The 55,643-nt window shown below is 73.9% G+C and carries 55 protein-coding genes (2 of these 55 running past the window's edge); 34 read left to right on the top strand and 21 right to left on the bottom strand.

Annotated features, from left to right (window positions below; translation table 11 throughout):
* The 6 genes in view from GQ466_RS19765 to GQ466_RS32900 are tightly spaced (at most 17 nt apart) and all read right to left on the bottom strand, a layout consistent with a single transcriptional unit that may run on beyond the window.
* Positions 1 to 126: the start of a hypothetical protein gene (locus GQ466_RS19765; RefSeq protein ID WP_161104472.1), read on the bottom strand. The gene continues 402 nt to the left of window position 1, outside the view; only the first 126 of its 528 coding nucleotides appear in the window; the start codon lies at positions 124 to 126; its stop codon lies beyond the left edge, outside the window.
* Positions 123 to 1,106, bottom strand: coding sequence for a hypothetical protein (locus tag GQ466_RS19770; RefSeq protein ID WP_161104473.1), 984 nt, complete (start codon positions 1,104 to 1,106; stop codon positions 123 to 125). Before GQ466_RS19770 ends, GQ466_RS19765 begins: the two co-directional genes overlap by 4 nt.
* A gap of 17 nt (positions 1,107 to 1,123) precedes the next feature.
* The gene (locus GQ466_RS19775; protein WP_161104474.1) at positions 1,124 to 2,188 is read right to left on the bottom strand and encodes a hypothetical protein; all 1,065 of its coding nucleotides are present in this window, start codon (positions 2,186 to 2,188) and stop codon (positions 1,124 to 1,126) included.
* Positions 2,185 to 2,997: a hypothetical protein gene (locus tag GQ466_RS19780; RefSeq protein WP_161104475.1), complete on the bottom strand. Its 813-nt coding sequence runs from the start codon at positions 2,995 to 2,997 to the stop codon at positions 2,185 to 2,187. Before GQ466_RS19780 ends, GQ466_RS19775 begins: the two co-directional genes overlap by 4 nt.
* Complete coding sequence (locus GQ466_RS19785; protein WP_161104476.1) at positions 2,994 to 4,340, bottom strand: condensation domain-containing protein; 1,347 nt, start codon at positions 4,338 to 4,340, stop codon at positions 2,994 to 2,996. The genes GQ466_RS19780 and GQ466_RS19785 overlap by 4 nt, the downstream gene beginning before the upstream one ends.
* A complete protein-coding gene (locus GQ466_RS32900; RefSeq protein WP_161104477.1) occupies positions 4,333 to 6,111 on the bottom strand; it encodes an AMP-binding protein in 1,779 nt (592 codons plus the stop codon). Before GQ466_RS32900 ends, GQ466_RS19785 begins: the two co-directional genes overlap by 8 nt.
* Before the next feature lie 826 nt (positions 6,112 to 6,937).
* On the opposite strand from GQ466_RS32900, the gene GQ466_RS31790 reads away from it, so the two are divergent.
* From GQ466_RS31790 to GQ466_RS19835, 9 genes are read left to right on the top strand one after another with little or no spacing between them, the layout of a single operon-like run.
* Positions 6,938 to 7,723 (top strand): hypothetical protein, encoded by a 786-nt coding sequence (locus tag GQ466_RS31790; RefSeq protein WP_161104478.1) that lies wholly within the window; start codon positions 6,938 to 6,940, stop codon positions 7,721 to 7,723.
* A 24-nt stretch (positions 7,724 to 7,747) separates the two neighbouring features.
* Positions 7,748 to 8,011 (top strand): acyl carrier protein, encoded by a 264-nt coding sequence (locus tag GQ466_RS31795; RefSeq protein ID WP_161104479.1) that lies wholly within the window; start codon positions 7,748 to 7,750, stop codon positions 8,009 to 8,011.
* Positions 8,008 to 9,222 (top strand): beta-ketoacyl synthase N-terminal-like domain-containing protein, encoded by a 1,215-nt coding sequence (locus GQ466_RS32905; protein WP_161104480.1) that lies wholly within the window; start codon positions 8,008 to 8,010, stop codon positions 9,220 to 9,222. The genes GQ466_RS31795 and GQ466_RS32905 overlap by 4 nt, the downstream gene beginning before the upstream one ends.
* 28 nt (positions 9,223 to 9,250) lie before the next feature.
* Entirely contained in the window at positions 9,251 to 10,279 is a 1,029-nt protein-coding gene (locus tag GQ466_RS19810) for an SDR family oxidoreductase (RefSeq protein ID WP_161104481.1), read from the top strand.
* Positions 10,280 to 10,317: 38 nt separating this feature from the next.
* Positions 10,318 to 11,427, top strand: coding sequence for an NADH:flavin oxidoreductase/NADH oxidase (locus GQ466_RS19815; protein WP_161104482.1), 1,110 nt, complete (start codon positions 10,318 to 10,320; stop codon positions 11,425 to 11,427).
* 28 nt (positions 11,428 to 11,455) lie between these two features.
* The gene (locus GQ466_RS19820) at positions 11,456 to 12,133 is read left to right on the top strand and encodes a sulfotransferase family protein (RefSeq protein ID WP_161104483.1); all 678 of its coding nucleotides are present in this window, start codon (positions 11,456 to 11,458) and stop codon (positions 12,131 to 12,133) included.
* Positions 12,134 to 12,158: 25 nt separating this feature from the next.
* Complete coding sequence (locus GQ466_RS19825) at positions 12,159 to 12,818, top strand: nucleoside/nucleotide kinase family protein (RefSeq protein WP_161104484.1); 660 nt, start codon at positions 12,159 to 12,161, stop codon at positions 12,816 to 12,818.
* Positions 12,815 to 13,828: an aminotransferase-like domain-containing protein gene (locus tag GQ466_RS19830; protein WP_161104485.1), complete on the top strand. Its 1,014-nt coding sequence runs from the start codon at positions 12,815 to 12,817 to the stop codon at positions 13,826 to 13,828. Before GQ466_RS19825 ends, GQ466_RS19830 begins: the two co-directional genes overlap by 4 nt.
* A complete protein-coding gene (locus GQ466_RS19835) occupies positions 13,818 to 15,158 on the top strand; it encodes a nucleotidyltransferase family protein (RefSeq protein WP_161104486.1) in 1,341 nt (446 codons plus the stop codon). Before GQ466_RS19830 ends, GQ466_RS19835 begins: the two co-directional genes overlap by 11 nt.
* Before the next feature lie 41 nt (positions 15,159 to 15,199).
* Here GQ466_RS19835 and GQ466_RS19840 read toward each other — a convergent pair whose 3' ends face one another.
* From GQ466_RS19840 to GQ466_RS19860, 5 genes are all read right to left on the bottom strand, one after another.
* Complete coding sequence (locus GQ466_RS19840; protein ID WP_161104487.1) at positions 15,200 to 15,772, bottom strand: dihydrofolate reductase family protein; 573 nt, start codon at positions 15,770 to 15,772, stop codon at positions 15,200 to 15,202.
* A gap of 12 nt (positions 15,773 to 15,784) precedes the next feature.
* Positions 15,785 to 16,504, bottom strand: a complete 720-nt coding sequence (locus GQ466_RS19845; RefSeq protein ID WP_161104488.1) for an SRPBCC family protein — start codon at positions 16,502 to 16,504, stop codon at positions 15,785 to 15,787.
* Positions 16,501 to 17,094, bottom strand: a complete 594-nt coding sequence (locus GQ466_RS19850) for a helix-turn-helix domain-containing protein (protein WP_161104489.1) — start codon at positions 17,092 to 17,094, stop codon at positions 16,501 to 16,503. The genes GQ466_RS19845 and GQ466_RS19850 overlap by 4 nt, the downstream gene beginning before the upstream one ends.
* Positions 17,095 to 17,125: 31 nt before the next feature.
* Positions 17,126 to 17,893, bottom strand: a complete 768-nt coding sequence (locus GQ466_RS19855) for an SDR family oxidoreductase (protein ID WP_161104490.1) — start codon at positions 17,891 to 17,893, stop codon at positions 17,126 to 17,128.
* A 63-nt stretch (positions 17,894 to 17,956) separates the two neighbouring features.
* Positions 17,957 to 18,754: an SAM-dependent methyltransferase gene (locus GQ466_RS19860; protein WP_161104491.1), complete on the bottom strand. Its 798-nt coding sequence runs from the start codon at positions 18,752 to 18,754 to the stop codon at positions 17,957 to 17,959.
* Positions 18,755 to 19,349: 595 nt separating this feature from the next.
* Here GQ466_RS19860 and GQ466_RS19865 point away from each other — a divergent pair.
* Genes GQ466_RS19865 through GQ466_RS19885 form a run of 5 tightly spaced genes read left to right on the top strand, consistent with a single transcriptional unit; the run spans position 19,350 to position 23,154 of the window.
* Positions 19,350 to 20,501 (top strand): sensor histidine kinase, encoded by a 1,152-nt coding sequence (locus GQ466_RS19865; protein WP_161104492.1) that lies wholly within the window; start codon positions 19,350 to 19,352, stop codon positions 20,499 to 20,501.
* Complete coding sequence (locus GQ466_RS19870; RefSeq protein WP_161104493.1) at positions 20,498 to 20,902, top strand: roadblock/LC7 domain-containing protein; 405 nt, start codon at positions 20,498 to 20,500, stop codon at positions 20,900 to 20,902. Before GQ466_RS19865 ends, GQ466_RS19870 begins: the two co-directional genes overlap by 4 nt.
* Positions 20,899 to 21,261, top strand: a complete 363-nt coding sequence (locus GQ466_RS19875) for a DUF742 domain-containing protein (RefSeq protein WP_161104494.1) — start codon at positions 20,899 to 20,901, stop codon at positions 21,259 to 21,261. The genes GQ466_RS19870 and GQ466_RS19875 overlap by 4 nt, the downstream gene beginning before the upstream one ends.
* Complete coding sequence (locus tag GQ466_RS19880; RefSeq protein ID WP_161104495.1) at positions 21,239 to 21,871, top strand: GTP-binding protein; 633 nt, start codon at positions 21,239 to 21,241, stop codon at positions 21,869 to 21,871. Before GQ466_RS19875 ends, GQ466_RS19880 begins: the two co-directional genes overlap by 23 nt.
* 41 nt (positions 21,872 to 21,912) lie before the next feature.
* On the top strand, positions 21,913 to 23,154 hold the full coding sequence (locus tag GQ466_RS19885) for a styrene monooxygenase/indole monooxygenase family protein (protein ID WP_161104496.1): 1,242 nt from the start codon (positions 21,913 to 21,915) through the stop codon (positions 23,152 to 23,154).
* Positions 23,155 to 23,554: 400 nt separating this feature from the next.
* Here the strand turns inward: GQ466_RS19885 and GQ466_RS19890 are convergent, their stop codons facing one another.
* Positions 23,555 to 23,884 (bottom strand): histone-like nucleoid-structuring protein Lsr2, encoded by a 330-nt coding sequence (locus tag GQ466_RS19890; protein ID WP_161104497.1) that lies wholly within the window; start codon positions 23,882 to 23,884, stop codon positions 23,555 to 23,557.
* Positions 23,885 to 24,377: 493 nt separating this feature from the next.
* Between GQ466_RS19890 and GQ466_RS19895 the strand changes: the two genes are divergently transcribed.
* The 3 genes from GQ466_RS19895 to GQ466_RS19905 all read left to right on the top strand — a co-directional run bounded on the left by GQ466_RS19895 (position 24,378) and on the right by GQ466_RS19905 (position 27,958).
* Positions 24,378 to 24,728 carry a VOC family protein gene (locus GQ466_RS19895; RefSeq protein WP_161104498.1) on the top strand — a complete coding sequence of 117 codons (351 nt, stop codon included), beginning with the start codon at positions 24,378 to 24,380 and terminating at the stop codon, positions 24,726 to 24,728.
* A 118-nt stretch (positions 24,729 to 24,846) separates the two neighbouring features.
* A complete protein-coding gene (locus GQ466_RS19900; RefSeq protein ID WP_161104499.1) occupies positions 24,847 to 27,213 on the top strand; it encodes an ATP-binding cassette domain-containing protein in 2,367 nt (788 codons plus the stop codon).
* Positions 27,214 to 27,304: 91 nt separating this feature from the next.
* Positions 27,305 to 27,958 carry a maleylpyruvate isomerase N-terminal domain-containing protein gene (locus GQ466_RS19905; protein WP_161104500.1) on the top strand — a complete coding sequence of 218 codons (654 nt, stop codon included), beginning with the start codon at positions 27,305 to 27,307 and terminating at the stop codon, positions 27,956 to 27,958.
* 94 nt (positions 27,959 to 28,052) lie between these two features.
* Here GQ466_RS19905 and GQ466_RS32430 read toward each other — a convergent pair whose 3' ends face one another.
* Together GQ466_RS32430 and GQ466_RS19915 are read right to left on the bottom strand one after the other, a co-directional pair.
* Complete coding sequence (locus GQ466_RS32430) at positions 28,053 to 30,332, bottom strand: protein kinase domain-containing protein (protein WP_161104501.1); 2,280 nt, start codon at positions 30,330 to 30,332, stop codon at positions 28,053 to 28,055.
* 74 nt (positions 30,333 to 30,406) lie between these two features.
* Positions 30,407 to 31,099, bottom strand: a complete 693-nt coding sequence (locus GQ466_RS19915; RefSeq protein ID WP_161104502.1) for a DUF4386 family protein — start codon at positions 31,097 to 31,099, stop codon at positions 30,407 to 30,409.
* Positions 31,100 to 31,156: 57 nt separating this feature from the next.
* Here GQ466_RS19915 and GQ466_RS19920 point away from each other — a divergent pair, with 57 nt between their 5' ends.
* From GQ466_RS19920 to GQ466_RS19930, 3 genes are all read left to right on the top strand, one after another.
* Entirely contained in the window at positions 31,157 to 31,819 is a 663-nt protein-coding gene (locus tag GQ466_RS19920) for a TetR/AcrR family transcriptional regulator (protein ID WP_202420806.1), read from the top strand.
* A gap of 64 nt (positions 31,820 to 31,883) precedes the next feature.
* A complete protein-coding gene (locus GQ466_RS19925; protein WP_202420807.1) occupies positions 31,884 to 34,175 on the top strand; it encodes an NACHT domain-containing protein in 2,292 nt (763 codons plus the stop codon).
* A gap of 65 nt (positions 34,176 to 34,240) precedes the next feature.
* The gene (locus GQ466_RS19930; RefSeq protein ID WP_161104504.1) at positions 34,241 to 35,035 is read left to right on the top strand and encodes an SDR family NAD(P)-dependent oxidoreductase; all 795 of its coding nucleotides are present in this window, start codon (positions 34,241 to 34,243) and stop codon (positions 35,033 to 35,035) included.
* On the opposite strand, the gene GQ466_RS19935 is transcribed toward GQ466_RS19930, so the two are convergent.
* The 4 genes from GQ466_RS19935 to GQ466_RS19950 all read right to left on the bottom strand — a co-directional run bounded on the left by GQ466_RS19935 (position 35,025) and on the right by GQ466_RS19950 (position 39,737).
* Entirely contained in the window at positions 35,025 to 35,870 is an 846-nt protein-coding gene (locus GQ466_RS19935; protein ID WP_161104505.1) for an alpha/beta hydrolase, read from the bottom strand. The genes GQ466_RS19930 and GQ466_RS19935 overlap by 11 nt on opposite strands.
* Positions 35,871 to 37,382: a glycerol-3-phosphate dehydrogenase/oxidase gene (locus GQ466_RS19940; RefSeq protein WP_161104506.1), complete on the bottom strand. Its 1,512-nt coding sequence runs from the start codon at positions 37,380 to 37,382 to the stop codon at positions 35,871 to 35,873. It lies immediately after the preceding gene.
* Positions 37,379 to 38,896 carry a glycerol kinase GlpK gene (glpK, locus tag GQ466_RS19945; RefSeq protein ID WP_161104507.1) on the bottom strand — a complete coding sequence of 506 codons (1,518 nt, stop codon included), beginning with the start codon at positions 38,894 to 38,896 and terminating at the stop codon, positions 37,379 to 37,381. Before glpK ends, GQ466_RS19940 begins: the two co-directional genes overlap by 4 nt.
* A 79-nt stretch (positions 38,897 to 38,975) precedes the next feature.
* Positions 38,976 to 39,737, bottom strand: a complete 762-nt coding sequence (locus GQ466_RS19950) for an IclR family transcriptional regulator (protein ID WP_161104508.1) — start codon at positions 39,735 to 39,737, stop codon at positions 38,976 to 38,978.
* 113 nt (positions 39,738 to 39,850) lie between these two features.
* Here GQ466_RS19950 and GQ466_RS19955 point away from each other — a divergent pair, with 113 nt between their 5' ends.
* The 7 genes from GQ466_RS19955 to GQ466_RS19985 all read left to right on the top strand — a co-directional run bounded on the left by GQ466_RS19955 (position 39,851) and on the right by GQ466_RS19985 (position 46,815).
* A complete protein-coding gene (locus GQ466_RS19955) occupies positions 39,851 to 41,089 on the top strand; it encodes an ABC transporter substrate-binding protein (protein ID WP_161104509.1) in 1,239 nt (412 codons plus the stop codon).
* Positions 41,086 to 41,946 (top strand): ABC transporter permease subunit, encoded by an 861-nt coding sequence (locus GQ466_RS19960; protein WP_161104510.1) that lies wholly within the window; start codon positions 41,086 to 41,088, stop codon positions 41,944 to 41,946. Before GQ466_RS19955 ends, GQ466_RS19960 begins: the two co-directional genes overlap by 4 nt.
* 1 nt (position 41,947) lies before the next feature.
* Positions 41,948 to 42,946, top strand: a complete 999-nt coding sequence (locus GQ466_RS19965) for an ABC transporter permease subunit (protein WP_161104511.1) — start codon at positions 41,948 to 41,950, stop codon at positions 42,944 to 42,946.
* Positions 42,943 to 43,656 carry an ABC transporter ATP-binding protein gene (locus GQ466_RS19970; RefSeq protein ID WP_161104512.1) on the top strand — a complete coding sequence of 238 codons (714 nt, stop codon included), beginning with the start codon at positions 42,943 to 42,945 and terminating at the stop codon, positions 43,654 to 43,656. Before GQ466_RS19965 ends, GQ466_RS19970 begins: the two co-directional genes overlap by 4 nt.
* 4 nt (positions 43,657 to 43,660) lie before the next feature.
* Complete coding sequence (locus tag GQ466_RS19975; RefSeq protein ID WP_161104513.1) at positions 43,661 to 44,380, top strand: ABC transporter ATP-binding protein; 720 nt, start codon at positions 43,661 to 43,663, stop codon at positions 44,378 to 44,380.
* A gap of 74 nt (positions 44,381 to 44,454) precedes the next feature.
* On the top strand, positions 44,455 to 45,354 hold the full coding sequence (locus GQ466_RS19980) for a dienelactone hydrolase family protein (RefSeq protein ID WP_161104514.1): 900 nt from the start codon (positions 44,455 to 44,457) through the stop codon (positions 45,352 to 45,354).
* A 93-nt stretch (positions 45,355 to 45,447) separates the two neighbouring features.
* Positions 45,448 to 46,815, top strand: coding sequence for an FAD/NAD(P)-binding protein (locus GQ466_RS19985; RefSeq protein WP_161104515.1), 1,368 nt, complete (start codon positions 45,448 to 45,450; stop codon positions 46,813 to 46,815).
* A 15-nt stretch (positions 46,816 to 46,830) separates the two neighbouring features.
* On the opposite strand, the gene GQ466_RS19990 is transcribed toward GQ466_RS19985, so the two are convergent.
* Positions 46,831 to 47,277, bottom strand: a complete 447-nt coding sequence (locus GQ466_RS19990) for an SCP2 sterol-binding domain-containing protein (RefSeq protein ID WP_161104516.1) — start codon at positions 47,275 to 47,277, stop codon at positions 46,831 to 46,833.
* Between the two features lies 1 nt (position 47,278).
* Complete coding sequence (locus GQ466_RS19995; protein ID WP_161104517.1) at positions 47,279 to 47,827, bottom strand: SCP2 sterol-binding domain-containing protein; 549 nt, start codon at positions 47,825 to 47,827, stop codon at positions 47,279 to 47,281.
* Between the two features lie 123 nt (positions 47,828 to 47,950).
* On the opposite strand from GQ466_RS19995, the gene GQ466_RS20000 reads away from it, so the two are divergent.
* From GQ466_RS20000 to GQ466_RS20020, 5 genes are all read left to right on the top strand, one after another.
* Positions 47,951 to 48,721: a MerR family transcriptional regulator gene (locus tag GQ466_RS20000; RefSeq protein ID WP_161104518.1), complete on the top strand. Its 771-nt coding sequence runs from the start codon at positions 47,951 to 47,953 to the stop codon at positions 48,719 to 48,721.
* Positions 48,722 to 48,797: 76 nt separating this feature from the next.
* Entirely contained in the window at positions 48,798 to 49,937 is a 1,140-nt protein-coding gene (locus GQ466_RS20005; protein WP_161104519.1) for a GTP-binding protein, read from the top strand.
* Positions 49,938 to 49,956: 19 nt separating this feature from the next.
* Positions 49,957 to 50,988: a permease gene (locus GQ466_RS20010; protein ID WP_237418184.1), complete on the top strand. Its 1,032-nt coding sequence runs from the start codon at positions 49,957 to 49,959 to the stop codon at positions 50,986 to 50,988.
* Positions 50,985 to 51,695 (top strand): TIGR03943 family putative permease subunit, encoded by a 711-nt coding sequence (locus GQ466_RS20015; RefSeq protein ID WP_161104521.1) that lies wholly within the window; start codon positions 50,985 to 50,987, stop codon positions 51,693 to 51,695. The genes GQ466_RS20010 and GQ466_RS20015 overlap by 4 nt, the downstream gene beginning before the upstream one ends.
* A 25-nt stretch (positions 51,696 to 51,720) precedes the next feature.
* Positions 51,721 to 52,899 (top strand): low temperature requirement protein A, encoded by a 1,179-nt coding sequence (locus GQ466_RS20020; RefSeq protein ID WP_202420808.1) that lies wholly within the window; start codon positions 51,721 to 51,723, stop codon positions 52,897 to 52,899.
* A gap of 48 nt (positions 52,900 to 52,947) precedes the next feature.
* Here the strand turns inward: GQ466_RS20020 and GQ466_RS20025 are convergent, their stop codons facing one another.
* A complete protein-coding gene (locus GQ466_RS20025) occupies positions 52,948 to 53,514 on the bottom strand; it encodes a hypothetical protein (protein ID WP_161104522.1) in 567 nt (188 codons plus the stop codon).
* A gap of 512 nt (positions 53,515 to 54,026) precedes the next feature.
* Between GQ466_RS20025 and GQ466_RS20030 the strand changes: the two genes are divergently transcribed.
* Positions 54,027 to 55,043 carry a LacI family DNA-binding transcriptional regulator gene (locus tag GQ466_RS20030; protein WP_161104523.1) on the top strand — a complete coding sequence of 339 codons (1,017 nt, stop codon included), beginning with the start codon at positions 54,027 to 54,029 and terminating at the stop codon, positions 55,041 to 55,043.
* A 1-nt stretch (position 55,044) separates the two neighbouring features.
* Positions 55,045 to 55,643: the 5' end (the start) of a purine-cytosine permease family protein gene (locus GQ466_RS30925; protein ID WP_202420809.1), read on the top strand. It continues 868 nt past the right edge of the window; 599 of the gene's 1,467 nt are visible here — the first part of the coding sequence; the start codon lies at positions 55,045 to 55,047; its stop codon lies off the right edge, out of view.

Below are 55,643 nucleotides of genomic sequence, written 5' to 3' on the forward strand. Positions count from 1 at the left end.
CCACTGCCCGGCGTCGATCGCGCCGTCCACGTCCTGCAGCAGGGCCTGGACGGTCACCATGATCCGCGCGGCGGTCTGGGTCGTCGCGGCGGTGCGGCGGCGGATGTCGTCGAAGGTCTCGATCATGGGGCGCTCCCGTCCGTGATCACCGACAGCCACAGCAGGTCGGCCTCCAGCAGGGCCAGCAGGACGGGGTCCGGACGCTCGTCCCAGCGGCCCGTCCAGACGCGGGCGGGGTCGGCCAGCGGCGCGCCCTCGTCCTCGGGGACTTCGGCGCCGCGCATGTTCCACCGGCTGACGACGTAGCGGCCGAGGTAGCGGTGGATCTCCACGCCCGTCGCGGGGGTGAGCGCCCAGCGGTGCCGGGCGGCGTCGAACGGCGCGTCGGACGCGACGAGGTCGGCGGTGAAGGCGGTGAACGCGACCAGGTCGTCCGGCGGGCCGAACGCCAGGCAGCGGCGCAGCGCCGCGAGCGCGTCCGCGTCGCCGGACTGCCGGAACTTCTCCCCCAGCCATTTGGCGCCGAAGAACAGGTGCCCGGACCGCGCCGCCCGGCACTCCAGGGCGGCGAGCCCCGCGTCCGCCGCGCGCAGCCACCGGGGTTCCCAGGCGCCCCGGTCGAGCCACGCGGCGGCGAGCGCGCGCCGCCGCGCCTCGGCCGCCCACCAGTCCGCGACGGCCCGGCCGAGCCACGGGCCGCGCAGGTCCCGCGACCACTCCGCCAGCTCGTCGCGCTCGGCGAGGACGCGGGCCAGCGCGAACCTGACCGTCGCCTGCAGCGCGGCCCGCCGCTTCTTGTAGCCCGCGTGCCCGGCCGACGCCGCGTCCGGCGGCGTCCGCAGCAGGGCGGGCCAGGCCGTCACCTCGTCGCGGCCGAAGTACCGCACGTCGACGCGGTGGCCGTCCTCGTAGGCGGCGATGGGGATCTGCATGACCGGGCCGTCCACGACGGCGTACACGTCGATGTCGCTCGCCCGGTTCCCGTACCCGGCGGCCAGGGACCCGGTGAGCCCGATGAATCCCGGCGCGCCGAACGCCTCGCCGACCAGCTCGATCATCCGGTCCGCGGTGACGGCGTGCAGCGGGGTCGCCGCGTCCTGTTTCACGTCCAAGGTCCCTCTTTTCAGACGGCGGCCAGCGCGCGTTCGTAGGTCTCGTGCGGGACTTCCAGGTCGGACACCAGGAGGTGGGAGCCGAGCGGGCCGCGCAGGATGGAGCCGAAGTCGTGCCGGTCCAGGCGCTCGCCGTCCGCGGGACGGTCGTCCAGCGGCACCCCGTACTCCAGCGTCCCGTGCTCGCCCGGATCGCGTACGCCCTCGCGACGCCGCCGTTCCCGGTCGGCGTGCGGCGCGAGCCGCGCGGCCATCGCCAGCGCCGCCGCCCGCAGGTGCCCGGCGCCGGCGCGTCCGTCGACCGCGTCCGCCGCCGCGGCCAGCAGCGCCGCGACCTCCGGCGCCAGCCGGGCCGCCGTGGTCGCGGCGATCCAGGCGTCGTCGGGCGGGGCCCCGGCCGCGTCGAGGATCATCAGGACGTCCAGGACGTCGCGGGCGCCGACGGCGCGCTGGAACTGCTCCTCGGCGACGAGCAGGAGTTGCAGCGTCCAGCCCGACGCGGGCAGCCCCGGGCGGGGCGGGACCGCCGCGCGGTCGCCGAGGAACGGCAGCGTCGACAGCTCCACCCGGTAGACCGAGTCGAGCGCGGTGTGCGGCGACGTCCAGCTCAGGCCCGCGAACACCGCCCGCTCCGCCCCGCGCGTCAGGACGCTGACGTTCGCCTCCTTCGGTTCGAGCCCGGGCCCGAGGTCGGCCGCGCGGCGCCGCACGTGTCCGGCCAGGTCCCAGAGCGACGGGACGTCCGGCGCGCACACGTCCAGGTCGACCCGGCCGCGGATCACGTCGTCCGGATAGAACGCGTCGATCGCGGGGCCTTTGAGCACCGTCAGGCCGGGACACCGCTCGGTCAGCTCGGCGAGGACGCGGGCGTAGAAGTCCTTGCGCCGCGTCGTGAGCGCGAGCCAGGCCGCGCCGATCTCGCCGATGTCGGTCCCGGCGGCGCGGGCGACGCTGAGCACCGGCTCGGCCAGCTTCGCGCCCGGGTCCAGCGCCGTGACGAACATGCGGCGCAGGCCCGTCCCCTCGGGCAGGCCGAGCAGACGCGCCAGCAGGTCCAGGTCCAGCCAGGGCTTCATGAGGCCGGGAACATGTACCGCTGGTACTTGTGCGAGAACTCCCAGCCCCGGGTGTAGAGCCGGTCGAGGATCATCAGCTCGACCCCGGCGCAGTGGCAGGTCTTCTCGCGCACCACGATGTGGCTGAGGACGGGCAGCCCGAGGTCCTGGGCGTACTTCCAGGTGTGGGTGACCAGCGCCGATTCGGCCGGGTACCGCATCGGGTGCTTGCGCTCCACCAGGAAGTCGAGCAGTTCCACGAACTCCTGCCCGGTGACCTGGTCGGCCTGGTTCACGAGAAGCGTGGCGTGGCCGATGTTCTCGCCGTCGCAGGACGCGACGAAGCTGCGCGCGTCCGGGTCCTTGAGCACAGTGCGGGCCTGCTTCGTCCCGGCGTCCTCCTCGGCGGGCAGCAGCCGCATCTCCAGGCCGTCGTCGAACGCCTCGACCAGGAACGACCCGACGAACTCCAGGTCTTCGGGCCGCGCCGGACGGACGTCGATCGGCGTCTCGTCCGCGTGCGGCGTCGGCGGCTTCGTGAGCATCATGTAGAAGAGGTAGTCCTCGAAGCCGAGCAGCGAGGCGTCCTCGTCGGTGAGCCGGACGAGCAGCATCTTCGCCGCCGGGAACGCCTCTTTCGCCCACGCGACGAGGACGTCGGCCGCGTCGGGCGCCGCCGCGAGTTCGGGCGAGACGTAGTCGACCAGGCAGCTCGGGATGCGCTGCATCGGTTCGACGTACTCGCCGGCGACGACGACGTGGCCGCCGGGCAGGTGGTGGACGTCGGCCGCGTCGAACCGGCTCAGGACGTCGTCGAGCATGACCGTCATGGATGGGTCCTTCCTGCTGGTTGGTGCCCTTGCGTGCTGGTGGTGTCGCCGCCGATCAGGTCGTCGACCAGGGCGGCGTAGGCGTCCGCGAGGCCGCGCACGTAGGCGCTCTCGTACCGGTCGCCCGCGTACCGGAAGACGCCCTCCAGCGCGTCGTTCTGCGGGATCACGAGGAGTTCGAGGTCGAAGCGGCTGCCCATGCCGTCCGGGATCCGGAACGGCTCGGCGGTGAGCCCGGCGAAGCGCGGCCGGTGCGGCGCGTCGACGCCGGGCGGGACGGCGAGCATGTGGAAGACGACCTCGCCCGCGCGCCGCGCGTGGGCCGTTTCCGGGTCCAGGACGAGGCTGCGGTACGGCATCCCCTGGTGCGGCAGGGCCGACAGGACGGTGCCGCGCGCGGCGTCGATGTGGTCGGTCAGCTGCGGGTTCGGTCCCGTCCGCAGGCGCAGCGGGATCATGTTGGCGAAGAAGCCGACGGTCTCGTGCGCCTCGCGGCGGGCGCGGTTGGCGAAGACGGACCCGACCGTGACGTCCGTCTCCCCGGACGCCGCGTGCAGGACGGCGGCGTAGAGGGCCAGCGTGATGACGAACAGGCTCGTCCGGTGCCGCCGCGCCGCCCGCTTCAGCGCGGCGGTCCGGTCCGCGTCGAGCGTGAACCAGACGTTCTCGGTCTGCGGCCGGGCGCCCGCGCGTTCGGGCGCGGGACGCAGGTCCAGGTAGCGCGCGTCGCGCAGTTGCTCCCGCCAGAACGCGCGGTCGCGTCGTCCGCCGTCGCCGTCCAGGCGCCGCCGCTCCCAGGCCGCGTAGTCGCCGAACTGCCACCGCACCTCGGGCAGCCCGGCCGGACGGCCGCTCAGCCGCGCGTCGTAGAGCGCCGCGAGGTCGCGCAGCAGGAGCATGTTGGACCACGCGTCGGTGACCAGGTGGTGCGGGTTGAGCATCAGCAGGTGCTCGGCGGGCGCCGTGCGGATCAGGTCGACGGTGACGGGCGGGCCGGTGACGACGTCGATGTCGCGGGTCAGGCGCTCGTGGATCGTCCGCCAGGCGTTCTCGGCGGGGTGCGCGGTGGCGGCGGTGTCGGTGAACGTCACCGCGAGGTCGCTCCCGGGGTGGACGGCGAAGTGCAGCCGGCCGTCGATCTTCCCGAACGTCGTGCGCAGCGCCTCGTGGCGGTCGGCGAGGTCCCGGACGGCCGCGTCCAGCGCGGGACGGTCCAGGGCGCCCGTCAGCCGCAGCGTCGTCGGGACGTTCATGACGCCCGGCGCGCCGAAGTTCCGCTCCATGAAGCGCAGCAGAATCTGGCTGTCGGTGACGCGCTGCCGGGTCAGTTGCAGGTCAGCCATCGTGCGCCTCCCCGGTTCGCGCCGCGATGTGCGCGGCCATGCGGGCGACGGTGTTCAGCTCGTCGAAGAGAGACTGCGGGCCGAGGACCACGCCGAAGACCTCCTCGACCGTGCTCAGCAGCGCGACGGCGGCCAGGGAGTCGCCGCCGCGCGCGAAGAAGTCGTCCTCGACCGACACGTGCGCGACGTCCAGCGCGAACGCCCAGAGCCCGGCGAGCGCGGCCTCGGTCGCGGTGCGGGGGCGGGGGCCGTCGTTCCCGGCGGTCTCCCGGACGGGCTCCAGCTCGCGCGCCAGCTCGTGCTTCTGGATCTTGCCGGTGGCGCTCACCGGGAGCGCGTCCCGGAACGTGATCAGCTCGGGGACCTTGTGCGGGGCGATCCGGCGGCCGGTGAAGCGGCGCAGGCCGTCGGCGTCGGGGGCGGCGCCCGCGCGCAGGACGACGGCCGCCGCGATCCGCTCGGTGAGCACCGGGTCGGGGACGCCGAACACGGCCGCGCGCTCGACGTCGGGGTGCCGCGCGAGGGCGTCCTCGATCTCGCGGGGCGACACCTTCTCGCCGCCCCGGTCGATCAGCTCCTTGAGCCGTCCGGTGACCGCGAGCGAGCCGTCGTCGTGCAGCGCGCCGAGGTCGCCGGTGCGGAACCAGCCGCCGGTGAACGCCTCGTCGGCGCGCGACGGCCACAGGTAGCCGCCGACGACGTTCGGGCCGCGCACGACGATCTCGCCGGTCGCGCCCGGTGTGCGGTGGATCGTCCCGTGGTCGTCGCGGATGCCGATCTCCGAGCCGGTCGCGACCATGCCGCGCGCGGGCGGCTGCGGCGGCAGCGGCGTCGACGCGATCTGGTGCGCCTCGGACATGCCGTACGACTCGACGACCGGGACGGCGTAGGCGTCCGCCAGGTCGGCGCGCAGCGCGGCGGGCAGGGCGGCCGAGCCGGACCGGACGAACCGCAGCGCGTGCCCGTCCGGCCGTCCGGGCGCGTCCAGGATGAGCCGGTGCATGGCCGGGCTCGCCGAGAACCAGGTCGGACGCAGCTCGCGCAGCCAGCCCGCCACCTTGGCGGGATCGAACGCGGCGGCGCAGACGACGCTGGACCCGGCCGCCAGCGACGCGAGCAGCGAGCCGACCAGCCCCTGCACGTGGAACAGCGGCATGAGGTTGAGGCGCCGGTCGTCCGGGGTGAGGGCGTAGGCGCGGCCGGTCGCGCGGGCGCCGGCGACGATGTTCCCGGCCGTCAGGGCGACGATCTTGCCCCGGGCGGTGGTGCCGGACGTGCGCAGGAGCAGTTTGGCGTCGTCGTCCGTCCCGGCGCGCGGCGTCCGGCGCTCGGCGACCGGCGTCAGCACCGGCGCTGGATCGGCGTGCGCCTCGATGACGCCGAGGCCGCGCGACGCCGCCGCGTGCCGCAGGTCCGCGCCCGCGTTCGCCGGGACGACGACGGCCGCCGGCCGGACCAGGTCGAGGACGGCCCGGAGTTCGTCGCGCCGGACCGTCGGGTCGACGGGGCAGCAGCAGGCCAGGTCCAGCAGCGCGAGCAGCAGCACGGCGGTGCCGAGACCGGCCCCGGCGGCGACGACCACGCGGTCGCCGGGCGCGATCCCGAGCTGTTCCAGCCGCGCCCTGGTCGCGTCGAGCAGGTCCCGGAGGTCTCCGTAGGCGAGGGCGTGCCCGGCGGTGTCCAGGAGCGCGGCGGCTCCGGGCGTCGTCGCGGCGTGCGCCCGGACGGCGTCGATCGGCCCGTCGACCGGCCGGACTCCGTCGGCGCGCACCGCGTCATCTGCCGCGAGCGGCACGGCGTACCCCCACTTCCCCGTTGAGCGCGGACCCGCCGGTAAAGGCGATCATCGTTTCTCTCGTCCCCCAAGAAAAACATTCATCTTCTGCCGTGGAACAGAAGACCGCTGCGGTTCCGCGTGGATTCGCAACACTCCCGGAGACTAGCCACCACATCCGGTGAATAGTATGTGACGAGGATCACACTGTCACGCTCAAGCCCATCACAGCACGGCCGCATTCATCTAAAGTCGACTGGTCACAGAACGAATGTCGCCCCCGCCGCGATCACCGCGAACCAGTTTTCTGACTTCTTATACGACACTTGTAGCAGAAACGCTCCGCATGATCGCACTTACGTTCCGTAAGCGACAGCGCCACTGACCTGGCCAAACTCGACACCGCAGAACTCTGTTGACAGCAATTTCGCGCGAGCTTAACTTGCACATGCCGCCACCGGCGGGGACGGAAATTCCTACCAACCGGCTCGGCATTCCACCGGGGCCGCCATTCTCAGGGCGGACGGGGTTCCACTCCCCGGCGCGAGCCGGCCGCCCGGGACGGCGGCACCGTCGCACATTTCTCCACTGAGAAGAGGTGTTCTCATGGCGCGACCCCACATGGCGCTCATGCGTCCCACGATCGGACGCAAACCGACGGCGCGGCCCGACCAGCCGCAGCCCGGCCAGTCCGCCGGGCCCGGCAAGTAATCGGCGTCCGTCCAGGCCGGAGACCCGCGTCCCGGCCTGGACGGCCGCACACGGGAACGGCCGGACTCCGTCACGGTCCGGCCGTCGCAGAAACCGGGGGAAGAGGGGAACAGTGGCCGGCACGGGGGTCTTCGACGCCGACGCGCATTTCGTCCTGCCCGACGGGCGGCAGGTCGTCGCCGGCGAGTTCCACGATCCGCTCAGCGGACGGGAATGCTGCCTGATCGAGACGGTCCCGGACGCGCTCGTCGGAACGTCCGCCGCGCACGGCCTCCTCACCGAGTTCGCGCGGACGTCGTTCCCCGGCGCGGAACGCGTGCTGGTGCGGCTCGGCGACCGCGCGGCGGAGATCCCGGGCTTCCGCGACCACCTCTACTACGTCCGGCTCGACGCGCCGCCCGCCGATGCCGCCGAGCGCCCCGCCGACCCGCGCGTACGGCCCGCCGCCGAACGCGACCGGCCGAAGGTCGCCGGCTGGCTGGACCGGGCGTTCCGCGACGCGATGACCGCCGTCGCCGACGACCCCGCGCCCGAGGCCACCGCCGCGCAGGCCGCCGCCGTCGCCGGGCATCCCGATGCCCGCTCCTTCGTCGCGGAGTGCGCCGGAACGGACATCGGTCACATCACGCTCATCACCGGCCAGTTCGACGCGCTCACCGGACGGGACTACATCGAACTGCTCGACATGCTCGTCGAACCGGACCACCCGGCGCGCTCCGCCGCCGAACGCCGCCTGGTCGCGACCGCGGGGGCCTTCGCCGCCGCCGCCGGACTGCCGCTCATCGGGCACGTCGTCTGCGGCGCGCCGCCCGCGCGCACCGGACCGGCCGTCCTCGCCGCGCTGGAACGGCGCGGGTGGGTCTTCGACCACAAGTACCAGACGTTCGACCTGCGCTGACGCCGCCCGCTCCCTGGAGGACCAATGCCCACACCGCTGGACGAGGCGGGTCTGCTGGACCTGCTGCGCGAGGAGATCGCCGAGGTCGCCGGCATCGACGGCTCGACCGTGGGCCCGTCGGCCAACCTCGCCGAGGACTACGACGTGGACAGCCTGGAACTGATGGAGATCGCGACCCGGCTGGAGGACCGGCTCGGCGTCCGGCTCGACCCCGCCGACCTGAAGGACACGACGACGGTCGGCGACGTGGTCGGCTACCTCGGCGACGTCCTGCGGGCGCGGGCGTGACCGGCCGCCGCGTCGTCGTGACCGGCCTCGGCGTCCAGTGTCCGGCGGGCGGGACGGTGGACGAGGCGTTCGCCGCCCTGCTCGCCGCCAAGGGCACCGCCGCCCTGCTGCCCGGCACCGACGGCAGGCACCGGCTGGCCTGCCGCGTGGACGCCTTCGACCCCGACGCCTACTTCTCCCCGCGCGAGGCCAGGGTGCTGGATCGCGGCACGCAGCTCGGGGTCGCCGCGGCCCTCGACGCGTTCGCGGACGCCGGTCTCGCGGGCCGGACGCCGGACGGGCGCTGGTGCACGATCGTCGGCACCGGCGGCGCCGGGCTCGCCGCCGAGGCCGAACGGGTCATGGTGCGGGACGCGGGCGCGGTCAACGCGCGGACCGTCCCGAAGCTGATGCCCAGCTCCACCGCCGCGTGGCTGAGCATGCGGCTCGGCCTGACCGGTCCCGCGCTGACGATCGCGACGGCCTGCGCGAGCGGGACCAACGCGATCGGCGAGGCGTTCCAGGCGATCCGGAGCGGCCGGTGCGACGCGGCGCTCACCGGCGGCACCGAGGCGCCCGTGTCCGATCTGGTGCTCGAAGGCTTCTACCGGTCCCGCGCCCTGTCGCGCCGGACGGGCGACCCCGCCGCCGCGTCCCGTCCGTTCGACGCCGACCGGGACGGGTTCGTCCTCGGCGAGGGCGCGGCGTTCCTCGTCCTGGAAGACCTGTACACCGCCCGCGCACGCGGCGCACGGATCCATTGCGAACTGGCGGGCTACGCCACCAACGCGGACGCGCACCACATCGTCGCGCCGTTGGAGGACGGCTCCCGCGCCGCAGCCTGCATGCGCGCGGCGCTGGACGACGCCGGGGTCGCCCCGGACGAGGTCGCCCACGTCAACGCGCACGGCACGGCCACCCTGCTCAACGATCGGTCCGAGGCCGCCGCGATCCGCCGCTGCTTCAACGGCGCCGGGCCGCCGGTGACCGCGCCCAAGGGCGTCGTCGGCCACATGATCGGCGCGGCCGGGGCGTTCGAGGCCGTCGTCATGGCGACGTCGGTGCGGACGGGCCGGGTCCCGCCCGTCGCGAACCACCGCGCCCAGCCGGACGGCGACGCGGAGATCACCGTGGTCCGCGACCGGCCCGCCGACGTCGGCCCCGGCCCGGCGATCTCCAACTCGTTCGGCTTCGGCGGGCACAACGCGTCACTGGTCATGGTCCCCGCCTGAGCGCGGCACGCGGAAGGGACGTCTTCAGGTGCGAATTCTTCTCACGGGCGCCACGGGAATCCTCGGCAGCGAGGTGGACCGCCTGCTCACCGGCACGGGGCACGAGGTCGTCGGCGTCGCCCGGCGCGCGGCCGGTTCCGCCGTCGCGTGGACCATCGGCCACGAGCCGCCGCCCCCGGCGGTGCGGGGGCCGTGGGACGTCATCGTCCACACCGCCGCGTGCACCCGCTGGACGATGGGCCGGGACGAGGCCGCCGCCGCGAACGTCGCGCCGCTGCGCGCGGTCCTGGACCTGGCCGACAACCGGACGCACCTCGTCCACGTGTCCACGGCCTTCGTGGACCTGCCGCCCGCGCCCGGCCGGGGCGCGAACGCCGAGTTCGACGGCCGCCGCAACGGCTACGAGTGGTCCAAGGCGCGCTGCGAGGAGCTGCTGCGCGCGTCCGGCCGCACGCGCGTGACCGTCATCCGCCCGCCGCTCATCATCGGACGGCGGACGGACGGCGCCATCGCCCGGTTCAACGGCGTCTACTCGATGATCCACGCGCTGACCAGCGGGCTCGGCGCCGTCGTGGTCGGCTCGCCGGACGGCCGGGTCGAGATGGCGCCGGTCGACGTCGTGGCGCAGGCCGCCGTCGACCGCGCGCTCGGACCCGCGCCCGGCGCGATCCGCCACGACGTCGTCGCCGCCGGCGCGGACGCGCTGACGCTCGCCGAGCTGATCGCCGTCATCCGCGGCACGCTCAACGCGTGGCGGGCCGCACGCGGGCTCGCCCCGGTGGACGACCCGCCGCTGATCAGCGGCGAGAGCTGGCACCGCTTCTTCCTGCCGTTCGTCCGGGAGCACCTGTCCCCCATCCAGCTCGAGGCGGTGCGGCTGCTCGGCAGCTTCGAGAGCTACGCGAGCATGCCCGCGCCCTTCACCCCGACCTATCCCGTGCGCGACATCGCCGGGGCGCTCGCCACGGCCGTCCGTTACTGGGCCGAGACCAGGCCGCGCGCCGCGTCGGCGGTGCCGCGTCCCTGGACGGCCGCGGCGCCCGCCCTCGCGTCCTGACCGTACGACCCGACGTTCCACGACCTTCAGGAGCTCTCATGCATCTGTTCGAGCCGATGCGCCTTCGTTCGGTCACCCTGCGCAACCGCCTCGGGCTCCCGCCGATGAGTCAGTACTCCGCGGACGAGCACCGGGTGACCTCGTGGCACCTGACGCACTACGCCACGCGGGCGATCGGTCCGGGTCTCGTCGTGGTGGAGGCGACCGCCGTCAGCCCGCAGGGCCTGGTGACGCCGCAGGACCTCGGGATCTGGGACGACGCGTTCACCGGCCCGCTCACCCGGCTGGCCGACGTCATCCGGGAGCAGGGCGCGGTGCCCGGCATCCAGCTGTCGCACGGCGGACGCAAGGGCAGCCGGACACGGCCGTGGGACGGCGATCGGTGGATCAGGCCCGAGGAGGGCGGCTGGGAGGTGGTCGGTCCGAGCGCGATCCGGTTCGCCGACGGTTATCCCGTGCCCAAGGCGCTCACCGAACGCGAGATCGACCGCGTCATCGACCAGTTCGCCGAGGCCGCCGCCCGCGCCCTCGCCTGCGGTTACGAGTTCCTGGAACTGCACGCGGGGCACGGGCGCCTGCTGCACAGCTTCCTGTCCCCGGCGGCCAACCGCCGCACCGACGGCTGGGGCGGCGACATCGCGGCGCGGTCGCGGCTGCTCGTGGAGGTCGTCCGGGCCGTCCGCGCGCGGTGGTCCGACGACCTTCCGCTCGGCGTGCGGCTGTCGTGCGTGGACTGGCTGGAGGACGGGTGGAGCCTGGACGACTCGGTGTGGCTGTCGCGCGTGCTCCGCGCCGAGGGCGTCGACCTCGTCGACTGCAGCTCGGGCGGGATCCTGCGTCCGCTGAGCGTGGAGCGCAAGCCCGGCTACCAGGTCCCGTTCGCGCGGCGGATCCGGCAGGAGACCGGGATCGCGACGGCGAGCGTCGGCATGATCCGGGACCTCTGGCAGGCCGGGGAGATCATCGAGGCCGGCGACAGCGACCTCGTCTTCCTCGGCCGGAGCATGCTCGTGGAACCGCTCCAGATCGTCCGGGCCGCCGCGCAGGGCATGGTGCCGAAGTCGCTGGTCCCGCTCCAGTACCGGCGGGCCGTCGACCAGCTCGGCGGCACCGCGGGGGCGGGCGAGGACGTGCCGCCCGAGCTGTGATCCGCATCCGGCCGCGAAGGGGGCACCGGTGATCGTCTCGCATGAGCATCGCTTCATCTTCATCCGGACGCGCAAGACCGCCGGGACCAGCCTGGAGATCGCGCTCTCCCGGCTGGTCGGGGACGACGCGGTCGTCACCTCGCTCAGCCCGCGCGACGAGCGGATCCGCCGCGCGCACGGCGGCCGTCCGCCGCAGAACCACCTGCTGCGCGCCGCGCCGCCGGACGCGGAGGTCGTCCCGCCGGGGCCGGGTCCGGGCATCGTGTTCTACAACCACATGCCCGCCCGGGCCGTGCGCGCACTGCTCGGCGAGAAGGTGTGGCGGACGTATTTCACGTTCTGTTTCGAGCGCAATCCGTGGGACAAAGTCGTTTCGCTCTATTACCACCGGTACCGGACGCCGCCCCGGCCGGGGATCGACCATTTCGTCCGGTCGGGCGAGGCGCGGGACGCCTACAACTGGCCGCTCTACACGCTGAACGACGCCGTCGCGGTGGACATGGTCGGCCGCTACGAGACGCTGCTCGCCGACGTCAAGCACGTCGCGGCCGAACTCGGGCTGCCCGAGCTGACGCCGCTGCCCGAGGCCAAGACGCAGTTCCGCCCGTTCGGCGCCGACCACCGGCACGTGCTCGATGATCCCCTGCGCGCGGTGATAGCACGGGAGTACGCACGGGAGATCCAATACCACGGATACGAGTGGTGACCCCACTCCGGCACGAGGACCGCATATGCTCATCGAATTCTCCGGCATCGACGGCGCGGGAAAGACGACGTTCGTCGAACGCGTCATGCGCCTGTTCAATTCGGCCGGGGTGCCCTGTTACCAGCGGAGTTTCCCCAGCACGTTCAAGCGCGTCGCGGCGGACCTGGCGGTCGCGGCGGGCCACCGGCACTGGAGCGGGCTGTTCCCGCCGAACGAGATCGAGACCGCGCACGCGTTCGAGATGCTGAACCTCGTGAGCCAGCAGCTGCTCCCGCTCGACCTGGACCGGCAGGTGATCGTCACCGACACCTACGTCAGCAAATGGCTCGCCGACTCGATCCTCTGGAAAAGCGACGCCGCCGAGCGGCTCGGCCTCGTTTACGGCGGGCTTCCGGCGCCGGATCTGTCGTTCCGCCTCCAGGTGTCCGTGGACGAGGCGGCGCGCCGGATCGCCGAGCGCCCCAAGGGCGACCATCCCCAGAAGATCGGCCCCGATTCGGTGCTCGGGCGTTATGCGGCGGCCTATGAGCAGGCCGCCCCGCTGGTGCCCTATCCCCGAGAGACCGTCTTCACGGAGACGGGACTCGCCGAAAGCTGGAAACAGATCCAGGAGACGATCGTGGACCGCGTCCAGGCCGGCGGACGGCATCAGGCGCTTCTGGACGCCGTCCGGCACGCCCCATGATGGACCTCACCGGCCCCATCGCGCCGTGGCCCGCGGACGCCCGGCGGCTGTTCGAGAAATGCCTGCACGAGGCGCTCGATTCGCCGCGGGCATGGCTCACGCCGCCCCGGACCGGACTGCCGCGCCTGCGCGAGGCTTTGGCGGCGCATCTGCGGCTGCCCTACGACGGGCTCAGCGTGACCGGGGGAATTCGCGAGCAGGCTTCGGCCCTGTTCCGCGCGAGCGAGGCCGTCGTCATCGAGCGGCCCGCGTTCCGGGACGTCCCCCGGCTCGCGTACGAACATGTGCGGGACGTCGCGCTGATGGCGCCGGAGGACATTCTCTCCCTCGACGGCGATCTCACCGGGACGCTGGTCTGGGTGACCTCGCCCGCGCGCAATCCCGACGGGTTCACGCTCACGGATAATCAGGCCGCAACGCTCACCGGAATCGGGAGGCGCTGCGCGCGGCTCGTCGTCAACCAGGCGTACCACTGGGCCGCGCCGCAGGCACCGCGTCCCGACGGCGCCACGCTGCTGGGAAGCCTGCACAAGCTCGCGGGCGGCGGCGGGCAGCTCGGCTGGCGGTTCAGTCCGGAGGGGGCGGGACGCGAACGCCCGTCCCGCGGCGGGCCGCCGCGCGCCTGGCAGGACGCGTGGGCCGGCTTCGTCGAACGCGGCGGACTCGACGCGCTGGCCGGTCCGGGCCTGCGCGCCGCGTCCCGGCGCTGCGCCGCGTTCGCGCGGACGTTCGTCCCGCCGCCCGGCGTCGAGATCCGCTTCGGCGGCGACGGGCCGTCCCTGCTGCTCGTGTTCGCCCCGGACGGGCCGTCCGAAGAAAGCGTTGTCGACGCTTTCGCCGCCGCCGGGCTCACGGTGAGTCCCGGGGCGTCCTTCTACTGCACGCGGACGGCCGTCCGCCTTTCCTTCACCGCCGTCACCGACGCCGACCTGCCCGAGTGCCGACACCGGGCCGAACGCGCCACCGCCGCGATCCGCCCCCTTGTTCACGGGACACCTCATGACGCTTGACGACTCCGCGCCGATCCTGCGCCTCGGCCTCCTGCAACCCCGGACCCCGCTCGCCGAATGCCTGGCGGCGATCGAACGGACGGGCGTCGAGGCCGCCGCCGAACTCCTGCATTTCCACAAGGTGCGGAGCATCGCCCGCGACCGGATCGCGGAACTGCGCGGCGCGCTGCCCCCAGCCGAGTCTTCGCTGCTGAACGACCTGCACGACCGCCTCGACGAGAAAGCGCGGCTGACGGACGTGCGCGGCGCGACGACGGACACCGTCCACCGCTTGGTCGGCGACGTGGCGCGGAAAGCCGGCGTTCCGTGGTGGACGATGAAAGGCCACACGTTCCGCCGTCTCTACCCGGACGGCCTCCGCCGCGACGTCGGCGACCTCGACGTCCTGGTCGACGACATCGACGCCGCGTGGGCGCTCGCCGAAGGGCTCCGCCGCCACGACTACGCCTATCCCGCCGGCGAACTCCCCTGGTTCAAGAAGGACACCGAGGACGGCCGCCTCTACGGCCAGATCAGGCTGGTCGCGCCGGACCGCGAACGGCTTTCGATCGACGTCCACGCCGGCCCGTATTCGGTGCGGCACTGCGGTCTCATGCGGCTCGGACGCTCCGGCGGCCCCGCGGAACCCGGCCCGATCTCCTTCGACGACGACGTCTGCGCCGTCATCGCGAACGCCGCCGGGGACTGCTTCGTCAACGCCAAACTCGCGAACGACCTCGTCCTCGCCCTGGACGCGGGTTTCGACCACGCGTACGTCCTGCGGACGCTGGACGGCGCGGGTCTGCTGCCGTTCCTCCAGTCGTGCCTGATCAGGCTGCGGGAATGGTGCGACCTTTCGGACCGTCAGCGCGCCGCGCTCGCCCGGCTGACCACGTCCGACGCGCCCGAACCGCTGCCGCCGGTGTCGTTCTCCGACCCCGCCCAGCGCTGCGCGACGACGGTGGAACACGCGCGCGTCATCGCCGGGCGCAAATTCCCCGACGACCCCGGCCGCGTCGAGGAAATCGTCACCACGGCCGAAGACGCGTACGGCAAGGACCACCCGCTGGAGATCGTGCCCGACGGCGAGACGTTCGACGGCGGGCTCCCGCCCCTCAACAACTGGACCTGCGTCCGTCTGGTCCCGATCCCGCTCGCCGCCGAACATTTCACCGAGGCTCCCGGCGGCACGCTGCCTCCGGGGAACATCCGCGCCCTCACCGACCGGCTCGGCGTCATCGACTACGGCGGCAACGCGGTCGTCCACGCCGCGCGGGAGCGGTTCGTCCCCACCGTCACCTACCGGCTCCCCGCACCGTTCGTGCGCGCCCTTCTCCCGCACGGCGCCTGACCGACCGCGCGGCGCCCGGGCCGGGGCGCCGCGCGGGCCGGTCAGCGGACGACGTCGAAGACCTGCTTCTGCACGCCGTTGGCGTAGACCTCGTGCTCGGTGAGCCGCAGCTTCTGGGCGTCCTTGTCGGCGGCGCTGAACAGCCGCTTGCCCGCGCCGAGCAGCAGCGGGAAGACCAGCAGGTGGTAGCGGTCGATCAGGCCGGCGTCCGCGAGGCCGTGGTTCAGGGTGGCGCTGCCGTGGACGATGATCGGCCCGCCCTCGGTCTCCTTCAGCGCCGCGACCTCGTCCAGCGAGCGCAGGATCGTCGTCTCGCCCCAGGTGGACACGAGGGCGTCCGCGGTCAGCGTGGTGGACACGACGTACTTCGGCATCACCTTGTAGTCCGCGAACTCCGCCATGTCGGGCCAGACGGGGCTGAACGCCTCGTAGCTCGTCCGGCCCAGCAGGAGCGCGGCGGCCTCCTTCTGCTCCCGCTCCTTGAGCGCGTACGCCTCGGGGACGAACTCGACCTCCTTGAACGTCCAGCCGGAGTTCCGGTAGCCGGGCTCGCCGCCCGGCGCCTCCATGACGCCGTCGAGCGAGACGAACGCGGTGCTGATCAGAGTGCGCATGATGAAGTCCTTTCAGGTGAAGAGGCCGGTGAGCCAGTGCTGCCAGGCGGTCTCGGCGCCGTCGGTGTCCGGGCCGAAAAGGTGGTGGAACATCACCGCGACGCCGGGCGCGTGGTGGAAGGTGTAGAGGCCGTCCGGGGTGCGGACGGCGAAGCGTTCGTCGTCCGCCCAGGTCACGACGCCGTCCAGCGGCGGCGCGTCGGCGTGCGCCCGGGTGCCCGGCGCGACCGTGTCGGGCAACGATAGGGCCTGATGAAGAGTGGCCTTGGCGTCCTGTTCGCCCGTCTGTGTGAAGGCGAAGACCGGGACGCCGGTGCGGCCGGGGAAATGCGCCAGGTACTCGTGGAGCGTCCGGAGGTGGAACGGCCAGCCCCGGCGGAGCGCGTCGTACTCGTCCTCCCAGTCGTCGCCGAGCACGCCGCTGTGGACGACCCGCAGCACCGTGCTCCCGCCGTCGCGGCCTTCGATCAGGTACTCGAAGGCCATGAACCGGCCGTCCTCGGCGGTGGCCGTGCGGGTGGCGAAGCGGCGACCGGGCTCGTAGGCGGTGATGACCGCCTCCTCCCGCCGTCCGCCGGTGTCCATCGCGGCGGTGCCGCCCGCGCGGGGCTCGACCTCGTTGCGTCCCATGAACCAGGAGTCGATGCCCGGCCCGGTGGCGATGGCGTCCCAGACCTCCTCGGGGCTCGCGGGGAGCACCCGCTCCAGCCCGATCTCGAACGGGCGACTCATCGCGGCGCCTCCTCGGCGGGGATCTGGTGCAGCCCGACGATCACCCGGTGGCTGCGGCCCCCGGGCGCGGACTCGTCGTGGTAGCGGCCGACGAGCGTCGCCACCGTCCGGGCCAGCTCGTCGGCGAAGGCCGTCCGGTCGGCCGCCGACGCGAACCGCACCTCCGCGTCGATCCCGAAGGACGCGACGCGCCGCCGCGCCCGGGCCGCCCCGGTGAGCAGCGCGCCGACCTCCTGCACCATCCGCGCGCCGAGCGCGAGCAGCCAGCGGGCCGAGAGCTGGTCCGGGGCCCGGGACGGGTCCGGGCTGACGGCGGCGAGCGCGCTCGGCGAGATCACGTAGGACGCGGCGGTGGCGCGGTACACCCGCTCGGTGACGTTGCCCCTGCGCCGTTCCGCGTCCAGCTCGACGAGCCCGTGCCGCTCCAGCTCCTTCAGGTGGTAGTTGACCTTCTGCCGGGCGAGGCCCAGCCGTCCGGCCAGCATGGCGGCCGAGCCGGGCTCGGCGAGGGCGGCGAGGATCCGGGACCTGGTCGGGTCCAGGGACGCCTCGGCCGCGGCGGGTTCTTCGATGACGGCGATGTCCAGCACGGCTCCACCGTCCCACCGACAAACTTTTTTGTCAAGACGAATTTTCTTGTCGGCGGGCGAGGTACCGCTCGAAGGTCACCGTCCCGACGGCCTGGTCGGGCGCCAGATGGCCGCCGTCGCGGAACGCGCGGAAGGCCGCGCCCGGCAGCCGCACCGGCACGACCGGACGACGCCGGCCCACGGCGGCGAGCGTGGCGCGGGCGAACGCGGCGGCGTCCCGGACCTGCGGCCCGCCCATGTCGGCGACCCGTCCGGCGGGCGCGTTCTGCGCGAGGACGGCCAGCCGCGCCGCGACCTCCGTGACGTCGATCGGCTGGAACCGGACGCCGGCCGGCGACAGCACCGCGGGAAGCCACCGCTGCGCGAGCGTCACCCGGGCCAGCAGGTCGTGGAACTGGGTGGTGCGCAGGATGGTGAACGGCAGCCCGGACGCCTCGATCAGCTGTTCGGCGGCCAGTTTGCCCCGGTAGTAGAAGTACGGCACCCGGTCGACGCCGACGATCGAGATGTAGACGAGATGCGGCGCCCCGGCCCGGGCCGCCGCGACGAGACGGCGCGTCGCGGCGGTGTCGTCGCGCAGATTGGTCGCGCAGTGGACGATCGTTTCCACGTCCGCGACGGCGTCGGCCAGCCCCGCGCCGCTCGCCAGTTCCGCGACGGCCCAGTCGCAGGCCCGGTCATCGCCCGCCGGGCGCGGACGGCGGCTCATCGCGCGCACCGCCGCTCCGTCGGCGAGCAGCCGCGCCACCAGCGGACGCCCCAGCGTCCCCGTGGCGCCGGTCACCAGGATCGTGCCCATCGTTCCTCCTCGGTGTCGGTCGACACCGAGGACGCGGCGACGCCCCGGTTTGTGACAACCCGGTCAGGAGACCTTGCGGGCCACCCCGGCGACGAAGATCCCGGTCCCGGGCCGCACCATCGTCGGCACCTCGGGACGCCACAGCGCGACGGGCACCAGGCCGGGGTCGAGCATCTCCCAGCCGTCCCGGCCGAAGAAGCCCTGGATCCGGCCGAACGGACGCAGCGCGCCCACGCCCATCTCGCGCTGGTACTCCTCGGCGATCGCCGCGAACTCCGGCCGGTCGATCGCGTGGCTGATGACCAGGTGGCTGCCCACCGGCAGCGCCTCGCGCAGCCGCGCGACGACCGGGTCGGGGTCGGGGATGAAGTGCAGGACGGCGATGAGGTTCACCGCCACCGGACGCGTGAAGTCCAGCGTCTCGGCGGCCAGCTCCACGATGCGGTCGGGGTCGCGCAGGTCGGCGTCGATGTACCGGGTCGCGCCCTGCGGGGTGCCGGTCAGCAGCGCGCGGGCGTGCGCGAGCACGATCGGGTCGTTGTCGACGTACACGACGCGGGCGTCGGGCGCGGCGTCCTGCGCGACCTGGTGGACGTTCTCCTGCGTCGGCAGGCCCGTCCCGATGTCGAGGAACTGCCGGACGCCGACCTCGCGCGCCAGGTGCCGGACGGCGCGGGTCATGAAGCCCCGGTTCTGCCGGACCTCCCACGCGAAGTCCAGGTTCGGGCACCGCGCCGCCAGCCGCCGCGCGAACTCGCGGTCGACGGCGTAGTGGTCCTTGCCGCCGAGGAGGAAGTCGTAGACCCGGGCGACACTGGGAACGCCGGTGTCGACCCCGGGACGTTCGGTTCCCGATTCCATCGCGCCTCACCTCGTCCGCCCGACCGGACGATCAAGGTAACCCAAGATCCACCGGCCCGCAGGCGGTTGGCGCCCTTAGCCGAACGCCCCGGGTCGCGCCACCGGTTCACCGGACGAGCCGTACCGAAAAATATGCAGGTCAGGCTAGGTCCCACCGGAATCCGTACGGACATCGGTAGTGCTACCGATGCATGCGCCCGATCCCGCCCGCCACGATGAGGGTCGAGGCCGATCCGGGAGACGGCGCCGTCCGGAGCGAAGGGGACGGCCCGTCGGTCGCGGCCGGGTGGGACCGCGCGGCGCGCGGCCGGTCGCGGCACGGAACCCCGGACGGCACTCGGCGCGGCCCTGGCACGGTCGCCGGTCCGGCGGTCGGGGGACTGGGGGGTCCCCGGCCGCCGGGCCCACCCGCCGTCGCCGTCCGGGCACGCGGCGCAAAGCTCGCGAGTTGCCCTCTTCCCCGGGAGTTCATGCGTTAGGGTCGGCCCGCATATCCGGTCGTCCGGGTACGCCGCGGGTCCTACACGACCCGCCGCGCCGCCCGGTTCGTCCGCGTTTCGTCCGTGTTCTCTCGATCCCCCCGGGAGCTGGGCCCATGTCGTTCGCGTCGGATGTCTCCCCGCGGCGCGCACGCCGCGCGGGCCGCCTGACCGCGCGGCTGGGCCGCCGCCGCGGCGAGCCCCGCGACAGGGGGTGGCGGGCGCGGCTGCGCGTCCGGCTCGCCCGCCGGCTGGTGGCCGCACCCGGACACGATCTGGTGGACGACCTGCTCGACGCCGTCGGCCGCACCGGCGGCGGACGCGGCTCGGCGGACGCCTGGCGCACCCTGAACGACGACGTCGGCGCCCGGCTGCTGCTGCTCACCGAGCAGATGCTCCCGCCGCTGACCGCGCTGGAGGCCGACGAGGCCGACGAGGAGCGCATCGCCCACCTGTACGCCGTCGACCACGCGCTCGCGCGGATCCGGCGCGTCGCCCGTGACCTGCGAGTCCTCGCCGACGGGCAGGAGCACGAGGGCGAGGACGCCGCCGTCCCGCTGTACGAGGTCGTGCTGCAGGCCGTCTCGCCGGTGCAGTTCCCCGACCGCGTCCGGCACCAGCCGGGCCCGGCCGGGGACGCCGCCGTCCCCGGCTACGCGGCGCACGACGTGGCGATGCTGCTCGCCGCGCTGATCGACAACGCGGTGCGGTACTCCACCGGGCCCGTCCACGTGACCGCGCATCCGTTCACCAACGGGAGCCTGGTCGTCCAGGTCGCGGACGCGGGCGTCGGCATGGCGCCCGACCGGGTCGAGCACCTGAACCGGCTGTTCGCCGGGGAACCGCTGCCCGTCGGCGCCGAGACCGGCCGCCACCTGGGCTTCCCCGTCGCGCACCGGCTGGCGCGGCGGCACGGGATCGGGCTGTCGCTGGCGTCCCGGCACGGCGGTCCGGGCGGCGGGCTGATCGCGATGGTGACCGTCCCGGCGCACCTGCTGACGACCCCGGCGCCCGCGCGCGACCCCGCACCCCGGCCGCCCGCCCCCGAACCCGCCGCTCCCCCGGCGCCGCCGCCCGCGCACGCCCCCGACGGCGGCCTGCCGCGGCGCAGCGACTGGCGGCGCGGCGCCGGGACGCCCGGCCCGGACGCCCCCGCGTCGCCGCCCGCCGCGCCCGCGAACACGCTGGCGGGGTTCGCCGACGACCTCGCCGCCTTCACCGCTCCCGAGAGCGGCGGCGCGGACTCCCCGGAAGGTGAGAAGTGGTGAGTACCCAGGACACCGTCCCGCTGGACCGCCTGGTCGGCAACCTCCTCGGCTCGGTCCCCGGCATCGCGGGCGCGGTGGTCGCCTCGTCCGACGGGCTGCTGCTGTCGAGCGTCGGCCTCGCCCGCGACCAGGCCGAACGGCACGCCGCCGCCGGGATCTCCCTGCTGGCCCTCGGGCACGCGATGGGCGGCACCACCGGACGCGGCTCGTGCGAGCAGATCCTCCTGCGCTACACGCGCGGGCACCTGGTGTGCATGCGGATCCAGGCCCCCGCCGCGCTGATCGTGGAGGCCGAGCCGGGCGCCAACCTCGGCGCCGTCGCGACCGCGATGACCCAGTTCGTCACCAGCGTGGGGCCGGTCTTCGCCCCCGAGCTGCGCGGCGGACGGGAGTCCGGGTGACGTGGCTCGCGGGCCTGGACCCGACGCGCTGGGGCCGTCCCTACACGCGCGTCGGCGGACGGATCCGCACGCCCCGGCCGCTGCTCGTCCACACGCTCGTCCACGTCCCGCACTACGACGCGTCGGTCGCGGCGACGCTGCCGCCGTGGGCGCGCACCCTCTACCAGCGGGCGGCGGCGTCCTCCCCGGTGTCGCTGGCCGAACTGTCGGCCGACTGCGCGATCGCGCTCGGCGTCGCGCGGGTGGTGCTGAGCGACCTGTCGGCCGCCGGCCACGTCCACCTCGGCTCGGGCGCGCAGGATCCGCGCGACACGGTCGTCCTCGGAAGGGTGCTCGATGGTCTCCGCAAGCTGGCCTGAACCCCAGCGCGCGCCGGCGGCGCGACGGCACGCGACGTCCGTCAAGATCATGGTGGCGGGCGGGCTCGGGGTCGGGAAGACGACCGCCGTGCAGTCCATCTCGGAGATCGCGACGATCAACACCGACAACTGGATGACCGAGCCGGGCCGGCCGCTGGACGCGCTCGCCGACGGGCAGGGCAAGACGACCACCACCGTCGCGATGGACTTCGGCCGGATCACGCTGGAGAGCGACCTCGTCCTGTACCTGTTCGGCACGCCCGGCCAGCCCCGGTTCTGGACGATCTGGGAGGACCTGTGCCGGGGCGCCAGCGCCGCGCTCGTCCTCGCCGACGCCCGGCGGCTGGAGACCAGCTTCCCCGCGATCGACTACTTCGAGCGCGACGCCGACATCCCGTTCGCGGTCGCCGTGAACCGGTTCGACGACGTCCTGCCCCATCCGGTCGAGCGGATCCGGGCGGCGCTGGAGCTGCCCGAGCACGTCCCGCTGACCACGGTGGACGCGCGCAGCCGGTCGTCGGTGGCCCGCGCGCTGATCACCACGGTCGGGCACAGCCTGCGGCAGGCCGTCCTCGCGTCCGGCGGCGACGCGTCCGGCGGCGGCCGGTAGTCCCACCCGTTGCGAGCACAGAGAAGAGAGAGCGTCCGACGATGCGCAACATCCTGATCATCGGTGCGGGCCAGGCGGGTCTCCAGCTCGGGCTGGACCTGCTGCGCCACGGCTACCGGGTCACGCTGATGGCGGCCCGCACCCCGGAGGAGACCCGCGCGGGACGGGTCATGTCGACGCAGGTGATGTTCGCGCCCGCCCTCGACTTCGAGCGGGTCGGCGAGCTGAACCTGTGGGAGGAGCAGGTCCCCGCGATCGAGGGGATGCGCGTCATGGCGGGCGGTCCCGACGGGTCGGTGGCGCTGTCGTTCAGCGCGCCGTTCGAGCGCGCCGCGCACAGCGTCGACCAGCGGGTGAAGGTCGCGGGCTGGCTGGAGCTGTTCGAGCAGCGCGGCGGACGCGTCGTCTACGGGTCGGTGCTGACGTCCGACCTGGAGGGCCTGGCCGCCCTGTTCGACCTGACGATCGTCGCGGCCGGGCGGGGCGACCTCGCGGCGCTGTTCGACCCGGACCCGTCCCGCTCCCCCTACGACGCGCCGCAGCGTGCGCTGGCGTGCGTGTACGTGCACGGGATGGAGCCGGACCCGGCGTACCCGGAGCCGCACGTCGGGATCAGCGCGCTGCCGGTGGGCGAGCTGATCACGATCCCCGCCCTCACCGTCGGCCGGGACGGGGACGTCTCGCCCTGCGACATCCTCTTCGTCGAGGCCGTCCCGGGCGGGCCGCTGGACCGCTGGGACACCGGCCGCAGCCTCGACGCCGCCGCCCACCTCGACCTCACCGTCCAGGTCATCGAGGAGCATTTCCCGTGGGTGGCGCCGCAGTGCCGGTCGCTGGAGCCCACCGACGGCCGGTCCGCGCTCGCCGGGGCCTTCACGCCGGTCGTGCGGCATCCGGTCGGACGCGTCGGCGGCGCCGCGGTGCTCGGGATGGCGGACGTCGTCGTCACCAACGACCCCATCGCGGGCCAGGGCGCCAACAACGCCGCCCACTGCGCCGCGATCTACCTCGCCTCGATCCTGGAACGCGGCGACAAGCCGTTCGACGCGGCCTGGATGCAGGAGACTTTCGACCGGTACTGGGACTACGCGCAGTGGTCCACGGCCTGGTCGAACGCGCTGCTCGGGCCGATGCCCGAGCACGTGCAGCGCGTCCTCGGCACGGCCGCCCAGGACCCGCGCGTGGCGCGCCGCTTCGCCGCCGGCTACGTGACGCCGCCCGAACTCGCCGAGTGGATCCTCGACCCGGCCGCGACCGACGCCTACCTGGCGTCCCTCGCCTGACGCCGAGGGCGGCCGGACCGGCCCCGTGGTCCCCCGGGATCGCGGGGCCGTTCGGTGTCCCGGGAAAGGCGGGCGGGGGGAAACCGCGCCGATTCGGCGGCGGGAGCGAGGGCTGACTTTCGTTCACGGCCGGGCGTCCGCAGTTCGGCGGACGGGCATTTGCCGGGGCGGCGCGGCGGGGTTTTCCCGGGCGGCGGGGATCGGCCGGGTTTTCGGGTGCGGTTCGAACGTTCCCGGGGCGGGCGGCGGGGTCGGGAAGTGCGTCGGCTTCGTCCTGCTTTGCCGGTCCGGTGGGCGCGCGGCCATTCAGGGCCGGGAACCGGACGAGGGCCTGACCGGTCGACGGTCAGGCCCTCTCATGCGGCGCTCCGAACCGTGGAGCGCCATTGGCGGGGACGTGCTAGTGCGCCGCTTCGTACTGCTCGATCACGGTCGCCGGAATGCGGCCCCGTTCGTTCACCGCGATGCCCTGCGACCTCGCCCACTCGCGAATCTCGCCGGACCGCTCGCGGTTGGACTGCGTCCTGGCCGGCCGGCCGGCCTTGACGCCCTTGGGACGCGCCCGGCGGGCGCCCTGCACGAACGGCTCCAGGTTCTTGCGGAGCCGGGCGGCGTGCTGCTCGCTCAGGTCGATCTCATAAAGAACGCCGTCCAACGAGAAGCTGACGGTCTCGTCTGCCACGCCCCCGTCGATGTCGTCAACGAGGCGCACCTCGACCTTCTGTGCCATGCGGGGCCTCCTTTCCACAGTTCCGAGGTAGCCCGCAGCATAGACGGTCGGACGGTCGATAGCGAGGCCGGGCGCAAAAATTTCATAAATCGCGCCATAGTTAACTCGGGCGATCGGCGACTAGTCACCATGCCCCCGACCTGCGGCGGACCGGAACGGTCGCGGCGCGCGATGTCGGACGGACGAGATCGCGATCGTCCCGCCTTCTCTGCACCGCGCGCCGGGACCGGACCCCGCGCGTTCAGGAAGCCCTTCCTGCCCAGCGCGCAAAAATCAAGATCGAGTCAACTCGGCGGAAGCCCGTTCCGAATAGCCGGGCAATGCGCCGGACATACCGGATATGGATGATGTTTCCTTACCGCGTCCGGCCGCCTCGGGGGCGCCCAGGCGCGGGCCGCCGCGGACGGGTGACCAGACCGGTCAGGATTCGAGAAGCGCCACTTACCGTGCCCCGCCTAGCGTGAGATCCAGATCCGCGAACGAAGGAGACACGATGGGCGACACGCCGTCGATCAAGACCGTCCTGCACCCCGTCACCGACGTGGCCAAGGCCAAGGACGTCTACACCGCGCTGCTCGGCACCGCGCCGCAGACCGACTCGGAGTACTACGTCGGCTACGACGTCGGCGGGCAGCACATCGGGCTGCTGCCGAACGGCGGGCCGCAGGGCTTGACGTCCCCGGTCGCGTACTGGCACGTTCCCGACATCGAGGCGAAGCTCGCCGAGGTGACCGCCGCGGGCGCGGTCGTCACCGAGGCCGCGCACGACGTCGGCGGGGGGCGCCTGGTGGCGAGCTTCACCGACCCGGACGGCAACGTCCTCGGGCTCGTCCAGGACCGATGAGCGCCGCACCGCCGCGTCCGGGACCGTCCGGACGCGGCGGCGGCACCGCGCCGGGATGCGGCGAACTTCGCGAACCTGGTTGGATCGGACCAGGTCACGACGGGGATGGGAGACCAGCATGGGCACGCCGACGGGGGCGCACGCCGCCGACAGCCACGATCTGATCCGCGTCCACGGCGCGCGCGAGAACAACCTGAAGGACGTCAGCGTCGAGATCCCGAAGCGCCGGCTCACGGTCTTCACCGGCGTCTCCGGGTCGGGCAAGAGCTCGCTGGTGTTCGGGACGATCGCCGCCGAGTCGCAGCGGCTGATCAACGAGACCTACAGCGCGTTCGTGCAGGGCTTCATGCCGACGCTCGCGCGGCCGGACGTCGACGTCCTGGACGGCCTCACCACCGCGATCATCGTGGACCAGCAGCGGATGGGCGCCGACCCGCGCTCCACCGTCGGCACCGCGACCGACGCGAACGCCATGCTGCGCATCCTGTTCAGCCGGCTCGGGCAGCCGCACATCGGGCCGCCCGGCGCGTACGCGTTCAACGTCCCGTCCGTCCGGGCGAGCGGCGCGATCACCGTGGAGCGCGGCGAGAAGAAGGCGGTGAAGGCGACCTTCACCCGCACCGGCGGCATGTGCCCGCGCTGCGAGGGACGGGGCGCGGTGTCCGACATCGACCTCGGCCAGCTCTACGACGACGCCAAATCGCTCGCCGAGGGCGCACTCACCATCCCCGGTTATACGCCGGGCGGTTGGAACTACCGCCTGTACGCGTCGTCGGGGTTCGTGGACGCGGACAAGCCCATCCGCAAGTACACGAAGAAGGAACTGCACGACTTCCTGTACCACGAGCCCGTCCGGATGAAGATCGAAGGCATCAACATGACCTACGAGGGTCTGGTGCCGCGCATCCAGAAGTCCATGCTGTCCAAGGACAAGGAGGCGATGCAGCCGCACATCCGGGCGTTCGTGGACCGGGCCGTCACGTTCACCACGTGCCCCGAATGCGACGGCACGCGTCTCACCGAGGCGGCGCGCTCCTCGAAGATCGGCGGCGTCAGCATCGCGGACGCGTGCGCGATGCAGATCAGCGACCTCGCCGCCTGGGTCCGGGGCCTGGACGAGCCGTCGGTCGCCCCCCTGCTGGAGGCGCTCGGCGACACGCTGGACTCGTTCACGGAGATCGGGCTCGGTTATCTGTCGCTGGACCGACCGTCCGGCACGCTGTCGGGCGGCGAGGCGCAGCGCGTCAAGATGGTCCGGCACCTCGGGTCGTCGCTCACCGACGTCACGTACGTCTTCGACGAGCCGACCACGGGCCTGCACCCGCACGACATCCAGCGGATGAACGACCTGCTGCTGCGGCTGCGCGACAAGGGCAACACCGTCCTCGTCGTGGAGCACAAGCCGCAGACGATCGCGGTCGCCGACCACGTCGTGGACCTCGGGCCCGGCGCGGGGACGGCGGGCGGCGCCGTCTGCTTCGAGGGCACCGTCGCAGGGCTGCGGAGCGCCGGGACGGTCACCGGACGGCATCTGGACGACCGGGCGTCGCTCAAGGAGAGCGTCCGCAAGCCTTCGGGCGCGCTGGAGATCCGCGGCGCGTCCGCGCACAACCTCCAGGACGTGGACGTCGACGTGCCGCTCGGTGTGCTCGTCGTCGTTACCGGCGTCGCGGGTTCGGGCAAGAGTTCCCTGCTGCACGGGTCTCTGCCCGCCGACGCGGGCGTGGTGTCGGTCGACCAGGCACCGATCCGCGGGTCCCGGCGCAGCAACCCGGCGACCTACACGGGGCTGCTCGAACCGATCCGCAAGGCGTTCGCCAAGGCCAACGGCGTCAAGCCCGCGCTGTTCAGCGCCAACTCCGAGGGCGCCTGCCCCACCTGCAACGGCGCCGGGGTCATCTACACCGACCTGGCGATGATGGCGGGCGTCGCCACGACCTGCGAGGACTGCGAGGGCAAGCGGTTCCAGGCGGCCGTGCTGGAGTACCGGCTCGGCGGACGCGACATCAGCGAGGTGCTCGCGATGTCGGTGGCCGAGGCGGAGGGGTTCTTCGGCGCCGGGGAGGCGCGGCTGCCCGCCGCGCACCGGATCCTCGCGCGGCTCGCGGACGTCGGGCTCGGCTACCTCGGCATCGGCCAGCCGCTCACCACGCTGTCGGGCGGCGAGCGGCAGCGGCTCAAGCTGGCCGTCCACATGGCCGAGACGGGCGGCGTGTACGTCCTGGACGAGCCGACGACCGGGCTGCACCTGGCGGACGTCGAGCAGCTCCTCGGCCTGCTGGACCGGCTCGTCGACTCCGGCAAGTCGGTCATCGTGATCGAGCACCACCCGGCCGTGATGGCGCACGCCGACTGGATCATCGACCTCGGTCCCGGCGCCGGGCACGACGGCGGACGGGTCGTCTTCGAGGGCACCCCCGCCGACCTCGTCGCCGCCCGCTCCACCCTCACCGGCGAGCACCTGGCCGCCTACGTCGACGCCTGACCGGGTCTTCCGCGACGGGACGCGGCGGCGCGTCCCGTCGCGGGCCGAAAACCGATTGTCCGCCGTCCCGGGGCCGCACTAGCGTGCCCGGGTGGACCTCTTCTCACGCTCGTGGACGGCCCTGCGCGCGGCCGTGGACGCCCTCGCCGACGAGGACTTCGCCCAGCCGTCGGGCTGCGCCGGGTGGCTCGTGCGGGACCTGGTCTGCCACCTGGTCATCGACGCGCAGGACGTCCTGATCACGCTGGTGACCCCCACCGACGGCGAACCGACCGCCGACGCCACCACCTACTGGGAACTGGTCGACCCGCCGACCGGCGACGACCCGCTCGACGCGCTGATCCCCCGCCTGGCCGCCGCGTACGGCGACCCGGGCCTGCTGAAGTTCCACCTCGACGACCTCGGCTCCGCCGCCGGACGCGCCGCCGAACTCGCCGACCCGTCCGTCCGGGTCGCGACGAAGGACGTCGTGCTGACCGCCGGGGACTACCTGACGGCCTACCTCATGGAATGGACGCTGCACCACCTCGACCTGGTCGCGCACCTGCCGTCCATCGCCGGACCCCCCGCCGACACCCTCGCCGCGGCGCGCACGGCCCTGGAAGAGATCGCCGGTGCCGCGTTCCCCACGTCGTTCTCCGACGCCGACGCCCTCCTGGTCGGCACCGGCCGCCGCACCCCGACCCCCGCCGAGCAGGCCGCACTCGGCGACCTGGCCGCCCGCCTCCCACTCGTCCTCGGCTGACCGACCTCTAATCCCGCCCGACGCCCGCGCCCGACGGCCAGTCAGCGCGCCACGCTCGGCAACCCGGCTCCCGCTCGTCCTCGGCTGACGACCTCTAGTCCCGCTCGGCATCCGCGTCCGGCGGCAGGTCGGCGCGCCGCACCGCGTCCGGGCCGGCGGATGGAGTTGCGCCGGGCGGGCCGGCGGACGGTGTTGCGCTTTGGGGGCCGTTCTGGTCGGCGGGCGGGGGCGGGGTCTCCGGGCCGGCGGACGGTGGCGCGCTCGGTGACGCGGCCCAGCCGGGGCCGCGGGGGGCGGGCGGCGGTGGTGCGGGCCACGGGGACGGGTGGGCGCCCAGCTCGGTCAGCGCCTGCTCCGCCTCCGCCACGACGGTCGCCGAACCGCTGCGGGCGGCGTCGCCGTACAGCCTGCGGGCCAGCGCGTGGTCGCCGCGCCGCGCCGCCAGCTGGGCCAGCCGCAGGGTCGCCTTCGGCGCCACCTCGTGGTGGCCGGACGCGGCGGCGAGCGAGAACCACCGTCCTGCGGTGTCCAGCGCGCCTAGTTTCTCGTCCATCGCGCCGAGGGTGAGCATGGCGCGGGCGGAGACGTAGCGGTTCGCGGACGTCGCGGCGCGTTCGAGCAGGCGCCGCGCCCGGTCGGTCTCGCCGCGCGCCCGCGCGGCCAGGCCCCCGTTCAGCTCGCCGGACGACGCCGCGTCCCCGTCGGACGCGCCCTCGCCTCCCGCCGGGCCGCCTGCGCCCGCCGGTTCCTCCCACGGCAGGGGCGGCGGAGCGCCGGGCGGCTGGTAACCGGGCGGCGGGGTGTTCGCAGGGCCGACGCCCGGCTGTCCCTCCTGCGGCACGAACGCCGCCCGCACGCGGGCCGCCAGCCGGTCGACGTGGCCGAAGATCGCCGGTCGTCCCGCCTGCGGCGCGCCGTACGGCGGCGCGGGAAGCCCGTCGGGCGCCGATCCGTATGGCGGCGCGGGCGGCGTTGAGCCCGGCGGGGTCTGGTGGTGCGGGCCGGGCGGAACGCCGTACGGCGGCGCGGCCTGCGGACGCCCTGCGGATCCGTCCGGCGGCGGACCCGCCGGAGGTCCGGACGGCCCGCCCGCCTGCTCGTGCGGCGCGCCGGGGAACGACGCGGGCGGCACCCCGTACGGCGCGCCGGCCTGCGGACCCGACGACCGCTCGTGCGGCATGCCGTACGGCGGCGCGGGCGTGGCACCGGGCGGTCCGGGTGGCGGCGTCTCGTTCTGTGCGGCGTGCGGATGCCCGGACGGCACGCCCGGCGCGGGCGCGGCGGGCGGGACGCCCTGCGGCGGCGTGCCGAAAGGCGCGGCGCCCGGCGGGACGGGAGCGGCGCCCGGCGCCGCCGACGGTATGCCGTAGCCGGGAGCGGCCCCCGGGAGGGCGCCAGGCGGGGTGCCGGGGACGGGAGCGGCCCCCGGGAGGGCGACGGGCGGGGTGCCGTGGGCGTGCGCGGACGGCGGGGCGGCGGGGCCGGTCAGGGCGGCGGCGGTCGTGCGGCGGCGTTCCTCGATCAGGCCGACGACCGGCGGCGGCAGCCAGGACGTCGGCGGCGGCCCCGGCGCCATCAGCCGGTCGATGACCTCTTCGAGCGTCGGACGGTCCCGGCGGTCCTTGGCCAGGCACGCCGCGACCACCGCGTGCAGGACGGGCGGGAGGCCCGCGAGGTCCGGTTCGGCGTCCATGATCCGGTAGATGACCGCCGCCTGCGGCAGGTCCCCGAACGGCGGACGGCCCGTGGCGGCGTGGGCGAGGACACCGCCGAGCGCGAAGACGTCCGTCCGCGCGTCCAGGTCCCGTTCGCCGCGCACCTGCTCGGGCGCCATGTACGCGAGCGTCCCGATGACCGATCCGGTGACGGAGTGGCGCGGCGTGTCCAGCGCCAGCGCGATCCCGAAGTCGATGATGCGCGGGCCGTCCTCCGCGAGGACGATGTTGCCCGGCTTGAGGTCCCGGTGGACGAGCCCCGCCCGGTGCACCGCCGCCAGGCCCTCGGCGAGGTGCGCGCCGAGGACGCGCGCGGAGTCCGGCGGGAGCGGTCCGAACCGGTCGACGGCCTCGTCCAGCGACGGCCCGGGGACGTACGCGGTGACGAGCCAGGGCGGGTCCGCGCCGGGGTCGGCCTTGACGACCGCCGCCGTGTAGAGCGCGCTCACCCGCCCGGCCGCGCGGACCTCCCCGGCGAACCGGCGGCGCAGCTCGTCGCGGCCCTGGAAGTCCGCGCGGATCGACTTGACCGCGACGGCCCGGCCGGTGCGGGTGCGGCCGAGGTAGACGGTCCCCATCCCGCCCTCGCCGAGCCGCGCGACGAGGTCGTACTCGTCGACCCGCCGCGGATCGCCCGGCCCCAGCGGCTTGATCCCCACCCCGGCTCCCCGTCCTCGGCCCAGCGCCACGTTCCGGACGAATCGTACGGCGGAACGCGGCGCCCGCGCGCCCGTCAGACGGCCGGGACGGCGACCGGACGAGGCCGCGCGGCGAAGGCACGATCGCGGACGACGAGCACCGCCAGCGCGATCATCCACGCGCTCCAGGCGACGTAGCCGAGGAAGTTGGCGGCGTCCGCGCCGGGCACGTCGAGCGGCACCACGATCCCGGCGGCGACGGCGAGCGCCGACAGGGCGGCGAGTCCGGCGAACCAGCGCGGGGCGCCGGGCATCGCGCGCAGGACGAGCAGCGTCCAGGACGCCGTGAGCAGGTAGCCGAGCGTCTCACCGACGGCCGTGCCGAGGTAGTGGTGCAGCACCGTGAAGACGGCCTCGGTCGTGGCGGGGTCGGCGGCGTGCGCGTCGGCGAGCGCCGGGACGGCGAACGGCCAGCGCAGCAGCCCGAGCACTTGGACGAGCCCGGCGAGGACCCCGGTGTGGACGGCGAGCGTGGTCGCGGTGCCGGGCGGCAGGCGGCGCCCGAGCAGGACGGCGGCCGGGACGAGCAGCCCCGCGCCGAACGCCAGGAGCAGGAACCACCCCCCGATGACGTGCGGGTTCGCGGCGAACCTGTCGAGGATCGTCCCGGCGGGCTCGGCGAGGACGCCGGGGTAGTCGAACACCGACCCGAGGCCGGCGAAGGCCGCGTTCGCGGCGGCCACTCCGCCGACGAGGGCGGCGGCGAGGGTCCATCGTCCGTCACGCATGGCTGTGCTCCCAAAACTCTGAACGGTGTTTAACATTAAACACTGTACAGTATTGCCATGCCACCACGGAAGCGCGGACCGCGACGATCCGTCGACCGCTCGACGGTCCTGGACGCGGCCCTGGCCCTCGTCGACTCCGGCGGCCTCCAAGCGCTGACGATGCGGTCCCTGGCCGCCGAGGTGGGCCTGACGCCGGGCGCGCTCTACACCTACTTCCCGGACCGCGCGGCGATCGTGTCCGCGCTGGTGGACGCGCTGCTGGCCGAGGCCGACACGTCCGTCCTCGCCACCGCGTGGCCCTGGCAGGAGCGGATCACCACGTTCGCGCTGGGGCTGCGCGACGTGCTCCTGCGGCACCCGGGGATCGTCCCGGCCCTGCTCGGCGACGCGTTCCGGGGTCCGGTCGCGCTGACCGTCGGCGAACGCCTGCTGGACGCCCTCGCCGACGCGGGCCTCCCGCCGGACGAGGCCGCCCGCGCGTCCTACGGCGTGATGGTCTACGTCCTCGGCGCGATCGCGCTGGAGGCGGCCGAGATCCCGCCGGGCGCGCCGGCCGCGCCGGAGGACGTCCGGATCGCCGAACGCCGCGCCGCGCTCGGCCATCTCGACCCGTCCGCCCACCCCCGGACCCACGCGGCGGCCGACACGATCGCCGCCTACGTCTCCACCGACCAGTTCCGCTGGGGCCTGAACCGGATGCTGACGGGCCTGCGCCGCTGACGAACGGGCGACACTTCGGTGACGTTACGTGTGGGAAACCTCACGGACTGGCACCATGCGCTGCATGGCGCGTGAACGGTCGGCGCGGGCGCGCAGCGCGGGCGCCGCGCTCCTGGCCCTGATGATCATCGCGATCTGCGGCGGCCTGGTGGCGGTGCTGCGGCGCAGCGGGCTGGAAACGACCGCGAGCTGGGCGCAGCTGGCGTCGGTGCCGCTGGCCGTCGCGCCGCTCGTCCCGCTGGTCGTCGGCGGCTGGCGCAGGCCCGGCCGGACGGTGAGCACGCCCGAGCAGGTCGACCGCGCGCAGGAGACGCTGGCCGGGCTGGTCGCCGAGCAGTGGCGCGCGGAGATCCTCGCGCGGCGGCTGGACGATCCCGCGCCGCTGGCCGTCCGGTGGCGCCTGACCGGCCTGCCCGTCATGGACCGCGCGGCGGCGGGCGGGCGCCGGTTCCTGTCCGCCGGGCCGCGCCTCACCGCCCGCAGCGACCGGGTGGACGACCTCGTCCGCGCCTTCCGCGACCTCCCCCGCCGCCGCCTGGTCGTCCTCGGCGACCCGGGCATGGGCAAGACGACCCTGGCCGTCCTGCTCCTGCGCGGGCTGCTGCGCGACCGGCGCCCCGGCGACCCGGTCCCCGTCCTCGTGACGCTCGCGGGCTGGGCGCCGGACGCCGTGCCGTTCGACGCCTGGTTCGCGTCCCGGCTCGCCGCGATGTACCCGGCCCTGCGCGCGGACGCGTTCGGCCCGGACGCGCCCGCCGCCCTGGTGCGCCGCCGCCGCGTCCTGCCGGTCCTGGACGGCCTGGACGAGGTCCCCGAACCGCTGCGCGCCCCCATGATCACCGCGTTGAACGCCGCGCTGACCGCCGACGACGGGCTCGTCCTGACCTGCCGCACCGCCGAGTACGCCGCCGCCGTCGCCGCGCCCGGCGGGGACGTCCTGACGGCCGGCGCGGTGATCGAGCCGCGTCCGCTGCGGCCCGCCGACACGGCCGCGTACGTGGCGCGGAGCCTGCCGCCGCATCCGCCGGGCGCGTGGCGGGACCTGGTCGCCGTCCTGGCCTCGGGCGAGCGGACGCCCGCCGCCGAGGCGCTGGCGACGCCGCTGGCGCTGTGGCTGCTGCGCAAGGTCTACGCCGACACGCGCACCGACCCGGCCGTCCTGCTGAACCGGACGTACTTCCGCACGCCCGAGGCGATCACCGGCCATCTGCTGGACCATCTCGTCCCGTCGCTCGCCGGGCCGGGCCGCGCGTGGACGTCCGGACGGGCCTCGATCTGGCTCGCCTACCTCGCCCGCCACCTGACGGCCGCGGGCACGACCGATCTGGCGTGGTGGAACCTGCGGCTCCGCCACCGCACGCTCGTCACCGCGTTGGTGGTCGGCGTGCTGGCCGGGCTGACGCTCACGCTGACGAACGCCGTCCTCTATGGGTTCACGAGCAAGCTGGGCAACGGCCTGGCCTACGGGTCGGGGTTCGCGGCACTGTGCGGGTTCTTCGGATGGGCGTCGGCGCGTCCGGCCCGCTCGCCGCTGCGCAAGGCCGCGCTGTGGCTGGCGGGCGGGCTGGTGTTCGGAGTGGCGAGCGGGCTCGGCGACGCCGTGACCGACGGCCTCGCCGACGGGCTCACCGACGGCCTCACGATCGGGCTCGCGGACGGCCTGTGCGTCGGCCTCGCCTACGGCCTCGCGACCGGCTTCCGCGCCCCCGCGACCGCGCCCGCCCACGCCGAGTTCCGGCTGCGCGGCCGGACCCGCGCGCTCCTGCACCACCTGGCGATCTGCCTGACCGTCGGGCTGCTGTTCGGCCCGGCGGCGGGCCTGGTGAAGGTGCTCGCGGGCGAGGCGGGGCACGAGCTGGCGTACGGGCTGTCGGCCGGGCTGGCGGTGAGCGTGCACAGCGCGTCCACGCTCGGGGTCGTCTTCGGGCTGACGTTCGGGCCCGCGCTGGCCGTCCGGAACTGGGCGCGGACGCCGCAGCCCACCGGCGGGCCGCAGACCCCGCGCGACGCGCTGCGCCGCGACCTGCGGCTGGCGTGCCTGGAGTCGGCGGCGCTCGGGCTCGCGACGGGCCTGGCGTTCGGGCTGTCGACGGGCCTGGTCGCGGGGCCGGTGGACGGGGTGAGCTACGGGCTGCTGTTCGGGCTCGCGTTCGCGGCGATGATCGCGCTGCGGAGCTGCGGGGTGACCTACCTCGTGACGCTGCTGTTCCTGCGGCGGCGCGTCCCGTTCCGGCTCATGCGGTTCCTGGACGACGCGCACCGCCTCGGCCTGCTGCGGCGGACCGGGGCCGTCCACCAGTTCCGGCACGCCGACCTCCAGGATCGCCTGGCGGACGTCCGGTCGTCCCGGCGCTGAGCCCGGCCGGTTGACGGAACCACCGTCGGCTGTTTGACTGATTATCAGTCAACCGAGGAGGCCCGATGGCCCGGTCGCTGGACGGCGCTGCGGTGCTCCTGACGGGGGCGTCCAGCGGCATCGGCCGCGCGCTCGCGCAGACGCTGGCGGAACGCGGCGCCCGGCTGGCGCTCGCCGCGCGACGACGGGCGCTCCTGGACGAGGTCGCGACCGAGATCGCCGCCGCCGGACGGCCCCGGCCGCACGTGATCGAGGCGGACCTGTCCCGTCCCGGCGCCGCCGCCGACCTCGCGCGGGCCGCTCTCGACGCTCTCGGAACGGTGGACGTCCTGGTCAACAACGCGGGCGCCGGGCTGGTCGGCGCGCAGGGCGTCCACGGCGACGACGCGGCGGCCCGCGCCCTGTTCGAGACGAACCTGTGGTCGCCGGTGGCGCTGACCCGCGCGCTGCTGCCCGCCCTGCGGGACCGGGACGGGCTGGTGGTCAACGTGACCTCCAGCCTCCAGTCCGTCCCGGTGCCGCTGCTCGGCTACTACGGCGCGTCCAAGGCGGCCCTGGCGCACCTCACGCGGACGCTGCGGCACGAGCTGCGCGCGGCGGGCGTCGGGGTGCTGGAGATCGTCCCGGGCGCGACCGACACCGCCGCGCGCGACGTCGATCTGCTGCCCTGGCGCGGGCGGCCCGTCCGCACCCCGCCGCCGGTGCCGCCCGCGTCGACGGCCCGCGCGATCACCCGGGCGATCGAGCGCGGGACCCGGCGCCGCGTGCATCCGCGCTCGTCGCTGCTGCCGCTGGAGTTCCCCGTCCTCGGCCGCGTGGCCGCGGCGGTGGCGGCGCGCCGCATCGCCGTCAGCCGGTGACGCGGGTGATCCACGCGACCAGGTCGGATTCGACCTCGTCGCGGTTGGTCTCGTTGAGGATCTCGTGCCGGGCGCCGGGATAGGTGCGGTAGGTCAGGTCCGTCAGGCCGGCCGAGCGGTAGCGCTGCACCACCAGGTCCGAGTGGGCGAGACCCGCGTTCAGAACGTCCTCTTCACCGACCATCACGTAAATGGGGAGCGTGGGTCGGACGGTCGACGGGTCGGCGAGACGTTCCGCGGCGGCGACCGCCAAGTCGCCGGTGCTGGCGTCGTCGATCGCGAAGCCGCACCACGGGTCGGCGACGTAGGCGTCCACCTGCGCCTCGTCGCGGCTCAGCCAGTCGGCGTCGGTGCGGGACGGCTGGAACGGCGCGTTGAAGAAGGAGAACACGTCGCCGCCGGACGCGATGATCCGCTCCAGCAGGGCGTCCACGGCCGTCGTCCCGGAGAGGGCCACGCCCGCGAGCAGGTCGGCGTGGTCCAGGACGTACTGCTGCGCGGCGAACGACCCGAGGCTGTGCCCGACGAGGACGAGCGGCACGCCGGGATGCCGCTCGCGGACGATCTGCGACAGCGTCACCATGTCCGCGACGAGCAGGTTCCAGCCGTCCGCGCCGAGGTCGCCGGGCGTGCCCTTCATGGTGTGGCCGTGGCCCCGGTGATCGTTGGCGTAGACCGTGTAGCCGAGGCGGTTGAGCCGTTCGGCGAGGTGGGCGTAGCGGGCCGCGTGCTCGCCCATGCCGTGCGAGATCTGGACGATCCCGCGCGGCCCGGCGGGGGCGGGCCACGCGTGGACGTGGATCTCCAGCCCGTCGCTGCTGGTGAACGTGAACATCTAGCGGCTCCTCAGCATCTCGGTGACCTGCGCGCGGATCTCGGGGGTGTCCAGCCCGCGCAGGGTGAGGGTGGTCCGGCGGCGGAGGACGTCGTCGGCGGTGGAGGCCCATTCACGGTCGCGGGCGTACACGACCTGCGCCCAGATGTCGGGGCCGTCCGGGTGGACGGGCGCGCCGAGCGCCGGGTCGGCCCGGACGAGGTCGGCGAGGTCGAACGCGAGCGTCCCGTAGTGGGTGGCGAGGTGCGCGGCGACGGCCGGGTCCATCGGCGCGGCGGCGAGGCGCTGCGCGACGGCGGCGGGCGCGGCGAGGCCCGGCAGCGGGACGGTCTTCAGCAGTTCCCCGCCGACGCCGAGCCGGTCCAGGATGACCTTGCCGATGTGGCGGTACGTCGTCCACTTGCCGCCCGCGATGGACAGCATCCCGCCGGGGCCCTCGGTCAGGACGGTCTCGCGCTTGGCGGTGGCGACGTCGCCGGGGCCGCCGGGCAGGACGCGCAGGCCCGCGAAGGCGTAGACGACGTCCGCGCGGCGCAGCCCGGACAGGCCGACGCCCGCCTCGCCGAGGATCTGGTCGATGTCGGCGTCGGTCGCGCGGACCTCGCCGGGCTCGCCCTCGTACGCCTCGTCGGTCGTGCCGAGCAGGAGGTGGTCCTCCCACGGGATCGCGAACGACACGCGGTACTTGTCGATCGGGATCGTCAGCGCGGCCTTCCACGGCTGGTGCCGCTTGAGGACGATGTGCGCCCCCTTCGACAGCCGGATGCTCGGCGCGGCGCTCGCGTCCTCCATCGCGCGGAGCCGGTCCACCCACGGGCCGGTCGCGTTGAGGACGAGCCGGGCCGCGACGCCGAACTCGGTGCCGTCCAGGCCGTCGCGCAGGTCGGCGCCGACGACGCGGCCCGCCGACATGCGCAGCCCGACGACGCCCGCGTGGTTGAGCACGACCGCCCCGGCGGCGACGGCCGCGCGCACGGTCATGATGGCGACGCGGCTGTCGTTCATCTGGTGGTCGGTGTAGACGGCGGCCGACTTCAGCCCCTCGGTCCGCAGCGCCGGGACCTGCTCCAGCGCGTGCGCCTTGGTGATCACGCGGCCGAGGCCGTCGCCGAACGCCGACAGCGCCGAGTACAGGAACACCCCGGCGCCGAGCTTGGCGGCGCCGTGCGGGCCGTCGGCGTAGATCGGCACGACGAACCGGCGCGGGTTGACCAGGTGCGGGGCGACCTCGGCGGCGAGGCTGCGCCGCTCGCGGTGGTTCTCGGCGACGAGCCGGACGTTGCCCGTCTGGAGGTAGCGCAGCCCGCCGTGGACGAGCTTGGTGGACGCGCTGGACGTCGCCCCCGCGAAGTCGCCCGCGTCCACGAGCGCGACCCGGAGCCCGGCCTGCGCGGCGGTCCACGCGGCCGAGATCCCGACGATCCCGCCGCCGATGACGAGCAGGTCGAACTTGCCGCGGCCCAGTTCGGCGCGGATCTCCGAGCGTCCCGCGGCCGTGGTGGTCACGTTCATCGCCCCTCCACTTCGAGGTCGTCCTCGTCGATCCAGCCCTTGGCCAGCTCGACGGCCTTGCGGTACTTGCGGAGCATGCGGTCGCGGACGCGGTCGTCCAGCCGGGGCGTCCACTCGGCCGCGCGGCGCCACTCGGCGCGCAGCGCGTCCAGGTCGGGCCACACGCCGGCGACGAGGCCGGCGGCGTGCGCGGCGCCGAGGCAGGTGGTCTCGGACACGAACGGACGGGTGACGGGCGCGTCCAGCATGTCGGCGATGGTCTGCATGAGCAGGTTGTTGGCGGTCATGCCGCCGTCGACCTTGAGGGCCTTCAGCTCGACGCCGGAGTCGAGGACCATCGCGTCCACGACGTCGCGGGTCTGGAACGCGGTGGCCTCCAGGACGCAGCGCGCGAGGTGGCCCTTCCCGGCGAACCCGGTGAGCCCGACGATCACGCCGCGCGCGTCCGGCCGCCAGTGCGGCGCGAACAGCCCGGAGAAGGCCGGGACGAGGTAGAGGCCGCCGTTGTCCTCGACCGACAGCGCCAGCGTCTCGATCTCGGCGGCCGTGGTGATGAGCCCGATGCGGTCGCGGAGCCACTGCGTCAGCGACCCGGTGTTGGCGATGGAGCCCTCCAGCGCGTACACCGGGGCCTCGCCGCCGAGCTGGTAGCCGATCGTGGTGATCAGCCCGTGGTGCGACCTGACGGGCTCCTTCCCGGTGTTGAGCAGCAGGAACGAGCCGGTGCCGTAGGTGGACTTGGCGTCGCCGACCGAGAAGCACGTCTGGCCGAACAGCGCGGCCTGCTGGTCGCCGAGCGCCGCCGCGATCGGGACGCCCTCCAGCACGCCGCGCCCGGTGCCGTACACCTCGGCGGACGAGCGGATCTCCGGCAGCAGCGAGCGGGGGATGCCGAAGTCGGCGAGGATGCCGTCGTCCCAGTCCAGCGTCCGCAGGTCCATGAGCATGGTGCGGCTGGCGTTGGTGACGTCGGTGACGTGGACGGCGCCGCCGGTCAGGTTCCAGATGACCCAGGTGTCCATCGTGCCGAACAGCAGCTCGCCGCGCTCGGCCCGCTCGCGCACGCCGGGGACGTGGTCGAGCAGCCAGCGGATCTTCGGCCCGGAGAAGTACGAGGCCAGCGGCAGGCCGGTGCGGTCGGCGAAGCGGTCGCGGCCCTGGTCGCCGGCCAGCTCCGCGCACAGCGCCTCGGTGCGGGTGTCCTGCCAGACGAGCGCGTGGTGGACGGGACGTCCGGTCGCCCTGTCCCACAGCACCGTGGTCTCGCGCTGGTTGGTAATGCCGACGGCGGCGAGGTCGGACGGCTTCAGCCCCGCCTTGCCGAGCGCGCCCGCCACGACCTCCTGGACGCGGGCCCAGATCTGCGCGGCGTCGTGCTCCACCCATCCCGGCCGGGGGAAGATCTGCCGGTGTTCGCGCTGATCAACGGCCAGGATGTGGCTGCTCCCGTCAAAGATGATGCACCGGCTCGACGTCGTTCCCTGGTCGATCGCCGCCACGAAGCGGTCCGTCATCCGCGGCCCCTCCGACTCGTGAGATGGGGTGGTTTCCTGAACAGTATCGGATTCGACTATGTCGAACAACAGTCCCGCGTCAGAACATCGTGGCGCCGAGGTCGCGGCTGATCGACCGGGCCGCGTCGCGCACGGCCGCGACCAGCGCGGGCGGGAACGCGCCCCCGGGGGCGACCCGTTCGACGGCCCCGCCGATGCCGACCGCGCCGAGCGGGCTGCCCCGGTGGTCGCGGATCGGGGCGGCCAGGCCCGCGACGCCGTCCACCGCCTCCTCGCGCTCGCCCGCCCAGCCCAGCTCGCGGATCGCGGCGCACTCGGCGTCCAACTCGGCGCGATCGGCCAGCGTGCGGCGGGTGAAGACCTTCAGCTCGTCGTCCAGCTCGCCGGGGGCGGCGGGGTCGAAGGCCAGCAGCACCTTGCCCCACGCCGTGGCGTGCAGCGGGAGCATCGACCCGACCTCCAGGACCTGGCGGCTCTCGTCCGGCCGGAACACGTGGTGGATGACCAGCACGCCGCCCTGGTGCAGCACGCCGATCCGCACGCTCTCGCCGGTGACGCGCGCCAGGTCGTCGGCCCACATCAGCGAGCGGGCCCGCAGCTCGTGGACGTCGAGATAGCTGTTGCCGAGCCGCAGGAGCTCCGCGCCGAGCTGGTAGCGGCCCGTCTCCGGGTCCTGCTCGACGAAGCCCTCCTGCTGGAGCGTGCGCAGGATCCCGTGGACGGTCCCCTTGGCCAGCCCGAGCGTCACCGACACGTCCGACAGCGCCAGCTTCCGCTGGCCGCCGGCCAGCAGGCGCAGGATCGCCGCCGCGCGCTCAAGCGACTGGATTGAACCCGGCATCCACCCTCCCTAGACGACTGTGGTTCGACATTATCGAACATCCTTCTTGTAAGCCAGGGATTTTGCCCCTAGAGTGTGCGCCACCTCACCCCGAAAGCGGAGGTTCCCACCCCATGCGCTCCAGAACAGCAGCGGCCCTGACGGCGTCCGCAGTCCTCATCTCCACCGCCGCCTGCGGTTCCGGCGGCGGCTCCGGGGACGACACCACGGTCAAGATCGGCGCGATCCTCTCCATGTCGGGCATCTACTCGACGCTCGGCGCGCCGCAGAAGAAGGCCCTCCAGATGGGCGTCGAGGACCTGAGCAAGCAGGGCTTCACCGTCGCGGGCAAGAAGCGCACGATGGCGATCAGCTACGCCGACGACAAGTCCGACGCGGCCACCACCGGCGTGACCCAGCTCCGCGAGCTGGTGCAGGCGAAGAAGCTGCCGGTCATCGCCTACGGCCTCGGCTCCGACACCTACGTGCCGCAGCTCAAGCGCAAGCCCGTCGCCATGCTGAACCTCATCGACTCGGTGTATCCGAGCATCCTGCGGCTCAGCCCGCACTTCTGGCGCGTTCGCGGCGACTCCCCCACCTATGTCCCGGGCTGTTTCTACTACGCCAAGCGGCAGCTCGGCATCAAGAGCGTCTCGGTCATCACCGCCAAGGGCGAGGGATACGGCGAAGGGCTCACGCAGCTCGTCAACAAGTTCGCGCCCGCCGAGGGCATCAAGGTCGCCGCGAGCACCCAGTTCCCCGTCGGGTCGACCGACTACAGCAACGCGATCCGCACCGCCGTCGCGGCCAAGCCGGACGCGGTCTACCTGTCCAGCGTCACCGCCGTGATCCTGCCCGTCCTCAAGCAGCTCCGGCAGTCCGGGTACACCGGGCCGGTCATCCACAGCGCGGGCATCAACCCGAACCAGGCCAAGGACATCCTCGGCGCCCAGTTCAACTCGATCATGAAGGACAACTACGACTGCGCCGGGACGCTGCCGACCACGTCCGACAACCCGGCCGCCAAGTCCTTCGCCGCCGCCTACCAGGCCCGGTACAACGAGTACCCGCAGGACCTGACGATGTGGGCGCACGACTTCCCGTTCATCGTCGCCGCCGCGATGGCCAAGGCCGGGACGACCACCGACTCGGCGAAGATCGAGAAGGCGCTGGCGGAGATCCCGATCCCGTCCGGCACCGTCAGCGGGTGGATCGCCGGCGACGGCAAGCTGTTCACCGAGCGCATGGCCCGGACCGCCTCCGAGGTCACCACCTGGTGCTCGAACAAGCAGACGCTCGCCAGCGCCATGACGTTCGACGTCAATAACGGGACGGTCGTGCAGCCGAACCTGAAGAAGGACGTCTGCTCGTGATCCAGGTCCTCGTCAACGGCGTCTTCCTCGGCTGCCTGTTCGCGGTCGTGGCCGTGGGGCTCACCCTGGTCTACGGGGTGATGGAGGTCCCCAACTTCGCCCACGCCGGCGTGATCGTCCTCGCGGCGTACACGACCTGGTCGGTGAGCCACGCCGGCGCGCCGTTCGCGGTGGCGGCGCTGGCGGGGATCGCGTGCGGCGGGCTGGTGTCGGTGCTCACCGAGGTCCTGGCCTACCGGTGGATCATCACCAGGCCCGCCGCCGCGCCGGCCGTCGCGCTCGGCCTGCTGCTCATCCTCCAGAACGTCGCCCTGCGCCTCTACGGCGGCGAGGGCCGGTCGCTGGACACGCCCTACGACACCGTCCTGCTCAAGGCGGGGAGCGTGTCGCTGCCGGGGGTGAAGGCGGCGCTGATCGTCCTCGCCGTCCTGTCGCTGGTCGCGCTGCACCTGCTGCTCTCGCGGACCTCGCTCGGCCGCGCCATGCGCGCGGTCGCGCAGGACCGCGAGGCGGCGGCGATGCTCGGCATCCCGATGCGCCGCCAGTACAGCCTCGCGTTCCTCATCGCCGGGCTGCTCGGCGGGGTCGCGGCCGTCGCCTACGGCCCGACGTTCCAGGTCTCGCCGTACATGGCCGACGACGTGCTGCTCAGCGCGTTCGTCGTGGTCGTCCTCGGCGGGCTCGGCAGCGTGTGGGGCGCGGTGGCGGGCGGGCTCGTCCTCGGCGTCGTCGAGGGGCTCGGCGCAGCGTACGTCAGCGCGGCGTACCAGAGCGCGTTCGGGTTCCTCATCCTCGTCCTGATCCTCGTGCTGCGGCCCGGCGGGCTGCGCAGCACCAACGCGCGAAGGGTGGCCTGACGTGCGCGTTCCCGCATGGACCGCGGCCGGGTGGACCCGGCACGCGGCGACGGCGGCGGGGCTCACCGCCCTCAGCGTCGTCGCCTACCTCCTGCTGAAGGGCGTCCAGGGCGACCGCGGGCAGGTCGTGCTCCTCGTCGTCGTCTGGGCCATCGCCCTGACCGGACTCAACCTCATCACCGGCCTCGGCGGGTACCCGAGCCTCGCGCACGTGTCGTTCTTCGGCGGCGGCGCGTACCTGTCGGCGTACCTGCTCGGCAAGGGCCTGCCGATGGCGCTGTGCGCGCTGCTCGCCGTGGGCGGGACGATGCTCGCCGGGCTCGTCGTCGCCCTCGTGTTCAGCCGGACGCGCGGCCAGTACTTCGCCATCGGGACGATGTTCTTCACGGCCGTCACCAACCTCGTCCTCACCAACGCCGCCGACGTCACCGGCGGACCGAACGGACGGCCCGTCGACCTCGGCTTCTCGCTCGACACCACGCTCGTGCTGCTCGCCGCGTCGCTCGGGCTGAGCCTCGGCGCGTTCTACGCCCTGTCGCGCAGCCGCTTCGGGGACCGGCTGCGCGCCATCCGCGAGGACGAGGACCTGGCCCAGCACGTCGGCGTCCCCACCGCCCGCGTGATGCTCATCGCGATGGTCGTGTCCTCGGCGTTCGGCGCCTGGGCCGGCGTGCTGTTCGCCCAGTACAACGGCGTCATCGCGCCGTCGCAGTTCACGTTCGTGCAGGGCTTCCTCATGCTCGTCGCGATCGGGCTCGGCGGCGGCGGACGGCTGCTGGCCCCGCTCGTCGGCAGCGCCGTCGTCATCGGGTTCACCCAGCTCATCAAGCTCGGGCCGGGCGTCAGCCAGATCGTGCTCGGCGTGCTGTTCATCCTCGTCACGCTGCTCGTCCCGAACGGGATCCTCGGCGGGATCACCGCGCTGCGGCGGCGGCCCCGGCCGACCGCGCCGGACGTCCCGGCCCCCGCCCCGGCGCGCGCGAAGGAGGTCGCGTCATGACCGCGCTGCTGACCGTCGACAACGTCGTCAAGCGCTACGGGGGCCTCGCCGCCGTGGACGGCGTGTCGTTCACGCTCGACGCGGGCGGCGTCCTCGGGCTCATCGGGCCGAACGGCTCGGGCAAGACGACGCTGCTCGGCGTCCTCGCCGGGACCCACGACCCGACCGCGGGGACGGTCACGCTCGACGGCCGGGTCGCGTCCGGGCGGGGCGCGCACCGCGCCGTCCGCGCCGGGATCGCGCGGACGTTCCAGACGACCCGCCTGTTCGGGACCTGGACGCTGCGCGACAGCCTGCGGCTGGCGCGCGGCGAGGTCAAGGGCCGCACGAGCGCCGCGTCCGACGACGACATCGCCGACCTGCTCGGCCTGGACGGGCTGCTGGACCGGCCGTGCGGGGCGCTGACCAGCGCGGCGCAGCGGCTCGCGATGATCGCGCTGGCGCTCGCCACCGGTCCGCGCGTCCTGCTGCTGGACGAGCCCGCCGTCGGCATGGACACCGGCGAGTCGGCCGCGCTCGCCGCCGCCGTCCGGCGGGTCGCCGACCGGCTCGGCGTCGCGGTCGTCGTCGTGGACCACAACATGCACTTCCTCATGCCGCTGGCCGACCGGGTGCTCGTGATGGCGGCGGGCGCCGTCCTGGCCGCCGGGACGCCCGAGGAGATCCGCGCCGACGAGGCCGTCATCGCGTCCTACCTGGGAGGGGCCTGACCCCATGCTCACCGACATGCTCACCGTCACCGACCTCACGGTCGCCTTCGGGAACACCGTCGCCGTGCGCGACGTCGCGCTGTCCGCCGCGTCCGGGACGGTCACCGGCATCCTCGGCGCCAACGGCGCGGGCAAGACCACGACGCTGCTCGGGATCCTCGGCCGCGTCCCGCGCCGCAGCGGGACGATCACCTTCGACGGCCGGGACGTCACCGGGGACGACACCGGCGCGCTCGTCCGGGCGGGCATCGCGCTCTGCCCGGAGAACCGGCGGCTGTTCCCGAACATGTCGATCGAGGACAACCTGCTGCTCGGCGCGTACGGGCACGGCCGCAAGGTGCGGCGCGAGCGGCTGGAGCGCACCTACGCGCGCTTCGGCTGGATCCGCGACCGCGCCGCCGAGCCCGCCGGACGGCTGAGCGGCGGGCAGCAGCAGGGCGTCGCGATCGCGCGGGCGCTGATGTCGGACCCGAAGCTGGTGCTGCTGGACGAGCCGTCCAGCGGCCTGTCGCCGGTCGCGGTGGACGAGATCGGCGAGCTGCTGGCCGGGATCGCCGCCGAGGGGACGGCGATGCTGCTGGTGGAGCAGAACGTCCGGCTCGTCCGGAAGCTGTGCTCGACGGCGTACGTCCTCGCGCACGGGCGGGTCACCGCGTCCGGGCCGGTGGACGAGTTGTTCGACGCCGACGCGGTCTCCGACGCCTACCTGGGCAAAGCGGGCTGACCTGCCGGTATCCGTTCCCCTTTCGTTTCGTCTGACGTCCTGATTTATCCGTCGGCGTCCTGGAGACTGATCCCATGAAACGCTCCTTCACGCGCTCCCTGGCGATCGTTTCCGCGCTCGCCGCGCTGACCGTCCCGGGCGGCCTTGCCGCCGCCTCGCCCCCCGCCGCGTCCCCCGCCGTCACCGCCGCGTCGTACCAGCGCGGCCCCGCGCCGACCCTGTCCGGCATCCGCGCCAAGCGCGGCCCCTTCGCCTTCTCCAAGGTGACCGTCACGTCCGACCAGGCCGCGGGCGCGTTCGGCGGCGGGACGATCTACTACCCGAACGACACGAGCAAGGGCACGTTCGGCGGCATCGCCGTCAGCCCCGGCTTCCAGGGTCCCGAGGTGTCGATCGCCTGGCTCGGCCCGCGCCTGGCGTCGCAGGGCTTCGTCGTGTTCACGATCGCGACCAGGACCGTCAACGACCAGCCGGCCGAGCGCGGCGACGAACTCCTCGCGGCGCTGGACTACCTGACCGGCAAGGCGCCTGCGGCCGTCCAGAAGCGCCTCGACCCGAGCCGCCTCGCGGTGACGGGCCACTCGATGGGCGGCGGGGGCGTGCTGAGCGCCGCCAAGGCGCGGCCGGGCCTCAAGGCCGCCGCCGCGCTCGCGCCCTGGCACCTGACCAAGAACTGGTCGACGGTGACCGTCCCGACGCTGATCGAGAGCGCGACCAAGGACGACTGGGCGCCGGCCGACAGCTTCGCCGAGCCGATGTACGAGAGCCTGACGCGGGCGCCCGAGCGCGCGTACGCCCAGATCGCCGACTCCGACCACCTCACGTTCACCCGGGACACCCCGTACGCGGGCGCCCTGGAGGTCGCCTGGATGAAGCGGTTCGTGGACGGGGACAGCCGCTACTCCCAGTTCCTCTGCCCCGGCCCGGACGGCTCCGGCTACGCCGCCTACCGCGCCTCCTGCCCGATCTCCTGACGGCCGGTCCGTGCCGCGCGCCCGCCCCGCGCGGCACGGACCTTTAGGAGTTTTCAAGGTAATTCGATAGGGATAGGGGATAGTCTCGGTGCCATGCCCGAAACCGCAGGCAGCGAGCGTGATCCCCGGGTCGTCGTGGTGGGCGGCGGGGCCAGCGCGACACTGACGGCCGTGCATCTGCTGCGCCGCACCGGACCCGTCCCCCGGCTCGTCGTGATCGACCGGCACGGCCGGCACGGGCGGGGCCAGGCGTACGCCACCGAGGACCCCGGCCATCTGCTGAACGCCCGCGTCGCGACGATGAGCGGCCTGCAGACCGACCCGGGCCATCTGCTGGACTGGGCGCGCGGACGGGGGCTGGACGTCACCGCCGACGACTTCCTGCCGCGTCCGCTCTACGGCCGCTATTTGCGCGACCTGCTCGCCGACGCGCTGCGCGGACGCCCCGACGGCCAGCTCGCCGAGCGCACCGGGACGGTCACCGCGCTGGTCCCGGAGGGCGCGGGCTGGCGGGTCGTCCTGGCCGACGGCACGACGATCACCGCCGACGCCGTCGTCCTCGCCACCGGCAACCAGGCCCCGGCCGCCTGGCCGTGGGCGCCCGCCGGACCCCGCTACGTCCCCGACCCGTGGGCGCCCGGCGCGCTGGACGCCATCGAGGGCGACGCGCCCGTGCTCGTCGCGGGCACCGGGCTCACGGCCGTCGACCTCGAGACCACGCTGGCCGCCGGACGCACCGTCCACGCCGTGTCGCGCCACGGGCTGCTCCCCCGGACGCACCGGACCCCGCGTCCGCCCGCCGCCCGGCTCTCCGCGCCGCCCGAGCACGCCGACCTGCGCGCGCTGCTGCGCTGGGCGCGGCTGGCCGTCCGCGACAACGACGGCGAGTGGCACGGCGTGGTGGACGCGATCCGCCCGCACGTCCCGCGCGTCTGGGCGCGGCTCCCCGAACCGGACCGGCGGCGCTTCCTCGACCTCGCCGCGCGGTACTGGGAGGTCCACCGGCACCGGATCCCGCCCGCCACGGCCGACCGGATCGCGCGGCTGCGCGCCGCCGGACGGCTCCACGTCCTGTCCGGCCGCATCGAGGACGTGCGCGCGGACGCCGACGGGCTCGCCGTCCGGGTCTCCGGCCGCGAACTGCGCGTGGGCTGGCTCGTCAACGGCACGGGACCGGCCGCCGCGCCCGGCGCCGACCCGCTGCTGCGGAGCCTCGTCGCCGCCGGGTACGCCGCGCCGGGACCGCTCGGCCTCGGCCTGGACGCCGACGAGGGCGGCCGGGTCCGCGACGCGGTCGGCCGCCCGCAGCCCCGGCTGTTCACGCTCGGCCCGACGCTGCGCGGCCTGCGCTACGAGACGACGGCCGTCCCGGAGATCCGCGCGCAGGCCGCCGACCTGGCCGCGCGGCTCGCGGTGCTCGGCGTGGCGGACGCGACGCCGGTGCCGGTCGCGTCCGCGTGAGCCGTCAGTGAGCCGTCAGTAGTCGAACCAGCGCGGCAGCCGGGCCGCGACGAGCGGGTTGCCCCGGAACCTGAGCGTCCGCTCGCGCAGCGCCCGGACGACGTTGAGCCGTCCCGCGCACAGCCGGACGAGCACCGGCGCGGTGACCGTGAGCCGGACGTCCGCCCGCCGCGCCGTGCCCCGCTCGGCGGTCGCGCCGTGCGGGCCGTAGGCGAACCGGTAGGGCAGGTCACCGTCCGGCATCCGGACGACCCACTGCACCACCCCGGACCGGCCTCCCGCGCGCTCCGGAGAGAACCGCTCGGCCATCACGCCGAAGATCCGGTCCAGCGCGGGCGCCGCCCCGGCCTGCTGGAGGAAGCCCTCCAGGAAGGCGTCGTCGACGCCCTCGATCGCGAGCAGTTCGCGCAACTGCTTGGGGGTGCCGATCTGGTCGAGCAGGGCGTTGAGCGCGTCGCTCATGTCATTCCGCGCTCGTGTCGAACGCGGCGGGCAGCTTGGCGCCGAACAGCATGTCGCCGTTCAGCTTGATCGAGCCCTTCATGAACGCGGTGAGGCCGTTCAGCGTGCCCGCGCAGAGCCGCAGCAGGTCGGGCGCGGACAGGGTGAGCGTGACGCGGGGGTTGCCCGCCGCGCCCCGGCCGGACTCGGCGACGCCGTCGGCGATCTTCAGGTGGTAGACCTTCGGGCCGTCCGGGGTGGTGACGTGCCACTCGATCGTGCCGCGCTCGTTGCGCAGCCGGTCGCCGAGGAACCGGCCCGGCATGAGGTCGAAGACGCGGTCGAGCAGCAGGTCGCTGCCCGCCTTGCCGAGGATCCGCTCCACGAGCCGGTCGATCATGCGGGTGTCGTCGCCCGCGAACTCCACGAGCCGCCGCAGCTCGCCGGGCGTGCTGATCTCCTGCGCGAGCCGTGCCACGTCGTCCGCGCCGAGCCGGTCGACGACGGCGTCGGGGCCGGAGGCGGCGGCCTCGGCGAGCAGGTCGTCCAGGACGCCGGTACCTTCGCTCATCGGATTCTCCATCCCAGTCAGAGCCAGAAAAATCCGTCCCATGGATTTATGGGACGAAGTCACATGGGACAGATTGTGCGGATAGGATCATGGAAACGTCAAGACCCCGGATGGCAGGAACGCATGGCGACCTACCGCATCGACGAGCTGGCCCGCACGGCCGGGACGACCGTCCGCAACGTGCGCGCCTTCCAGGAGCGCGGCGTACTGCCGCCGCCCCGGCGGCACGGCCGGACGGGCGTCTACGACGACTCCCACCTGGCCAGGATCCGGCTCGTCGTGCAGCTCCAGGAGCGCGGCTACACCTTCGCCGCCATCGCCGAGCTGATCTCCGCGTGGGAGCAGGGGCACGACATCGGCGAGCTGCTGGGCCTGGAGAAGGTGCTGACGGACCCGTGGACGGACGAGATCCCCGGCCACGTCACGCTCGCCGAGCTGGGCGACCTGTTCTTCCCCGCCCACGGCCCCGCGCCGACCCCCGAGCGGGTCGCCGAGCTGCTGCGGCGCGCCGAGGAGCTGGGGTTCGTGGAGCCCGCCGGGGACCGGTACCGCGTGCCGAGCCCGCGGCTGCTCAACGTCGGCGCCGAGCTGGCCGCCGCCGGGATCCCGCTGGAGGCCGTGTTCGACATCGCCGCGCAGCTCGCCGAGGACTGCCGGACGATCGCGCGCCGGTTCGTCCGGCTCACCGTCGAGCACGCCGACCTGGACGACGTGGCGGGCTACCGCGACCGGACGGACCTGCCCGATCTCGCCCGGCTGATCACCCGGCTCCGGCCGCTCGCCCAGTCCGCCGTCCACGGCCTGCTCGCGCGCGGGATGCAGACCGAGGTCATGGCCGCGTTCGGCGACCGGATCGAGGGCCTCGCGCTGCGGGAGGAGCCCGACGCGGGCTGACCCCCGCGTTCGACCGGCCGGGTCCCGGCATGCCATGATGTCGATAATGATTTTCATTCTCGACTAGGAGGCGCGCATGTCCGTCCCTGTGGTGCTCGTGGCGGGGCTGCACGGACCCGCCCGCGAGGCCGTGGTCGACCGGCTGCTGCGGGAGCGGCCCGGATCCCTCGCCGTCCACCACGACCTGCGCGCGATCACCGGCGGGAACGCCGTCCGCGTCGTGCGCGACGCCGCCGGGGCGCGCGACCGCGCCGTCGTGCGGCTCGTCCACGGCTGCGTGACGTGCACGGTCCGGGAAGACCTCGTCCCGGTGCTGCGCAGCCACGCCCGGCACGCCGCGCTGCTGATCGTGGACCTGTGGGACTCGGTCGAGCCGCGGACCGTCGCCGAGGCCCTGCACGCCGAGGGTTTCGGGCTGACGGGCGTCCTCACCGCGCTGGACCCCGAGCTGACGCCGGTGGACGTCTGCCGGGGCGAACCGCTCCAGGCCGTCGGCAAGCCGGGCGCGGCCGGGGACGAGCGGCATCTCGCCGAGGTGCTCGTCCGGCAGATCGAGTACGCGACCGCGCTCGTCCTGCCCGAGGTGCTGCCCGGCGTCCTGCCCGGCACCGACCCCGAGGACGTCGCCCTCTGCGCCGACCTGCTCGGGCACTTCGCGCCGCTGACGCCCGTCCACCGGCCCGGCGACCCGCTGCCGCCGCTGGACGGCCCGCCGCTGTGCGCCCGCGACCTCGCCGCCCGCCTCGACCCCGCCACCGCGCGGTTGCCGCCGGGGGCGAGCACGGACGCGGCCGACACCGTCGTCTGGCGGCACACCGCGCCGCTGCACCCCGAGCGGTTCTTCGACGCCGCCGACGCGCTCGCGATCGAGTCGGTGCGCAGCCGGGGCCGGTTCTGGCTGGCCACCCGTCCGGACCGGATGCTCGCCTGGGACGCCGTCGCCGGGATCGTCACCGTCGAGGACGCCGGGCCGTGGCTGGCGTCGCTGCCCGCCGCCGCGTGGGACCTCGTGCCGCCGCTGCGGCGCGCGGCGGCGTCCCTGGACTGGACGCCCCCGCACGGCGACCGCGTCCAGCACCTCGTCTTCACCGGCGCCGACCTGGACCGCGCCCGCATCCATGCGCTGCTCGGCTCCTGCCTGCTCGCGCCCGGCGAGTCCGCCGCCGGGCTGGACGACCCGTTCGCGCCGTTCCTCGACGTCGGCGAGGCCGCGTGAGCCGCGCCGGTACGGGATGATGGCGGGCGTGTCCGTCGAGAGTCCCGCCTGGGAGGACGACGTCCTCCCCCCGCCCGACTGGGGCAGGAAGCCGCGTTCGCCGCTCACGACGGCGTCCGCCTTGTTCGCCGGGTCCGCCTTGCTGCTCGTCGCCGGACGGCTGTGGATCGCGCCCGCGCTGGACGTCCGCGCCGTGGACGCCTGGACGACCGTGTTCGTCGCCGTCTGCGTCCAGGCCCTGCCGTTCCTCGTGTTCGGGGTGGCGCTGTCAGCGGCGATCACCGCGTTCGTCCCGGCCGGGTTCTGGACGCGCGTCCTGCCCCGCAGGCCCGGCGCGGCCGTGCCGGTCGCCGGGGCGCTCGGCGCGGTCCTGCCCGGCTGCGAGTGCGCGTCGGTGCCCGTCGCGGGCGGGCTGATGGCGCGCGGCGTGGCGCCGTCGGCGGCGCTGGCGTTCCTGCTCGCCGCGCCGGCCGTGAACCCGGTCGTGCTGGTGTCCACGGCGGTGGCGTTCCCGGGGCGCCCCGAGATGGTCGCCGGACGGTTCGCGGCGTCGCTGCTCACCGCCGTCGTCGCGGGCTGGGCGTGGCTGGCGTTCGGCCGGGGCTCGTGGCTGCGCGTGTTGCCGCAGCGCCCTTCCGCCGCCGGGGACGGCCGGTGGGACGCCTTCCGGAGCGCGATGGCGCACGACATCCTGCACGCCGGGGGCTTCCTCGTCGTCGGCGGGGCCGCCGCCGCGACGATCAACGTGGCGCTGCCCGCGTCGTGGGTCGCGTCCGTCGCCGGGATCCCGGTCGTCTCGATCCTCGTCCTCGCGCTGCTGGCCGTGCTCATGTCGATCTGCTCGGAGGCGGACGCGTTCGTCGCGGCCAGCCTCACCGGGTTCTCCCCCACCGCGCGGCTGGTCTTCCTCGTCGTCGGGCCGATGGTCGACCTCAAGCTGATCGCCTTGCAGACCGGCTTCTTCGGACGTGCGTTCGCCGTGCGATTCATCCCGCTCACGTTCGCGCTCGCCGTCGTGTCCGGGACGGCCGTGGGGAGCGTGCTGCTGTGAGCAGGCCCGCGCAGAACCTGCTGCTCGTCGCGCTCGGCGCGGCGGCGCTGTGGATCACGCTCGCGACCGGGGAGTACCTGAGCTACGTGCGGCCGGGGTTCCGGATCCCGCTGGCGGCGGCCGGGGCGGTGCTGGTCGTCCTCGGCGGCGCCGGGATGCTGCGCGACCGGCGCGCCGCGTCCGCGCACGGGCACCACCACCACGGGCCGGGCGTGGCGTGGCTGCTCGCGGCGCCGGTCGTGGCCGTGGCCGTCGTGGCGCCGCCCGCGCTCGGGTCGTTCAGCGCCACCCGGACCGCGTCCCGTCCGGCGCCGCCCCCGCCGCCGCCCGACGAGGGGTACCCGGCGCTGCCCGTCACCGCCGAGCCCGACGACATGTCGCTCGGCGAGTACATCGGCCGCGCGTTCCAGGCCCAGGACGGACGGCCCGAGGTGCTCGGGGACGCGACCGTCCGGCTCACCGGGTTCGCCACCCCGCGCAAGGGCGGCGGCTGGTTCCTCACCCGGATGGTGATCGCGTGCTGCGCGGGGGACGCCGTGCCGTTCCGCGTGGTCGTCCACGGCGCGCCCTCGCCCGGGGCCGACCGGTGGGTGCGCGTCACCGGCACCTGGCACCGTCCCCCGGCCGGACTCCGCAGGACCACCGAACCGGCGCTGGACGCGCGGCGCGTGATCCGCATCCCCCGGCCCGCGCGTCCCTACGAATGAAACGTCCGGAATCTAGAGTGTGGCCATGACCGATATCCGGACGAGCGCGTGGCGCGGCGTCATGACCGGCCGCGACCCCGGCGAGGAGCACCGCGCCTCGACCCCGCTGGAGCTGCTGTTCGACCTCTGCTTCGTCGTCGCGGTCTCCCAGGCCGCCGCGCAGCTGCACCACTCGCTGGGCGAGGGCCACGCCGGATCGGGCGTGCTCGGGTACGCGATGGTGTTCTTCGCGATCTGGTGGGCGTGGATGAACTTCACGTGGTTCGCGTCCTCCTACGACACCGACGACGTCCCGTACCGGCTGCTGACGCTGCTCCAGATGGCCGGCGTGCTCGTGCTGGCCGCCGGGGTGAGCGACGCCCTCGACCACTACGACTTCACGCTCATCACCGTCGGCTACGTGATCATGCGGATCGCGATGGTGATCCAGTGGGCGCGGGCCGCCCGCGAGGACCCGGCGCGGCGCGGGACGGACCTGCGGTACGCGGCGGGGATCGCGGCCGTCCAGGTCGGCTGGGTGGTCCGGCTCGCGCTGCCGCACCCGTTCGACTACGCGGGCTTCGCGCTGCTCGTCGTGGCGGAGCTGGCGGTTCCCGTGTGGGCGGAGTTCCGCGGCCCGTCCGTGACGCCCTGGCACCCCGGCCACATCGCCGAGCGGTACGGCCTGTTCACGATCATCGTGCTCGGCGAGGTGATCCTCGCGACGCTCAACGGGATCCGGTCGGCGCTGAGCGAGCACGGCCTGTCGGTGTCCCTGGGCCTGATCGCCGGGGGCGCGCTGCTCCTGGTCTTCGCGCTCTGGTGGATCTACTTCACCGGCGCCGAGGCCGAGTTCCCCACCCTGCGGACCGCGCTGACCTGGGGCTACGGGCACTACGTCGTCTTCGCGGCGGTGGCGGCGCTCGGCGCGGGCCTGGAGGCCGCCGTGAGCGCCGCCGAACACCACGGCCACCTGTCCCCCGAACACGCGGCCTGGGCCGTGGCGGTCCCGGCGGCGGTCTACCTGATCGTCCTTGCCGTCCTGCACCGCGTCGGCGGCATCGCCCCGCAGGGCCCGCCGATCCCGGCCATCGCCGGCGCCGTCGCCCTGCTCGTCCTCGCCGCCCTCGCCGGCCCGCTCACCCTGGGCGGCGCGGTCCTCGGCATGGGCCTCACGGTGACGGCCGTCCTCGCGGGCTACCTCATCACCGACCAGCGCCGCTGAAAACGCGAACGGCCCCGGCGGTGTGCCGGGGCCGTTCGTTGGGGGTGATTATCCGAGGGGCTTGGGGGTGCCCTTCTTGCCCGGGCCGTGGCCCCACTTCAGGACCTCGTACTTGACGCCCTTGATGTGGCCCTCGCTGGTACCGGTGTCGTACTTGCTGTTGGGCTTCTTCCCGTCGATCAGGTGACGGAAGGTGTAGGTGTCCAGGTCCAGCATCACCCCGCGATGCGAGGGCTCACCCGGACCCACATCACCCACGAACCCGGTGACACTACGACCCTCGTAGGAGACCTTCACCTTGGTGTTCATCGGCCACGACGGGCTGGCGAACATCCCCTTCTGCATCGGCTTACCCGACGCCGGAGCACCGGTGTCACCGTTCACACCCGACCCGTCGTCCCAGAAGTAGGACGCGGTCGTCGAACCGGTCAGCAGCGCCTTCTTCTTCGCGGGCGCCTTCTTCGCGTGAGTGGTCTGCGTGGCGGCGGCGGTCGTGCCCGTGGCCTTGGTGGTGTGGTCCTCGGTGCTGGCGTTGACCACGCCGGCGACCATCATGCCGGCCAGAGCCGACCCGGTGACCGTGGCCAGAAGGGCGTTCGTCGCTCGCTTGTGCATGAAGAATCCTTTGTTCGGCGGACAGAACGACCGCTCCAGGCCCGGACACGGGCGTGCGTCACCCGCTACGGGCGTGCAGTGCGGAGCGGCGGCCGGGAAAGACATCCCGGCGCGGGCGCCGTGCGAAGGAGGGAGAAGAAAGGCCGCCGTTGAATGGCCGGCCGGTCCCGCCCGTCAGAAAGAGGCGGGGCACGACGCTTCAGGTTGGTGCCAGGTCATCACAACACCTGCACCACCCCAACGATTCCCCCGAAAGGTAAAGAATGACCAGGTCACGGCCACCCTGTCGTTGGGATCTGACGGTTATAACCACCCGGGCGCGCAAACCATGCCCCACGAAAGGTAAAGAACCCGAGGGGCGTGCGTTGATTGGCGGAAAGGCCTTGCCATAAAGGCGATGGAAGCCAATCGACCGGCGTCCGGGATCCGATCCTTGACGGCGGGCGACGCCGGGGCTACCCTCACGGCAACCGGTTCCGGAATCGATTCCAGAAGCAGCGGGAGGGCGGATCATGGCGCGACGGCGGGTCACGATGGCGGACCTGGCGACGGCGGCGGGCGTCAGCAAGCCTACGGTGTCGCGGGCCCTGAACGGCCATCCCGACGTCGGCGCGGAGACCCGGGAGCGGATCCTGCGGCTGGCCGAGGAGATCGGCTACGTCCCGAGCATGAGCGCCCAGGCGCTGCGCACCGGACGGTTCAAGATGCTGGGCCTGCTCGTCCCGAACATCGCGTGGGACTGGATGCCCGACGTCATCCGGGGCGTGACCGAGGAGGCCGACCGGCGCGGCTACGCGATCCTGCTCCAGCCGATGGACGCCAGCGCCAAGACCGAGGCGGACTTCGTCGAGCGGGTGCTGCCGGTGCTCCCGGTGGACGGCCTCGTCCTCGTCATCCCGCCCGGCCTGGTCGAGCGGATCGCCGAACTGCACGCCGGGGGCCTGAAGGTGGTCGCGATCGACGACCGGGTGGAGCGGCCCCAGTTCCCGTCCGTCGAGACCACCGACCGCGAGAGCGTCCGCCGCGTCACCGAGCACCTGATCGCCACCGGACGCCGCCGGATCGCGTTCGCCTCCTCCGACGACACCCGCAACCTGCGGCTGCGCCGGGACGGCTACCGCGACGCGCTCGCGGCGGCGGGCCTGCCCGAGACGGTGCTGATGACGTCCGACCTCGACCACCGGGCCCTCGCCGCCGAGGTCGCGCGGCGCGCGGACGAGTTCGACGCCGTCGTCACCGCCTTCGACGACCTGGCGTTCACCGTGCTGGCCGCGCTGCGCGACGCCGGCCGCCGGGTGCCCGAGGACGTCGCGGTGACCGGGTTCGACGACGTCCCGGCGGCGCGGCTCACCCATCCGGCGCTGACCACGGTCCGCGCCCCCTTCTACGAGCTGGGCGCGGCGGCCGTGCACATGCTGATCCAGGCCGTCGAGGGCGAGGCGATCCCCGACCGGGTCGTCCTGCCCGCCGAGCCGGTCGTCCGGGAATCCTCACGGCCCGGCGACGTTCACCCCCTGAACGGAGAATGAGATGACCGACACCACCCGGGCGCGCAGCGCCCCCGACGCGCCGCCGAGCGCGCTCGCGATCGAGCAGAACGGCCTGAACGTCATCCCCGAGGACGAGCGCAAGGGCCGGCCGTTCGACCTGTTCTGGACCTGGTTCGCCTCCAACGTCGGCGTCACGAGCGTGGCGTACGGCTCGTTCCTGCTGGCCTACGGCGTGTCCCTCGTCGAGGGGATCGTCGCGGGCGTGGTCGGGATCGCGCTGTCGTTCCTGCTCGTCGGGCTGGCGTCGCTGGCGGGCAAGCGCGGGTCCGCGCCGACGATGGTCCTGTCGCGGGCGGCGTTCGGCGTCGAGGGCGGACGCGTCCCGTCCTTCCTCACCTACGTGCTCCAGGTCGGCTGGGAGACGGTCACGGCCGTCCTCGCCGTGGACGCGACCGCGAGCGTGTTCACCCGGCTCGGCTGGAGCAGCGGGACGGCGACGAAGCTGCTGGCCTTCGCGTTCGTCGCGGTCGTCATCGCCGGCGCGGCGCTGATCGGGCTGGAGATGATCCAGCGGCTGCAGCGGTTCGTCACGGTCGCGACGATCGTCCTGCTGGTCGGCTTCCTCGCGCTCACGGCCCG

It is taken from the genome of Actinomadura rayongensis, from assembly GCF_009831215.1.
GTDB classification, from domain to species: Bacteria; Actinomycetota; Actinomycetes; order Streptosporangiales; family Streptosporangiaceae; genus Spirillospora; species Spirillospora rayongensis.

Coding starts and splice junctions, on each gene's coding strand:
- GQ466_RS19995 (WP_161104517.1), bottom strand. CDS start 47,827: ATGAGCGAAGGTACCGGCGTCCTGGACGACCTGCTCGCCGAGGCCGCC.
- GQ466_RS19880 (WP_161104495.1), top strand. CDS start 21,239: ATGGTCTCCGCAAGCTGGCCTGAACCCCAGCGCGCGCCGGCGGCGCGA.
- GQ466_RS19835 (WP_161104486.1), top strand. CDS start 13,818: ATGACGCTTGACGACTCCGCGCCGATCCTGCGCCTCGGCCTCCTGCAA.
- GQ466_RS20030 (WP_161104523.1), top strand. CDS start 54,027: ATGGCGCGACGGCGGGTCACGATGGCGGACCTGGCGACGGCGGCGGGC.
- glpK (WP_161104507.1), bottom strand. CDS start 38,896: ATGACGGACCGCTTCGTGGCGGCGATCGACCAGGGAACGACGTCGAGC.
- GQ466_RS19980 (WP_161104514.1), top strand. CDS start 44,455: ATGAAACGCTCCTTCACGCGCTCCCTGGCGATCGTTTCCGCGCTCGCC.
- GQ466_RS19975 (WP_161104513.1), top strand. CDS start 43,661: ATGCTCACCGACATGCTCACCGTCACCGACCTCACGGTCGCCTTCGGG.
- GQ466_RS20000 (WP_161104518.1), top strand. CDS start 47,951: ATGGCGACCTACCGCATCGACGAGCTGGCCCGCACGGCCGGGACGACC.
- GQ466_RS19940 (WP_161104506.1), bottom strand. CDS start 37,382: ATGAACGTGACCACCACGGCCGCGGGACGCTCGGAGATCCGCGCCGAA.
- GQ466_RS19855 (WP_161104490.1), bottom strand. CDS start 17,893: ATGGGCACGATCCTGGTGACCGGCGCCACGGGGACGCTGGGGCGTCCG.
- GQ466_RS19900 (WP_161104499.1), top strand. CDS start 24,847: ATGGGCACGCCGACGGGGGCGCACGCCGCCGACAGCCACGATCTGATC.
- GQ466_RS19915 (WP_161104502.1), bottom strand. CDS start 31,099: ATGCGTGACGGACGATGGACCCTCGCCGCCGCCCTCGTCGGCGGAGTG.
- GQ466_RS19955 (WP_161104509.1), top strand. CDS start 39,851: ATGCGCTCCAGAACAGCAGCGGCCCTGACGGCGTCCGCAGTCCTCATC.
- GQ466_RS19990 (WP_161104516.1), bottom strand. CDS start 47,277: ATGAGCGACGCGCTCAACGCCCTGCTCGACCAGATCGGCACCCCCAAG.
- GQ466_RS19860 (WP_161104491.1), bottom strand. CDS start 18,754: ATGGAATCGGGAACCGAACGTCCCGGGGTCGACACCGGCGTTCCCAGT.
- GQ466_RS20005 (WP_161104519.1), top strand. CDS start 48,798: ATGTCCGTCCCTGTGGTGCTCGTGGCGGGGCTGCACGGACCCGCCCGC.
- GQ466_RS19815 (WP_161104482.1), top strand. CDS start 10,318: ATGCATCTGTTCGAGCCGATGCGCCTTCGTTCGGTCACCCTGCGCAAC.
- GQ466_RS19925 (WP_202420807.1), top strand. CDS start 31,884: ATGGCGCGTGAACGGTCGGCGCGGGCGCGCAGCGCGGGCGCCGCGCTC.
- GQ466_RS20025 (WP_161104522.1), bottom strand. CDS start 53,514: ATGCACAAGCGAGCGACGAACGCCCTTCTGGCCACGGTCACCGGGTCG.
- GQ466_RS19930 (WP_161104504.1), top strand. CDS start 34,241: ATGGCCCGGTCGCTGGACGGCGCTGCGGTGCTCCTGACGGGGGCGTCC.
- GQ466_RS19865 (WP_161104492.1), top strand. CDS start 19,350: ATGTCGTTCGCGTCGGATGTCTCCCCGCGGCGCGCACGCCGCGCGGGC.
- GQ466_RS19885 (WP_161104496.1), top strand. CDS start 21,913: ATGCGCAACATCCTGATCATCGGTGCGGGCCAGGCGGGTCTCCAGCTC.
- GQ466_RS20020 (WP_202420808.1), top strand. CDS start 51,721: ATGACCGATATCCGGACGAGCGCGTGGCGCGGCGTCATGACCGGCCGC.
- GQ466_RS19920 (WP_202420806.1), top strand. CDS start 31,157: ATGCCACCACGGAAGCGCGGACCGCGACGATCCGTCGACCGCTCGACG.
- GQ466_RS19830 (WP_161104485.1), top strand. CDS start 12,815: ATGATGGACCTCACCGGCCCCATCGCGCCGTGGCCCGCGGACGCCCGG.
- GQ466_RS19840 (WP_161104487.1), bottom strand. CDS start 15,772: ATGCGCACTCTGATCAGCACCGCGTTCGTCTCGCTCGACGGCGTCATG.
- GQ466_RS19950 (WP_161104508.1), bottom strand. CDS start 39,737: ATGCCGGGTTCAATCCAGTCGCTTGAGCGCGCGGCGGCGATCCTGCGC.
- GQ466_RS19985 (WP_161104515.1), top strand. CDS start 45,448: ATGCCCGAAACCGCAGGCAGCGAGCGTGATCCCCGGGTCGTCGTGGTG.
- GQ466_RS20010 (WP_237418184.1), top strand. CDS start 49,957: ATGGCGGGCGTGTCCGTCGAGAGTCCCGCCTGGGAGGACGACGTCCTC.
- GQ466_RS19890 (WP_161104497.1), bottom strand. CDS start 23,884: ATGGCACAGAAGGTCGAGGTGCGCCTCGTTGACGACATCGACGGGGGC.
- GQ466_RS19845 (WP_161104488.1), bottom strand. CDS start 16,504: ATGAGTCGCCCGTTCGAGATCGGGCTGGAGCGGGTGCTCCCCGCGAGC.
- GQ466_RS19895 (WP_161104498.1), top strand. CDS start 24,378: ATGGGCGACACGCCGTCGATCAAGACCGTCCTGCACCCCGTCACCGAC.
- GQ466_RS19780 (WP_161104475.1), bottom strand. CDS start 2,997: ATGACGGTCATGCTCGACGACGTCCTGAGCCGGTTCGACGCGGCCGAC.
- GQ466_RS19775 (WP_161104474.1), bottom strand. CDS start 2,188: ATGAAGCCCTGGCTGGACCTGGACCTGCTGGCGCGTCTGCTCGGCCTG.
- GQ466_RS19935 (WP_161104505.1), bottom strand. CDS start 35,870: ATGTTCACGTTCACCAGCAGCGACGGGCTGGAGATCCACGTCCACGCG.
- GQ466_RS31795 (WP_161104479.1), top strand. CDS start 7,748: ATGCCCACACCGCTGGACGAGGCGGGTCTGCTGGACCTGCTGCGCGAG.
- GQ466_RS19825 (WP_161104484.1), top strand. CDS start 12,159: ATGCTCATCGAATTCTCCGGCATCGACGGCGCGGGAAAGACGACGTTC.
- GQ466_RS19785 (WP_161104476.1), bottom strand. CDS start 4,340: ATGGCTGACCTGCAACTGACCCGGCAGCGCGTCACCGACAGCCAGATT.
- GQ466_RS19970 (WP_161104512.1), top strand. CDS start 42,943: ATGACCGCGCTGCTGACCGTCGACAACGTCGTCAAGCGCTACGGGGGC.